Below are 55092 nucleotides of genomic sequence, written 5' to 3'. Positions count from 1 at the left end.
ATCCTGCCCACCGATGATCGCCTGCAGACCCGGATCAGAACGCCCGAGGGCTGGCTGTCATTCCAGGAATATTTTGTCCGCGAGCAGTGCCGGCCCGAAATCCTCGACATACAGCTTGACGGTGTCGAGCGCGCAACAGCCACGCCGGAGGCACTGGCGGCGATTCGCGAAGCAGACCTGCTGGTCATCGCGCCGAGCAACCCGATTGTCAGTATCGGTCCGATCCTGGCCGTGCCTGGACTGGGTCAGGCGTTTGCCCTGGCCAATGCCGTGAAGGTCGCCGTTTCACCCCTGATCGGGGGCGCCACCGTCAAGGGTCCGGCCGACCGCATGCTGAGCGCATCAGGCTATCGCTGCAACAACCTCGGCATCGCAGATTGTTATAGCGACCTGATTGACGGCCTGATCATCGACCAACGAGACCAGCCCGACGCCAGCGCCCTGGAAGAGCGCGGACTCCACGTCATGACGACCAATACCCTGATGCTGAATGACGCCGACAAGACACGTCTGGCCCGCGAGCTGCTGCAGTTCGCCCAGGGCCAGCTTACTGAGGAGAGGCTGGCATGCTGATGAAAACGCTGGTGGTGATCCCGGTAAGGGATTTCGCGGATGCCAAGTCCCGCCTGGAGCCCTTGCTTGGCGCCAGCCGGCGAGCAACCCTGGCCCGGTGGTTATGTGAACGCACCCTGACGTTTTTCCGTGATCGGATGCCGGAGCAGGATGTGTTGGTAGTCACGGCGTGCGACACCATCGCTCAGTTGGCCCGCAGTTACGGCGCAGCGGTCTTGCGTGAAGACTGCTCGCGGGGGATGTCCGCGGCAGCCCAACTGGCCGCCGACTGGAGCAGCGTACAGGGCTATGACTCACAGCTGTTGATCCCGGCGGACATAGCCCAGCTGGATGAGGCCGAATTGCGCATCCTGCTCAACCACCCCCGGCCGGTGCCCTCCGTGCTGATCAGCCCGGCCCATGACCGTGGCACCAACGCCTTGCTGACCACACCGCCGAACATTCTGCCCTTTCAGTTCGGCCTCAACTCAAGTGACCAGCACTGGCATGCCGCGCACCGCAGGGGCATCACCTGCAGCCTGATCCAACTACCCAAGCTGAGCTTCGATATCGATACACCAACCGACCTTTCCAGCTTGGTCAGCTCCAGCGCCAGCGCGTCGACTTGCACGCCGTTCGATGCCCGCTGGGATCTGCCAGCAGGCCCAGCGCATCGCCCCATTATGGTGCAGGAGGTACCGGCATGTTGAACCAACCCCAGCGCCTGAGCATGACCGCCCTGGCTGGTATCGCCGACATTCTGCCCGGCGATGACCTGGCCGATATCCTGGCCCAGGCCATTCGCAGCAACGACGTAACCTTAAGCGATGGCGACATTCTGGTGATCGCCCATAAGGTCGTCTCCAAAGCCGAAGGCCAGGTAGTGTCCCTGGCAACGATCAAGCCTGGCGAAGAGGCTCGGGAGTTGGCGGCGCAACTGAACAAGGACCCGCGCAAGATCGAAGTCATTCTGCGTGAATCCCGCCGCGTGGTACGCGCTTTCAAACATCCACAACAAGCCGAAGGCATCTTGATCGCCGAACACCGGTTGGGCTTTATCTGCGCCAACGCGGCGGTGGACGAATCCAATGTGGGTGAAGACAACACCGTCATTCTCCTACCCAAGGATCCCGACAGCAGCGCCAGGAGAATCTGCGCAGCGCTGGAAGAAACCTTCGGCGTGCGCCTTGGCGTAGTGATCACCGACACCTTTGGCCGACCGTGGCGAATGGGATTGGTCAACGTCGCCATCGGCCTGGCCAATGTGCCCGCCCAGGTCAGTCTGGTCGGCGACCGGGATGCCTTTGGCCGGGAGCTGGCCGTCACCATCCCGGCCCTGGCCGATGAAATAGCTGCAGCTTCCGGCCTGCTGATGAGCAAGAACGGCAAAACCCCCGCAATTCTTTTCCAGGGCGTGGACTGGGAGCCTGCCCCCAGCTCGGCAACTGACCTGATAAGACCACAAAAAGAGGACCTGTTCCGATGACAATTGCAATTCTAGGTGGTACCGGCCCGCAGGGTCGGGGATTGGCTCTGCGCTGGGCGCGAGCCGGTGTCCCGGTAGCGATCGGCTCCCGCGATGCCGAGCGGGCCAGCGCCACAGCCGAGGAACTACAGGCGCTGCTGCCCCCCTCGGCCGCCTCGATCCGGGGCATGGACATTCGCGACGCCGTGGGCGCGGCGGATGAAATGGTGGTTCTGGCTGTTCCCTACGCGGCCCATGACGCCACCCTAGCCTCCATCCGCGAGCTGCTGCAGGACAAGATCCTGGTCGATATCGTCGTCCCGCTGGCGGAGGGCAATCCGCGTGCGGTGGCCATGCCGGCGGCCGGCTCGGCGACCGAAGCGGCCCAGCAACTACTGGGCGAGGCGATCCCCGTTGTCGGCGCGCTGCATAACGTCTCTGCCGCCACCCTGAACCATCTGGACCACGCCATCAATTGCGATGTGCTGGTCTGCGGCAACGCCATGCCGGCCAAGGACAAGGTTATTGAGCTGATCAACAAAATGGACGTCACCGCCTATGACTGCGGTCCCGCCAGCAGCGCCCGCTGTATCGAGGCGATCACGCCGATTCTGATCCGCCTGAACATTTCCAAGAAAGTCCCTTTCACCCACGCAGGAATCCGTATCTGGGCGCCAGACGCCTGATGCATCAGAAGTACCTACCGACACAGGAGAATAACAATGGAATTCGGTATCTGCTTTAAAGGTTTTGTCAGCCCCGAACGGGCCCGCAGCTTGGTCAAACAGGCCGAAGAAGCCGGCTTCGCGTATTGCTGGTTCTATGACTCGCACATTCTGTGGCGCGAGTGTTATCCGGCCATCGCCATGTGCATGGAACACACCACCAAGATGCGCTTTGCCCCCTGCGTCACCAACCCCAATGCCCGCGATTGGTCCCTGGCTGCGAGCCTGTTCGGCAGCCTGGCCAAGCAAAGCGGCGGTCGCTTCGATATTGGCCTGGGCCGTGGTGACAGCTCGGTGCGCGTGATGGGCAAGAAACCCGCTTCGCTGGCACGGGTAGCCGAATTCACCACCAAGGTAAAAGCCATGATCCGTGGCGAAGAGGTGCTTTATGGCGAATGCCCCGAGCCCGTCAAATTTCCCTGGTCCGACGGCTATGAGCTGCCCGTCCATATCGGTGCCTATGGCCCCATGGCACTGAAAACCGCAGGGGAAGTGGGCGACGGCGTCATTCTGCAGATCGGTGAGCCGAGTATCGTCAAGTGGCTGGCTGAGCAGAGCATCAGTGCCGGCAAGGAAGCGGGCCGGAACATGGACAACTACAAGGTGATTGTCGCTGCGCCAGCGTATTTTGGAAGCCGGGATCAATGCATCGAAGCCACCAAGTGGTTCCCGGCCATGGTCGGCAACCACGTCGCCGACATCGTGGAAAAGTATGGCAGCGACAGCGGCACCGTACCCGCCAGCCTGACCGCCTATATCGAGAAACGTAAGGGCTATGACTACTCCAAGCATGGCCAGAGCGATAACCCCTACCTCGACTTCATCACCCCGGACATCGTTGAAAGCTTCTGTGTGCTGGGTGAAGCCGAACAGCATGTCAGCAAGCTCAATGAGCTCAAGGCGGCCGGCGCCACACAGTTCAACATCTATCTGGACAATGGCGATGAGGAAAACATCATCGCCCAATATGGCGCGCACATTATTCCCCGATTCCAGGGCTGAGCTGACACCGGTGGTGTATCCACCACCGGTTTGACAAGGGCCTGGCCGCGCCAGTGAAAACAACAATGACCGAATGAGGCAAAGACAATGCAGAAAACCATGATCAACCAGCAACGGCTGTGGCAAAGCCTGATGGACATGGGCGAGATTGGCGGGACGGAAAAAGGCGGCGTGTGTCGGCTGGCCTTGACCGATCTGGACAAGCAGGCTCGCGATCTGTTTGTGCAATGGTGCAAAGACGCGGGCTGCACCATTCGTATCGACAAGATGGGCAATATTTTCGCCCACCGCGCCGGGCTGGATGATTCCCTGCCGCCGGTGGTGATGGGCAGCCACCTGGATACCCAACCTACCGGCGGCAAGTTCGACGGCATCTATGGCGTACTCGCCGGCCTGGAAGTGATTCGCACCCTGAATGACAAGGGCATGGAGACCCGCGCACCCATTGAGGCCTCGGTATGGACCAACGAAGAAGGCTCGCGCTTCCCTCCCGCCATGGTCGCCTCCGGCGTGTTTGCCGGGGTGTTCGAGCTGGATTATGGCTTGAGTCGCGCTGACCTTGACGGCAAGACCATGGGCCAGGAGCTGGAGCGCATCGGCTACAACGGCCCCGATGATGTCGGCGGCCGGCCATTCAAGGCGTTCTTTGAAGCGCATATCGAACAGGGGCCCATCCTCGAGGATGAGAAGAAGCAGATCGGTGTGGTCACTGATGCCCAGGGCCAGCGCTGGTACGAGATCACCCTGACCGGGCAGGAATCCCATGCCGGGCCCACACCGATGAGTCGCCGGCGTGATGCCCTGGTTGGCGCTGCCAGGCTGATCGATCAGGTCAACAAAATCGGCCTCGCCCACCAGCCTAACGCCTGCGCCACCGTTGGCCTGCTGCAGGTCTTTCCCAACTCGCGCAACGTGATCCCGGGGCAGGTGTTCTTCACCGTGGACTTCCGCCACCCCGATGCCGACGTGCTGGCCAAGATGGATCAGGCCCTGCGTGAAACCGCCGACTCAGTCACGACGGAGTTGGGCCTGGAAATGGCGTTCGAACAGATCTGGTACTCCCCGCCGGTCCCCTTTGATACCGACTGTGTTGCGCTGGTACGCCAGGCTGCGACGGATTTTGGCTACAGCCACCGGGATATCGTCAGCGGCGCCGGACATGACGCCTGCTACATCTCCCGCGTAGCGCCCACCGCCATGGTCTTCGTGCCCTGTGAAAATGGCATCAGCCATAACGAGGCGGAGAATGCGACGCCGGAAGACCTGGCGGCCGGTTGCAATGTGCTGTTCCAGGCCGTCGTCGAGCGCGCCAACAGCTGATAGCGGATGCCACCGCCCTGAAGGAGCGCCTGACCACGCTCTTTCAGGGGGAAACAGGGCTAGTTGCTGAGCCCGGTGCCTTTGAGGATGGTGTGGGTGAGAAAGTCGCCTGCCGCTGCAAAATCGCTGGCGTCCAGGTTGTCTTTGCGCAGCACCAGGGCGATCTGGGTGGAAAAGTCGGCATAGGTCTGGGTCGTTGCCCAGATGGAGAAGAACAGATGGTAAGGATCGATAGCATCCATCAAACCATCGGCGATCCACTTGTTGACCAGGGCAATATCGGCGTCGAGTTTGGGCAAAAGTTTTTTCAGCAAATAGTCTTTGATATAAGGCGCGCCATTGATGATTTCATTGGCGAATATCTTGGAGCCATTGGGCCGGGAATGTGACAGTTCCAGTTTGCCAAGAATATAACTACGCAACTTGCTGGCAGGATCATCACCGGTCTGCTCGAACAACGTCATCTTCTCAACCCAGAGATCGAGTACGTTCTTCAGCACGTGTTGATACAGGTTTTCCTTGGAAGGAAAATAATAAAGCATGTTCTGCTTGGATAAACCGGCTTGCTCGGCAATGGCTTCAATAGAAGCACCGTTATAGCCATATTGCGCAAAGAGTGTTTCGGCAGCATCCAGGATACGAGCTTCCTGAGCCTTTCTAGCGTTCGAACGCTTGCGGGGTTTGGCCGCGTCGCCATTTGAAGGGTTGCTTTCAGTCAAATGGTTGATGGTTCGGTCCAAGGGATCACCTCTTGGTTGCGGTCATAAAGGCGGCAGATAGCGCTTCGTGTTCGCGCTAGGCAGGGCTGGCGACCCGATTGCAGCCTATGCCGTCGGTTCGTTAAGGGGCGCGATTATACACCTTGAACACCCCGGCAACTAGCGAGCGGGCTTAGCGTTACCGGGGGAATATTGTTGTGCAACCATCTTGAACAACCCTGCGCCATTGGCGCCCGGGAGGAACTCGATATGAATATCCAACCTTTATATACCAAGGTGCTGATGAGCCAGGTGCTGGTACATCAGAATGCTGTTTATCTGGCCGGTCGGTTTGCCGATGCCATCCCAGCCGAAAATGATCTTGATATCCAGGCGGGCAATACCTTGGCGGCGATCGAGCAAGTGCTGGCCGAGGCCGGCAGCGACAAGACCAGGCTACTGTCCGCCACTATTTATCTGAAGGACATCCAGGCTGACCTTGAGCAGATGGACCGGATCTGGGGGCAATGGTTGCCCGAAGGGGTGATCCCCGTGCGCGCCGCCCTGGAGGCCGAGCGGGTGCAACCTGATGTTCTGGTGGAAATTGCCATGGTCGCCGCCCTTTGAACAGCGCCCTTCCTACCCCGATATCCTGGAATGAAGACTTATGCGTCCAGCCCACGCAATAATCGATCTTGGCGCCCTGCGCCATAATTACCTGTTGGCCAAGCAGTTTTCTGGCACCAGAGCGTTGGCCGTGATCAAGGCCAATGCGTACGGCCATGGCGCCATTCGGTGCGCTCAAACCTTGTCGGCATCAGCCGATGGTTTTGCCGTCGCCTGTATAGAGGAAGCGTTGCTGCTGCGCAATGCCGGTATTCAACAACCGATTCTGTTGCTGGAAGGATGGTTTGACGCCACGGAGCTGGCACTGATCCAGCAATATGACTTCTGGGTTGTGATTCACCATCATGGACAATTGCGTGACCTGGCGGAGGCCGCTATCGAGCGCCCGCTGCATGTCTGGCTGAAACTGGACACGGGTATGCACCGGGTAGGCTTCAAGCCGGATGAATACGGGGAAATATGGCGGACCTTACACACCAGCGGCAAGGTTGCCAGCGTGGTGAAGATGACGCACTTCTCCCGAGCCGACGAACCAGACTGTGAGACCACGGAGCATCAACTGCTGTGTTTCAATGAAACCACCGCCGCCCTGGAAGGCCTCTCAAGTTTGTGCAACTCGCCGGGGGTTCTCGCCTGGCCACAGGCCCATGGTGATTGGATACGGCCTGGCATCATGCTGTATGGCGCCTCCCCGTTCAGCGACGCCCAGAACAATGCCGCAAGGCTGAAGCCGGTGATGCAGCTGAACTCACAGATTATTGCCGTGCATGATGTGCCCCGCGGTGAGCCGATCGGCTATGGCGCGCAGTTCATTACCCAGCGCCCCACTCGAGTAGGGGTGGTCGCCATGGGCTATGCGGATGGGTACCCTCGACATGCCAAGACCGGCACGCCCGTGCTGGTCGACAATCAGCGCACCGGGCTGATCGGCAGAGTGTCCATGGATATGCTGACCGTCGATCTCACCGATCTGCCGGCGAGCGGCCTGGGCAGTACGGTGCAATTGTGGGGCGACGGGCTGGCGGCCAGTGAGGTCGCCCATTGGGCGGGCACCATTCCTTACCAATTGTTTTGCAACCTGAACCGGGTGCCGCGGCATTATTTTAATTAGTCAGTACGGCCCCTGAGCCAACAAGAAAGCCGGATCACGGGATCCGGCTTTTTGCTGCTGCCTCTATTCAGGAAGGAAAGGAGAACTGCGCCCCTTCCCGCACCCCGGCTGACGGCCAGCGCTGGGTCACGGTCTTGCGTTTGGTATAGAAGCGCACCGCATCCGGGCCATAGGCATGCAGATCGCCAAACAATGAGCGCTTCCAGCCACCAAAGCTGTGATAGGCCACCGGCACCGGCAGCGGTACGTTGATGCCGACCATCCCCACCATGATGTTGTCGCTGAAATAACGTGCGGCCTCCCCGTCACGGGTGAAGATACAGGTGCCATTGCCGTATTCATGATCGTCGATCAGTTGCATGGCTTCCTGCATGCTGTTGACACGCATGACCAGCAGCACCGGGCCAAAGATCTCTTCCTTGTAGCAGGTCATGTCAGCGGTCACGTTATCGATCAGGGTTCCACCGACATAGAAACCCTTGTCGTAACCTGCCACAGTCGGTTTGCGGCCATCGACCACCAGGGTAGCGCCCTGCTGCTCGGCACTGCTGATATAGCCGACGACCTTTTCCTGATGCGCCCGGGTGATGAGCGGGCCAAAGTCATTGGTCTTGTCAGAGAAGGCACCAACCTTGAGGCTCTTCATCTGCTCGGACATCTTGCTGATCAGCGCATCAGCCGCCTCATCGCCTACCGCCACCGCCACCGACAGCGCCATGCAGCGCTCCCCGGATGAACCAAAGGCAGCGCCAACCAGGGCTGATACGGCATTATCCATATCCGCATCCGGCATGATGATGGCGTGGTTCTTCGCCCCGCCCAACGCCTGGCAGCGCTTACCGTTGGCGCTGGCCGTGGTGTAGATATATTCGGCAATGGGCGTCGAGCCAACGAAACTGACCGCCTGGATGCGCGCATCGCTCAGCAGCACATCCACGGCCTCCTTGTCACCGTTGACCACGTTGAGTACGCCCGGCGGCAGACCGGCTTCATGCAGCAGCTCGGCGATAAACAGCACCGATGACGGGTTACGCTCGGACGGCTTGAGCACAAAAGTGTTACCGCAGACGATCGCCATGGGATACATCCACAGCGGCACCATGGCCGGGAAGTTGAACGGGGTAATACCCGCGACCACTCCCAATGGCTGAAATTCGCTCCAGGAATCAATTGCCGGACCGGCATTCTTGCTGAACTCCCCTTTCAGCAGCTCGGGCGCACCGCAGGCGTACTCGACATTCTCGATCCCCCGCTGCAGCTCGCCCATGGCGTCATGGGCAATCTTGCCATGCTCCTCCCCGATCAGCCGGCAGATCTCATCGGCATTGCGCTCCAGCAGTTCCTTGAAGCGGAACATGATCTTGGCGCGCTTGAGTGGTGGGGTGTTGCGCCAGGCCGGATAAGCGGCCTGGGCAGCGGCAATAGCGGCTTCGACGGTGGGTTTGCTCGCCAGCGCCAACTGTTTCGACACCTCACCCGTCGACGGGTTGAAAATGTCCTGGGTGCGGCTGGCTTGCGTATCGATGGTGCCGTTGATCAAGTGTCCGATCGTCTTCATCGTCTGTTCTCTCTGCCTGTATTGTTAGCGGTATCAGTCAAGTTCGTTGATGGCGTCGCCAATGGCATTGACGACATTGTCGATCTCTTCACGCTCGACGATGAAAGGCATGCCCAATTGGATGGTGTCGCCGCCGTAGCGTACATAGAAGCCTTTTTTCCAGCACTTCATGGCAATCTCGAAGGTGCGCCGCGCGGGCTCGCCGGGGTGGCTTTCTATCTGCAGCGCGCCAGCCATCCCGTAATTACGGATATCCGTGACGTAGCGGGTGCCTTTGAGACCATGCAGGGCATTTTCAAAGATCGGGCTCATCTCCCGCACCCGATCAACCAGCCGGTCATTCTGCAGGATATCCAGGGAGGCCAGCGCCGCGGCACAGGCCACCGGGTGGCCGGAATAGGTGTAGCCATGCGGCAACTCAATCGCGTATTCCGGCCCGCCCTGCTCCATGAAGGTCTGATAGATCTCGCGCTGCACAATCACCGCGCCCATGGGCACAGCGCCGTTGGTGAGCTGCTTGGCAACGTTCATCATGTCCGGGGTGACGCCGAACTCTTCGGCGCCGGTATTGGACCCCACTCGTCCAAAGCCGGTGATCACCTCATCGAATATCAGCAGGATTTCATGCTGGTCGCAGATTTCCCGCAGGCGTTGCAGATAACCCACCGGCGGCGGCAGTACGCCCGCTGACCCAGCCATCGGCTCAACGATGACGGCTGCGATATTGGAGGCATCATGCAGAGCAATCAGCTCCAGCAGATCCTCGGCACGCTCGACACCGCGCTCGGGCATGCCACGGCTGAAGAGATTCTCCTTGAGCAAGGTATGCGGCAGATGATCCGCATCGATACCCTGACCGAACAACACCCGGTTAGCGCCGATGCCGCCCAGGCTGATGCCACCGAAGTTGACGCCGTGATACCCCTTGGCCCGACCGATCAGCTTGGTCTTGGTCGGCTTGCCTTTCTTGCGCCAGTAGGCCCGGGCAATTTTCAGCGAGGTATCCGCCGCCTCTGAACCGGAGTTGGTATAAAACACATGGTCTAGGCCTTTTGGCGTCAATTGGGTAATCCGCTCGGCTAGCTCAAAAGCCTTGGGGTGGCCGAACTGAAAAGCGGGAGCGTAGTCCAGTTCACGCAGTTGTTTGGCAACCGCTTCGGCAATCTCCGGACGGTTATGCCCAGCACCACAGCACCAGAGCCCGGAAAGACCGTCGAATATCCTGCGGCCTTCAGCGTCGACATAGTAGCTGCCTTCGGCACCGACAATCAGGCGTGGGTCCGCTTTGAACTGGCGGTTTGCGGTGTAAGGCAACCAGTAGGCGTCAAGCTGCTCGGGGGTCAGTCCAGCATGGCGCTGATTATTGTGATCAGACATAACATCACCCTCTGTGTACGTTGTTTGTGCAGCCAGTCTCGCCAGTAGCACGCTAAAGTAAAACCCAAGCTTATTTACCTTCATGCAAGCGTTTACTTAACTCAAGGCACTTCCTCCGCTATGCTGCTGGGCACCGGTTATCGAGGACAACAAAATGAAACCCCGTAAGCTGGCATTACCTGGCCAGATCAGTGATACCGACCTGCGTCTGCTGCGGATCTTTCGCAAGGTAGTTGAATGCGGCGGCTTTTCCGCAGCGGAAGTCGAGCTGAATATCAGCCGGGCGGCGATCAGCATCGCCATGAACGAGCTCGAAGGTCGCCTTGCACTACGGCTTTGCCAGCGAGGGCGCAGCGGCTTTTCCCTGACTCAGGAAGGTAGCGAGGTCTATCAGGCAACCCTGCAGATGCTGGCGGCCATTGAAGGCTTCCGCACCCATGTGAACAGCTTGCATGACTATCTGAAGGGCGAGCTCAATATCGGCATCACCGACAGCCTGGTCACCATGCCGCAGATGTTGATCACCCAGGCGCTGGGTGCGCTGAAGGACCGTGGCCCGGATGTGCAGATCAATATCCGCATGATTCCGCCCAACGATATCGAGCTGGGTGTGCTGGACGGCCGCCTGCATGTGGGCATCATTCCCGCCCTGAAATCCCTGCCGGGACTGCATTACCGCCCGCTGTACGAAGAGGTCTCGCAGTTGTATTGCAGCTCGACCCATCCGCTGTACGCGCACCCGGCATCGGAGCCGGTGGCGCTCAGTGGCTGGGATGCGGTCTTGCCGGCGTATGCGCAAACTCCACAAATCAAGGCATTGCATGAGCCCCTGAAGGCCGCGGCATCAGCAACCGACCGCGAAGGGATCGCTTTTCTCATCCTGACTGGCCGCTATATCGGTTACCTGCCTACCCACTACGCCGACCGCTGGGTACGCGAGCAAAGCATGCGAGCCATCAACCCCGGCACAAACCGCTACGTCACCCATTACAGCGCCATTACCCGCAAGACCGCCCCGCCTAATCTGATCCTTGAGAGCTATCTCGAAGAGCTCGACCGCTTGGCGGGATAGCCATCGGACAGCATCTAGCCACGCAAATTGATCCAGAAGCCCTGTAGCTCCCGTGCTTGCCGGTGAGCGCTGGCAGGGGCCAAAAAACACCTGCCACTAGAGGAAAGAATTTTTTTACCGACTGGAAAAATAATGCTTGACCCTCTCAAATCTTGCTTGTAGGTTTGCAAACATCAACTTCCAATACGGTCGATGACATTACTATAAATTTATAAAAAGCGATGGAAACAACCGTACAAGCATAACCAGGCGATGGTTACTTTCTCCTGAAGTGGGTGCCCACTCGTTGTACTAGCATTCGACTTGATATCTCGATAAGAGAACACTGATAAGAGGATGAAAACATGTGCAGCTACATCCCCGGATACCACCTGATTCCGCTTCCAGATAACCCGATTTAACCAAAGCGTGAGTCGATAGCGCCCGAATACAGTTGCTCGGGGCGCTACTTAATATATTCAGTGACATACGGATAGTGTGCTGCAAGTGCAGCGCACTCATGACGGCTATTTGCCGCTCGGCAAGAACCTAGAGTTGCAAGTAAACAATATCCTGTATGGCGCGGGATACCGACGTGCTTAATAAAAACAATAGAGTCGAGGCACAATGCAATGCACTCTCAAACCGATTCACTTCAGTACGATATAACCCTGGGCGGCAGCCCCAGCGCAGACCTGTGGAATGAAGACCTGGCCCCCGCCAGAGAAGAAGACAAGACCTGGACCTGGCAAAGCATCTCGGGACTGTGGGTTGGCATGGTGGTCTGTGTTCCCACCTACATGATGGCTGCAGGGCTGGTGGCCGAAGGCATGTCCTGGTGGCAAGCGGTCCTGACTGTTCTGCTGGGCAACCTTGTCGTGCTGGTACCGATGATTGCCATCGGTCACGCAGGTACCAAGCATGGCATTCCCTTTCCGGTATTGCTGCGCTCTTCCTTCGGTACCGCAGGCGCCAAGCTACCAGCGATGTTGCGCGGGCTGGTTGCCTGCGGCTGGTTTGGCATTCAGACCTGGGTAGGCGGCTCGGCGATTTATATTATCGTCAACATCATGACCGATAATGCCATCGCCGGCAGCGTTATCGGTTTTCTCGGTATCGACCTGGGGCAGTTGGTGTGCTTCCTGTTGTTCTGGGCCATGCACGTCGTTTTCATTGCTTATGGCACTGAGTCCATTCGCTGGTTGGAAACCTACGCCGCGCCCTTTCTGATCGCGATGGGCCTGGCTCTGCTGGGCTGGGCGTATTTCAAGGCGGGCGGCTTTGGCGCGATGCTCTCGACGCCCTCCCAGTTCATTGCCGGCGGCGCGCGCGAAGGGCAGTTCTGGTCCGTGTTCTGGCCAGGGCTGACGGCGATGGTAGGTTACTGGGCCACACTGGCGCTCAATATTCCTGACTTCACCCGTTTTGCCCGCAGCCAGAAAGACCAGTTTATCGGTCAGGCCCTGGGCCTGCCCTTGCCCATGGCACTCTTCGCCTTTATCGGCGTTGCCGTTACCTCGGCAACCGTGGTGATCTATGGCAGAGCCATCTGGGACCCTGTCGAGCTGACCAGCCAGATGGGAGGCACCGCAGTGGTTATCGCCTTGATCGCCCTGATCCTGGCGACCCTGACCACTAACCTGGCAGCCAATGTGGTTGCCCCCGCCAACGGTTTCTCCAACCTGAGTCCCAGCAGAATCTCGTTCAAGATGGGCGGTTACCTGACCGCGGGTATCGGTATCGCGATCATGCCCTGGAAGCTGCTGGAGTCGACCAGCGCCTACATCTTTACCTGGCTGATTGGCTATTCTGCGCTGCTTGGCCCGGTTGCCGGCATCATGGTTGCCGATTATTTCGTGATTCGCAGAACCCGGCTGAATCACCAGGCACTCTTTCGCAATGACGGGGAATACAGCTACCGCAATGGCTGGAATCCGATCGCCCTGGTGGCACTGGTGGTCGGGGTGCTGCCCAACCTGCCGGGTTTCCTGCATGTCGCCGGGTTCATCGATAGCGTGCCCGCTGTATTCCAGGAAATCTATACCTATGCCTGGTTTGTCGGCCTGGCAATCGCCGCCTGCGTTTACCTGCTTCTCATGCGCAACAGCATGCAACGCCCGCAATGAGCTTTGTTACCTATCGAGCCGGCCAATAATGCAGACACCGGCTCGCCAAGACCCGTAAGGAGAACCAGCAATGTCCGTACTCATAAAAAACGGTACCGTGGTCACCGCTGACAAGACCTATCGCGCCGATGTGTACTGCGATAACGGAAAGATCGTTGCCATAGGTGAGAATCTGGATACCCCCGCGACTGCCGAAGTGATAGATGCGAGCGGCCAATATGTGATGCCCGGCGGTATCGACCCTCATACCCATATGCAATTGCCCTTCATGGGCACCGTGGCTAGCGATGACTTCTATACCGGTACGGCTGCCGGCCTGGCTGGCGGCACCACCAGTATCATCGACTTCGTCATTCCATCTCCCCAACAGTCACTGCTCGAGGCGTTCCACCAATGGCGCGACTGGGCTGCCAAGGCGGCGGCGGATTACACCTTCCACGTGGCCATTACCTGGTGGGACGAGTCGGTTCACGAGGAAATGGGCACTCTGGTACGCGAGCATGGGGTCAACAGTTTCAAGCACTTCATGGCGTACAAGAACGCGATCATGGCGGACGATGAAACCCTGGTAAAAAGTTTCCGCCGCTCTGTCGAACTGGGGGCAATGCCGACCGTCCATGCTGAAAATGGCGAACTGGTCTTCCAGCTGCAACAGGAATTGCTCGCCAAGGGCATGACCGGCCCCGAAGCCCACCCGCTCTCACGTCCGCCCGTGGTTGAAGCAGAAGCGGCCAACCGGGCCATCCATATTGCCCAGGCGATGAACGTGCCCATCTATATCGTGCATGTCTCCTGCAAGGAATCCCTGGAAGCCATTACCCGCGCCCGCAATAACGGCAACCGCGTGTATGGCGAAGTATTGGCCGGTCATCTGGTCATCGATGACAGCGTGTACCGGCATCCCGATTTCGAATTTGCCGCAGCCCATGTCATGAGCCCACCATTTCGCGCCAAGGAACACCAGGAAGCGCTCTGGCAAGGCCTGCGCGGCGGTAACCTGCAGACGACGGCAACCGATCACTGCTGTTTCTGCGCAGACCAGAAAGCGGCTGGCAAGGATGACTTCACCCGGATTCCGAACGGCACCGCCGGTATCGAGGATCGCCTGGCGATCATGTGGGATGAAGGCGTCAACCAGGGCCGCCTGACCATGAACGAGTTTGTTGCGGTGACCTCGACCAATACTGCCAAGCTGTTCAACATGTACCCACGCAAAGGCTCCGTGTCCGTGGGTGCCGATGCGGACCTGGTGGTGTGGGACCCGGCCGGCACCCGCACTATTTCAGCCAAGACGCATCATCAGAACATCGATTTCAACATCTTCGAAGGCCGCACGGTAACCGGCATACCAAGCCACACGCTGAGCCGCGGGAAGGTTGTCTGGCGCGAGGGTCAGCTGCTCGCAGTGGAAGGTGCCGGCCAATACATTCCCCGGCCCGCCTTTGGTCCGGTGTTCGATGCCATTGCCCGCGAGAACGAGCTGAATACCCCCCAGCCCGTGGTACGCCAAGGCTAACAATGTAGAACAGCGGTGCCCCTGCGAAGAGGACAGAAACGTGTGGATGTATCTACTCATGGCGTTGGCGGCGGGGGCTGTCTTACCGTTGCAGGCGGGCTTTAATGCACAGCTGGCATTGAGTGCAGGGCACGCCCTGTGGGCATCATGTGTCTCCTTTGCGGTCGGTCTGTTGTTACTGATAGCCGTGTGCATGACGGTTCGCCTGCCCCGCCCGGCGTGGGCGGATCTCGCTGCGATACCGTTCTGGCAATGGAGCGGAGGCGTCATGGGCGCCTTCTTTGTGACTGCGATGGTCGTGCTCAGCCCTCGCCTGGGCGCTGCCACCATGCTGGGCATGGCGCTGGTCGGGCAAATGACGGCGGCGGCCTTGATTGATCATTTTGGTCTGGCGGGATTTACTCCACACGCACTCAGCCTTGGGCGAGTAGTGGGTATCGCGTTGTTGATTACCGGAGGTATTCTCGTGCGTCAGTTTTAGTACCCATTAACAACTGAGGTAGGGAAAGATGATTGATTTACTTATCCGCAGCGTCAATTTGCCCTGCGGAGCGAAGAATGTAGATATCGCAATTGATCAGAGCAAAATCCTGGAAATTGCACCGCATATCCAGGCCCAGGCCAAGGAGGTGCTCTGTCACCCAGGCTGCCTGGTCACCGCGCCCTTTGTCGACAGTCATTTCCATATGGACTCTACCCTGAGTCTCGGTCAGCCACGTCTCAACCAGAGTGGCACCCTGCTTGAAGGTATTACGGTCTGGAACGAGTTGAAGCCCGATCTGACTTTCGAGGCAATAAAGCAACGCGCCATAGAACTCTGCCACTGGTCAGTCGCCCGCGGCACCCTGGCGATACGCAGTCATGTGGATGTATCCGATGATAGCCTGATGGCGGTGCAAGCCCTGTTAGAAGTACGCCGCGAGTTGAAGCATCTGATTGATCTGCAACTGGTTGCCTTTCCGCAGAACGGCTACTACCGCTCCCCCACTGCCAGGCAGAACTTGCTCCGGGCCCTGGACCTGGGTGTCGATGTAATCGGTGGGATACCCCACTTCGAGCGCACCCGCGCAGAAGGCAACCGGTCGATTACAGCCCTTTGCGAACTGGCTGCCGATCGCGGCTTGCCTGTCGACCTGCACTGCGATGAGAGCGACGATCCGGACTCTCAGCATATCGAGACTCTCGCCTATGAGACCCAGCGCCTCGGCCTGCAGGGGCGCGTCACCGGCTCTCACCTTACCTCCATGCATTCCATGGACAATTACTACGTCAACAGCAAGCTTATCCCGTTAATCAGCGAAGCCGGCCTGCATGTGGTCGCCAATCCCTTGATCAACATCACCCTGCAAGGCCGCCATGACACCTATCCCAAACGGCGTGGCATGACTCGAGTCAAGGAGCTGCTCGCTGCTGACGTCAATGTCGCCTTCGGGCATGACTGCGTCATGGATCCCTGGTACAGCCTCGGCTCCCACGACATGCTCGATGTGGCTCATATGGGTCTGCATGTTGGCCAGTTGACAGGTATCGATGAAATGAAAACCGCCTTTGCCGCCGTCACCACTCACGGCGCCAAGGTGCTCGGATTGGATGGCTATGGTCTGCAGCCAGGAAATCGCGCGGACCTGGTGATTTTGCAAGCCAGCAATCCGATTGAAGCCCTGCGCCTGCGCCCGGCCCGCCTGGAAGTAATCCGCCATGGCCAAGTCATTTGCCGCACTGCAGCCGTGGTGCCGCAACTGCTGAGCAACGAGCAGCCACGTGACATCAGCTTTATTCAAGATGTGTTCTGACTCGCAGTAAACCGCTCTGACAATAATAAAAAGAGACTGTACCCATGCCAAAGCCAGCAAAACTCGAAAAGTCCGCCCATGCCGGGGGCACCCATGACGATTACGCCTCATCCACTGTGCCGTCAGGCTCCCGGCGTGGTCTGATATCCATGTCCGCCGTCATGCTCGGCTTTACTTTCTTTGCCGCCAGCATGTGGACTGGCGGCAAGCTGGGCGAAGGCTTTAGCCTCTGGCCAGACCTGCTGATAGTGATCCTGGCAGGCAACCTGATCCTGGGCCTCTATGGGTCCTTGCTGGGATACGCCGCGGCCAAAACCAATATTTCCACCCACCTGCTCGCCCAGTACTCCTTCGGTAAAACCGGCTCCAAGCTCCCTTCGTTCATGCTGGCAATTACCCAGATCGGCTGGTTCGGGGTGGGGTTGGCCATGCTCGCTCACCCCATCAATACCTTCCTCGGGATCCCGTTCTTCTGGATCATCATCATTGGCGGCGTGGCCATGACCTACACCGTGGCGGTCGGTTTCAAGGCCATCGAATGGTTGAGCATCATTGCCGTTCCCGCCATCCTGATCCTCGGTTTTACCTCCGTCGGCAAAGCAATTGTCGATACCGACGGCGGTATAAGAACGCTGCTGGACAGTGTTCCGAGCTCGCCGCTCACCTTCTCGGTGGGCGTTGCTCTCGCTGTCGGTTCCTTTATCAGCGGCGCCACCCTCACACCTGACTTTGTCCGCTTTGCCAAAAGCAGAAAGATCGGCGTCTGGGCCACCATCATCGGCTTCACCTTTGGCAACAGCCTGATGTTCTTCTTTGGTGCGATCGGTGCGATCGCCACCTCCCATGCCGATATCGCTGAAGTGCTCGCCATTCAGGGCCTGCTTGGTGGCGGCATGATCCTGCTGATACTGAATATCTGGACGACCAACGACAACGCCCTCTATGCCTCCAGCCTGGGCCTGACCAACCTCACCGGACTGAAGCGGGTCCACTTGGTATGGATCGCCGGCCTGGTCGGTACCGCGCTAGCCGATTTGCTCTATAACAACTTCGTCGGCTGGCTGACGTTTCTGAGCATCGCCCTGCCGCCGATTGGCGGCGTCATAATCGGCGACTTCTACTTGCGGCATAAAACCCATTATCCAGACTTTGCCCTACACCCGTTCAAGAGCGTCAACTGGGCTGCGATGGTTGCCTGGGCACTGGCGATCCTCGCTTCACTGATGTCGCCGGCAGCAGGACCACTCAGCATAGCGCCGCTGAATGGCATTGTTTGTGCCGCTCTGGTCTACGTTCTGGCGAGCAAGCTCCTGTACCCCTCCGCTTCCCTCGACGCCATCGCACCTGAACCTGACTGACGCTGCCCCAACCCGCACAGAGTCGGTTTAATGCTGCATTGGCTTCAGCAGCTATTAGCGTTCATGGGCGGGAAATGACTTTGCCTAAAGGAAGATAGAAAGAGCAAAGAACCAATCGGCCTGCGCGCCGGTAATAATAAAAAAGACAATCGGATATTACTCATGAAGAAAAAAACCATACCTTTCCTGCTTATGGGCATCGGCCTGGTGTCTGGCCCAGTATGTGCCGGGGAACTTGTTCAGTGGCACACAAATAGCCTGACCTATCTCTATGGAAAGAACTTCAAGATAGACCCACCTATTCAGCAGACTTTTACATTTGAACATGCCAGCGCCTGGAGTGTAGGAGATCTGTTTATCTTCATTGATCAAATCAACTTCAACGGCAAGGGAGCCAATGAGGGTGATGATGAGCGAACCCATTACGGCGAGTTCTCCCCTCGGCTGTCTTTCGGAAAGATCAGCGGTACCCATATTGCCGCCGGGCCGGTCACGGATATATTACTCTCGATGACCTACGAGTTTGGCAAAGGCGATACCGAAGCTTATCTGATCGGTCCCGCCATTGACCTGGCAATACCGGGATTTGATTATTTCCAACTCAATACCTATCTGCGTAAAACCGATGGCGGCCGGCCTGGGGACAATGTCTGGCAGATCACTCCAGCCTGGAGCTATACCATCCCGGTGGGTCGATCCGATCTGGTGATTGACGGCTATATCGACTGGGTAGTGGATAACGACGAGAACAGTCGAGGCGAGTATCACGCCAACGTGCATATCAACCCGCAAATCAAATATGACCTCGGTAAAGCCTTGGGCTGGCGGGAGAAGGTCTATGTAGGCATCGAATATGACTACTGGAAGAATAAATACGGTATCAAAGACGGCGGTTATGTCAGCGAACAGTTCGTTGGAACGACGGACCAGAACACCGCCAGCCTGTTGTTAAAGGCACATTTCTAGTCAGGCACCGTCACATCAATGAAGATGCCGGTACCCAGCGAGGTGCCGGCATCTCGCTCGCGCCAGCAACGCCCAGTAACACCTTAATATTCGAGTTGCCACCCAGGCGACCTATGGCGGGCTTGATCTCATACGAAATCGTTATAAGATAACATCAAATTATCTGAACAAGGATTCTCGCATGCCGCGCCTCGCTCTCCTCACCCTCGCCTTGACCAGCACCGTCAGCCTCGCCTTGCATGCCCATGAGCCACATGGCCATGCGCACGGATCCCACAATGCAGCCGCCCATCAGCATGGCGTCGGCACCCTGGATATCGTCATTGACGATAAACAGCTACTACTGGAGCTGACGACCCCGGCGGGTGACCTGCTAGGCTTCGAGCATGCTCCGCACAACCAGGCGCAGCGTGATCAGCTCGATAGCCTGATGAGCACCCTGCGCCAGCCGGAAAAGCTGTTTGCTCTGCCTGCTGCCGCGCAGTGCAGCCTGGAGTCAGTGGAGCTGCATAGCCCCCTGTTTGCCCTGCCCGAGCATTCAGGCGATGATGCCCATGCCGAACATGAGCATCACCATGGGCATAATGATGAACACGAGCACGAGCATGCTGATATCAACGCGCAATACAGCTACGCCTGCAGCACTCCGACACGCCTGGAGTATCTGGACGTCACCCTGTTCGAGCTGTTCCCCGGCAGCGAGAAGCTGATCCTGCAGGCCATCACTCCGCGAGGCCAACAGGGTGGAGAGCTGACAGCTGCCAGCAGGCGCGTGCGCTTCTGAGTACTCCAATGGAACCCCTGATGGCTGAACCCGTAGTCCAACTCGAACAGATCACCTTCGCCTGGCCCGGTCGAGCCACACTGCTGGATATCGACAGTTTCACTTTGCAGGCCGGCGAGCGAGTCTTTCTCAAAGGCCCCTCCGGCAGTGGCAAGACGACCCTGTTGGGATTGCTGGGCGGCGTGCAGCTGCCGGCCAGCGGCCGTATCCGTCTGCTCGGTACGGATCTGGCAGGCATGTCCAGCTCGGCGCGCGACCGTTTTCGCGCCGATCACACCGGTTACATCTTCCAGATGTTCAACCTGCTGCCGTATCTGTCGGTAGTGGAGAACATCATCCTGCCTTGTCATTTTTCCAGTCTGCGTCAGCAACGCGCCAGCGAACGCCACGGCAATGTGCAGGCTGCCGCGCTGCATCTGCTGGCCCACCTGGGACTGGATCAGCCTGCATTGCGCAACCAACCGGTGACTGAGCTATCGATCGGCCAGCAGCAGCGCGTGGCTGCCGCCCGGGCGCTGATCGGCAGTCCCGAGCTGATCATTGCCGACGAGCCGACCTCGGCGCTCGATGCCGATACCCGGGAGGTGTTTCTGCAATTGCTGTTCAGTGAATGTCAGGCGCTGGGCAGCAGTTTGCTGTTTGTCAGTCATGACGCCGCGCTAGAGTCATTGTTCGATCGCAGTCTGTCGCTGCGCGAACTCAACCGAGCCGTCGTCAGCTCTGAGGTGATCTGATGTACCTGTTCCCATTGGCCTTGCGCAGTCTGCTCAATCGACGCTTTTCCGCGTTGCTGACGGTACTGGCCATCGCCCTGAGTGTGACGCTGCTACTCGGCGTGGAAAAGATCCGTAACGAAGCCCGTGCGAGTTTCGCCGGGACCATCTCTGGGACCGACCTGATCGTTGGCCCCCGTACCGGCTCGGTGCAACTGCTGCTGTATTCGGTCTTCCGTATTGGCAATGCCACCAGCAATATGCGCTGGGACAGCTATCAGAGAGTCGCCGAGCATCCCCGGGTAGACTGGGCCGTTCCTATCTCGCTGGGGGATTCGCACCGCGGCTTCAAGGTGATGGGTACCACCGGTGACTACTTCAAGCATTTTCGCCATGGCCGTGATCGTGCGCTGCTGTTCACCGAAGGCCGCGCCTTCGATGACCTGTACGATACGGTAATCGGCGCGGATATCGCCCGGGAACTGAACTATCAACTCGGCAGCGAACTGGTCCTGGCTCATGGCACCGGCGCCGTGAGCTTCGTCGAGCACGCCGACAAACCGTTCCGCGTCAGCGGCATCCTGGGCAAAACCGGCACCCCCGTGGACCGGACCATTCATATCAGCCTGGAAGGCATGGAGGCGCTGCATGTGGACTGGCAACAGGGAATGCCGGCCCGCGGTGCGGCGAGCGTCGATGCCGAGCAGGCCCGCAGCCTGGACCTGACGCCAACCACGATCACGGCTATGCTGCTTGGACTGGATAGCCGGGTCGCCACCTTTGCCGTGCAACGGGATATCAATCGATTCCCCGACGAGCCGCTGATGGCAGTGCTGCCTGGGGTCGCGCTGCAAGAGTTATGGAGCCTGCTCGGGGTAGCGGAACAGGCACTGTTCATCGTTTCGGTATTCGTTGTGCTGACCGGTCTGGTCGGCATGCTGACGGCGATCCTCGCCAGCCTCAACGAACGGCGTCGGGAAATGGCCATCCTGCGCTCGGTGGGAGCCCGCCCGCGGCATGTATTCGGCCTGCTGTTACTGGAGGCCGCCGGCCTGGCACTGGCGGGAATACTGCTGGGGCTGGGGCTGATGTACCTGGCGATGTGGCTGGCCCAGCCGGTAATCCTGTCACACTACGGCCTGTTCATTCCGATCACTGCACCCGGCCTATGGGACTGGAGCCTGCTGGGGGCCATATTGCTGGCCGCCATCATCATGGGCTGCGTGCCGGCCTGGCGCGCCTATCGTCAATCATTGATCGACGGTCTGTCGATCCGCACCTGACCAGAACGGGACATGCACATGGGTTCACGATTATTGCTCACCGGCCTGTTACTGCTGGCAACGGCAGCAGCCAACGCGGCCGAGGAAATTTCCTGGGATGAGCTACTGCCGCCAGAGCTGCGCGAGCTACAGGAAACGCCACTGCCGGTGCATGACCTGTCACTGCTGGGCGAGATGGATGCGGAGCTGGGCGACCCGGCGGTGCAGATGGAGCCCGCTGCGCCGGTGGTGCAGGCACTGGATGGCCGGCAGATCAAATTACCCGGCTACGTGGTGCCGCTGGCCATCACCGATGCGATGGAGGTAGAGGAGTTTCTGCTGGTGCCCTATTTCGGCGCCTGCATCCATGTACCGCCGCCGCCCTCGAACCAGATAGTGCATGTGCGCAGCACCAGCGGTATCAAGCTGCGGGACCTGTATCAGCCATTCTGGATCAGCGGGGCGATCCGCGTCGAGCGCATGGAAAGCGAGTTGGCCAACGCCGGCTACCGTATCGACGCGGCCAATGTAGAACCCTATGTCTATTGATTCCGGTCGCTGATCAGCTGTTGTTCTCGATCGCCGAGCGGGCATAGCCTTCCCACTGCCGGATCAGCTGACGCTGCTGACTGCTGGCGCCGCTTTGCGCGCGTTTCAGGGTAGCCAGCAGATCTGACCACTGGCCCTCCTCCAACTGGATACCCGCCAATCGCAGCCAGTGATCGGAACGGCCACTGCCGTTGGCTACGGCGACCCAGGCGTCCCGTGCCCGTTCACGATCACGGGCCAGGGTCCACAGCTGTGCCAGGCGCTCCTGTCGCGCGGCATTCACCGGCAATAGCTTCTGCGCCATGAGTTCTTCCAGCAGACGCGCCGCCTGCCAGGGCGCGCCGGCATTGACTTGCAACGCCACCAGATTGTCCAGATCAGGCTGGGTCAGCCCGACGCCCGCTTCGTGGGCCAACCGCAGGGTCGCCGCCGCCGCCGGCTGCTTGCCAGCCTGGCTCTGCAGACCAGCCAGCTGACGCCAGTGCTCACGATTCTGCGGCGCGCGCTTGAGCAGCACCTTCTGCCACTGCGCGGCGCTGTCATACCGCTCCTGCTGATAGTTCATGCCCACCAGCAATTGATACCAGACATCATCGGCGGCGGGGTTGGCCCGCACCACCTGCTCGGCCAGGGGAATGGCCTTGGCGTATTCCCGGGCCTGGCTGTAGCACTGCACCAATAACTGCTTCTGCTCCAGCGACAGGGCACCGCCCGCCTGTACCCGCTCCAACAACCGGGCGGCCTCACCATATTGGCCCTCGGCAGCCAGTAACTGCGCCAGATTCAATTGATCCTGGCGCGCCGCCGGCGCATCCAGCTGGTCATGGGCCAGCGCCTTGCGCAGCCAATCGATGGCCTGGCGGTTCTGCTTGGCCGCAATGGCCAGATAACCCAGCCGTTGCTGGATCAGCGCCAGTTCCAAACTGCCCGCCGCAGCGCTGTCCAGCGCCCCGCTCAGGACCGTTCGTGCCTTGCCCAGATCGCCATCCTGCTGCGCCTTCTGCGCCGCCGACAGGACCTGGAATACCGCTGGATTGATTGCCTGCTGCGCCATTACCAATCCAGGCGCCAGTAGCAGCGTCAGACCCAGTGCAGCACTACGGTAGAGGTTTGCGACGCCCATGGTCATCTGTCCTCCAGACGGAAATACAAGGTTTTGGTTGCTTCACGCGCGACCGCCTGGCCGTTTTCCCGCCGCGGCGCAAAGCGCCAGCGGTTGGCGGCACGGCGGGCTTCACGCTCGAACACCCCTTTGGGTTTGGCCGAGGTGACCCGCAGATTCTCCACCCGCCCGTCGGGAGAAATGGTGAATGCCAGCGTGACTTCGCCTTCGATGCCCGCCGCCAATGCGCGCTGCGGATAGTTCGGCGGAATATCCACCAGCGGCGTGACTTCCTCGGCCGTAGTGGGACTGCTGGAGGCGGCCGGCGCCGCCGGGGCCGCGGGTGCGGGGGTTGGCGCAGGTGCTGGCGCCTCCGCCGCGGTGATCCCGGTCAGCGTCGGCGTAACCGCCACATTGAGGCCCGGGGTCGGCAGGTTCGGCACGCTGATATTCAGCTGTACGCTGGTGTCGACCTGCGGCTGCGGTGGTGCCGGCTGGGGCGGCGGCACGTCCGGCGGCTGCGGTTGCTCTGGCGGCTGCCGCTGCTGACGCTGGCGACTATCACTGGGTGTATCGGCGACGCTGCGCACAAAGCTGACCCGCGCCAGCTCCTCGCCTACATCACGGTTGTCCCGTGGCGGCATGATCATCAGCATCATCAGGGCGAACAGCGCCAGCGTCACCAGCAAGGCACCGGCAAAGCTGACCAGCAGCCGCATCAGTTGGCTCCCGCCGTGGCAGCCAGTGCCACATCCTGCACTCCGGCCATGCGTACCTGGTCCATGACCTGGATCACCAGGCCGCTGCGGGCATCCCGGTCAGCCTGTACCACCACGGTGCTATCGGGTTGATCGACGCGCATGCGCTCCACCGCGGCGCGCACGGCGCGGATGTCCACTTGCTGGCGGTCGATCCAGATTTCTCCGTTGGGGTCCACTGCAATCAGGATATTGCCCTTGGGCTGCTGCTCGGAGCTATCCGCAGTGGGGGTATTGACCTCGATGCCGGTGGTCTTGATGAAGGTGCTGGTCACAATGAAGAAGATCAGCATGATGAACACCACGTCGAGCATGGGGGTCAGGTCAATGCCGGCTTCGTCGTCGTTACCTGCTGAATGTCTGCGCATGCGCATGTTCAAGTATTCCTATTCGTGACGCAGGCGGTCGGTGAGCCGCTGCATGGCCAGCCGCGACGCTGCATCGAGTCGCGCCAGGCAAAATAAACCGCTGATGGCAATCACCATGCCGGCCATGGTTGGCACCGTGGCCCGGGACACGCCCGCGGCCATCGCTCTGGGATTGCCGGTCCCGCTGATCGAAAGCACATCGAAGACCTGGATCATGCCGCTGACCGTGCCCAGCAGGCCGAGCAACGGACACATGGCGATCAGCACCCGGATCATCGGCATGAACCGATTGAGCCGCTGCCGGGCCACGGAAAGCCAGGCTTCGCGGATATGCCGGGCTGCAGCGCTGCTATGATCGGCGCGCCGCAACCAACGGTTCTGCAGGCTGGCCGAGCGCTTGGGAAAGATGCGCCACAGGTACCACAGCCGCTCGACCATCAATGTCCACAGCACGATGGTGAAGCACAGGATGGTCCACAGCACCCAGCCGCCGCTGTCGAGAAAGTCCCTGAGCAACCAGAGGGCTTCACTCACCGCGCCGCTCTCCGGAGTCCAGGTGCAGGGCAATCAGGCCTGCGCTCTGCTGCTCCAGCACCTGGATGACCGCCTTGCTGCGCGAGGCCAGCATGCCATGCAAAAACAGCAGCGGAATGGCCACCACCAACCCCTGTACCGTGGTCACCAGCGCCTGGGAAATACCACCGGCCATCAGCTTGGGATCGCCGGTGCCGAACAGGGTAATCGCCTGGAAGGTAGCGATCATGCCGGTAACGGTACCAAGCAGACCCAGCAGCGGCGCCACGGCGGCGAGCAGCTTGATCAATCCGTTGCCACGATCCAGCGCCGGCGTCTCGCGCAGGATCGCTTCGTCCAGCTTCAGCTCCAGGGTATCCAGCTCCTCCAGCCGCGGCTTGCTGCCGATCACACCGAGAATACGCCCCAGCGGGTTATCGTCGCGCAGTTGATCCAGGCTGTTGGCCTGGCGCTCGACCTTGTTGGAGATACCCAGCAGCCACACCAGCTTGATCAGCGCCAGCACCACCCCGAGCACACCCAGAGCAATGATCACATATCCCACCAGGCCACCCTGGCGCACCCGATCCATGAACGACGGCGTCAGCTGCATCTGGCCGATGACGGTGCCCCGGGTAGGATCGACCATGAGGTCGGCCAGCTCGGTGCGCGGTGCGAGAAAATCGTTGATCAGACCGCGGCCATCCGGCTGCTTGTCAGCCACCTGCAGGGTGCCGGCCTCGGCTTGATAAGAGAGGTATTCGCCCTCAGCCAGCGCCACGAAGGGGCCGACCAGTACCACGGGCACGTCCTGCTGCTGGCCATCGCGCCCGATGACCGGCGCGGGGAAGCGGCTGATCTTGCCACTGGCGGTCATGTCTTCCTGCAGCATGAACCAGAACTGCTCCAGGGTTTCTACCGTGGGGATCTGCGCGGCGCCAGCAAGCTGGTCGAGCTGTGCCAGCCGCTCCGGGAACTGCATGTTCAACAGCGAGTCCTGCCATTGGCTGCGGGTATCACCGGCCATCTGGCGTACTACACCAAACAGCTCCCCGAGATTGCCGCTGCGCTCGCGCATCTGCGTCTCGGTCGCGGCCAGCTCCGCTTCGAGCTGGTCGAATTCGGTCTTGAGCCGATCGGCCTCGGCCTTGATCGGTGCCAGTTCGCGCTCGGCCTGTGTCAGCAGGGTCTGCTGATTGTCCCGCTCGCGCAGGAACTGCGCTTCACGTTCGCGCATGGCAGCCTGTTCACTGCTGCGGATCTCGCGGATGTCCTGCAACAACTGGTCGAGGGAGGCCGGTTGCGCGAGGGCCAGCGGACTGCTCAGAGCCACTGCCAAAGCGATCAGTAGACGTTTCATTGTGCAGCTCCCTGTTCACTGACCGGCGGCAAAGGCAAGCGCAGCATGACCGGGGTCTGCTGCTGGCGGGCAATTCTCAGACCCTGCGCCAAGGTGCGGTGATAGCCGGCAGGCAGCGGTTGCCATTGCCGGGCTTCGGCGTCCCAATGCCCCTGCAGATGGCCATCGAGGCTCTGGTAGAACAGCGCCAGCCGGCCCAGCCGCAGGAACTCGACCACGCGCTGACCACCGTCGACGTCCAGGGTGCCGCGCCAGGCTTCCAGGGTGCGGCCGTAGTCACTTTCGATCTGGTAGGCTTCGAGCACCCGACGATACTTTTCTGCGACCGTGACTTCAGGCCGGATCAGCAAGGCCTGGAGCTGCGCCAGCCGGTCAGCTCGCTCATCTTCCAGGAACGGCAGATCCAGCTCGATGAACTGTTCCAACGACCGGACCATGCGCTGCAGCATGGGGACGACTTCGGCCTGGGTTTCCTCGATAGTCGCCAGTTGGGCCTGCAGGTCCGCCAGCTCGCTGCGCTGGGACTCAACCATCTTGCTCAGCTGCTCATTGTATTCAGCCAGCTGATCCTTCTGTTGAATCGCCTGCCGATAGCGGCTCAGAGCTTCACGCGTGGCGTCGTCGAGTTGGTCGATACGCTGCTGGGAACGCTGCGCCTCGGTCATCAGGGCTTCCCCTTCTGCCAGCGCGCTCTCAGCCGCGCCTTGTGCCAGCGCCATGGCCGGCAGCAGCCCTGCCAGCAAGAATATCCAAACCGCTCTCATCCAATTCCTCCCGGGGCATGACGACGCTTGATAGCCTCGCCACAAAAGAGAAGCATTATCATCTTCCCGCTCGCAGAATTCAACCGCGGCATCCTGTCGCAATAGCGCGACCCAAACAATTGCTCCAGATCAATAAACGATTCGGTCGACGCGCCTAGAGTGAATCCATCAAGACACCAAGGAGACATTTGAATGTCGCGCACCGTATCCAGGATCACCCTCGGCCTGCTCCTCGCTCCCGCACTGCTGGCTGCTTCCATCGCTCAGGCCCACCAGGCTGGCGACATCATCGTTCGTGCGGGTGCGATTACGGTTGATCCGCGCGAGGACAGCGGCAAGCTCAATTTCGATGGTGGAGCTGCTGGCGGAACCAGTGCCACGCTTGACAGCGATACCCAGCTGGGTCTGAACTTTGCTTATATGCTGACCGACAAGGTCGGTATCGAATTGCTGGCCGCAACCCCCTTCAGCCATGAGGTTGGCGTCAAGGGCGTGAGTGCAGCGACCGGGATTCCCGGCCTGGATGGCAAACTGGCTGATATCAAACACCTGCCACCGACTCTGAGTGTCGTGTACTACCCATTGAACAATCAGTCGGCCTTCCAACCCTACGTGGGCGCCGGCATCAACTACACCACCTTCTTCCAGGAAGAGCTGAGTAGCGCGCGCAAGGCCCAGGGTTTCAGCAGCCTGGAGCTGGACGACTCGTTCGGTCTGGCACTGCAGGCTGGTGCTGACTATATGCTCAATGACAAATGGATGGTCAACGCCCAGGTACGCTATATCGATATCGATACCGATGCGACTGTCAAAGGCCCTGGCGCATTGGGCGTGCAGAAGACCAAGGTCGATGTCGACGTTGACCCCTGGGTTTACATGGTCGGCCTGGGCTACAAGTTCTAACGCCTGAGCCCAAAGAGAAAACGGCCGCAATCGCGGCCGTTTTCATATGGACTGCGCTCAGTCCGATAACTCATCCAGCAGCGCCGGCAGCTGGCTGCGCCAGGTGCGCGGCTTGATGCCGAAGACCATTAACAGCTTGCGCCCAAGCAACGCGGCATTCTGCGGTTGACCACGCAACTCGGGCTGTTTGCCGAAGGCCACCGGCTGGATGGTGACATCGCCCGATAACGCGCCCCGCCCAATCAGTTCCTGCACCACACACTGGGCAAAGCTGATCCAGGTGGTCGCCTCGCTGCTGCCGTAATGGTAGGTACCAAATACCGGGGCGGCGCAATCCAGTTGCTTGAGCACTGACAGCAGAACCCGCGCCGCATCGGCCACTGGCGTCGGGTTGCCACGCCATTCTTCGGGCAGCGCCAGCGGTGATGACGCTCTCAAGCCATCTACCAGTCGTGCGAAGGGCCCGGCTGCCGAACCATCCAGCAGCCAGCCGAAGCGCAGAATGACATGCCTGGCACACTGGGTACGCAGGCTCTGCTCCAGCTGGGCCTGCAACCGCCCCAGCGTGCCATTGGGGTTCTCCTCATCTTTTTCGGCATAGGAAGAGGTCTTGCTGCCATCGAACACCCGGGCGCTGGACAACATCATCAGGGTGACGGCATTGGCCGCGCAGCCGTGGATCAGCCGCTCGTTGAAATTTTTCTGGGCCTGCAACGCCGCCGTGTCTTCCAGGCCCAGCTGGAACTGCTCACGATAGAAGGCCAGATTCAATACCAGATCCGGCTTGGCCCCGGCCAGCAGTTGATCGGCCATCTCCGGCAGCCAACCCTGCTCCGGGCGTTCAACCGCTTCCAGACGGATGAATTCCACCGCTGCCTGAGCCAACAACGCCTGCCCCAGCGGATTTTCCGCGCCGAGCAGCAATACCCGCATTCGCATTCACGTCAACCTGTCGATGATGTTGTCAGGCTGCATTGTGCAATGTTCGGCCGCTCACGTCATCAGCGCAGCATGCCGGAAGCAGCCACATTTACCGCCTGCCCACTCCCGGCAGATAACACCCGGTCAGGTGTAGGTGATCATCGACTCCCGATCGAGGCGATCCAGATGCGGCACATTGTTGAAGCTGCTCAGGCGCATGCTCCGGCTGTTGAAGCGGCAGTGCGTCAGCGCGGTGTTGCGGGTCTGCAGATTGAGTTCAACCATGGTCGACTCCGGCGCCTGCAACAACTGGCGCACCAGCATGGCAATAGCACCACCGGAGCTGACCGCCAGCACACGCTGGCCGGCATGGCGCTGCATGACACTTTCCCGGAATGCGCCCAGGCGCTGCTCGAAGCTGGCCCAGGTTTCCGGCAGCTCCCCTTCCAGCTCACCGGTGGACCACAGCAGGATGCCCTTTTTCAGCCGACGGAAGAAATCCGCTGCTACCGGTTTTTCCGGCAGCGCATGTTCCGGAAACTGCGTGGTATAGGCGCGCAACACCGAATGGAAGTCGAATTCGTTGAGTTCCGGATACACCTCGAACTGCTGCGCACCCAGGCCCATGCCGGTGCAGATGCCCTCGGCGGTCTCGCGATGGCGCACCATGTCACCGGTAACGATGTGATCGAAGCGCAGGTCTCGCTCGCGGAAATACTCCCCCAGCAGACGCGCCTGCTCATGCCCCAGCTCCGACAACTGATCGTAGTTGCTGGAGCCGAACGAAGCCTGGCCGTGGCGCACAAAATAGATTTCCGACATGCATACTCCGCAGATTCTGATTACTGAAAGTCCCGGCACACCATAGTCAGTCATCCCAAGTCGGGTAGCCAAGGTTATTTCAGCCGGGAATGTTACTGGCAAAGCGACCGTAATCCCGCCAGCTCCCTATTTCAAACGGCGGCGTAACAGCCAAGGCGCGATATATCGAACCCCCTTCGAGTCGGTCAGAAAACAGCACCGCCCTGCTCGACAGATTGTATCCAGCGATTCTGGACGATACGAAAACACAGAGAAACTGATCACATTTTAACCTTCTCTCCTGTATAGTCCTTACACGACGAAATAATAAACCGCACTTCTCTGCACAAATATCGTCTCTCTTCTTCTTTCAACTTATTGAATTACAAAGACAATATTTTATCGCAGGAGGAAGAAGCAGACGCATCATCGTTATAGGAGATAATTCATGAGAGTCGCCATTATCGGTGCCGGCCCAAGCGGGCTAGCGCAACTGCGTGCCTTCCAGTCAGCCCAGGAAAAAGGCTGCGAGATCCCGGAACTGGTCTGTTATGAAAAACAGGCGGACTGGGGCGGACTATGGAATTACACCTGGCGCACCGGCCTCGATCAGCACGGCGAACCCGTACACGGCAGCATGTACCGTTATCTTTGGTCAAACGGGCCGAAGGAATGCCTGGAGTTCGCCGATTACACCTTCGAAGAGCATTTCGGCAAGCCCATCGCCTCATACCCGCCCCGCGAGGTCCTGTGGGACTACATCAAAGGGCGCGTCGAGAAAGCCGATGTCCGCAGATATATCCGCTTCAACTGCCCGGTGCGCCAGATTACATTCAACGAAGATAGCGAGCAGTTCACTGTGGTGGCATATGACCATGAGTCCGATGTGGTCACGACTGAACTCTATGATCATGTCATCGTCGCGTCAGGACATTTCTCTACGCCCAACGTGCCGGATTTCGACGGTTTCGATCGTTTCAGCGGCCGCATACTGCATGCCCACGACTTCCGCGATGCACTCGAATTCCGCGGCCAGGACGTGCTGCTGGTCGGCAGCAGTTACTCTGCCGAAGACATCGGGTCACAGTGTTACAAATACGGCGCGCGCAGCATCACCACCAGCTATCGCACCCGGCCGATGGGTTTCGCTTTTCCAGACAATTGGGAAGAAAAGCCGCTGCTGCTGAAGGTGGATGGTAATACCGCATACTTTAAAGACGGAACATCCAGACGGGTCGATGCAATCATTCTCTGCACCGGCTACTTGCACCATTTTCCCTTTCTGGACGAATCACTGCGACTGAAGACCAGTAACCGGCTGTGGCCGCTGAACCTGTATCAGGGCGTGGTATGGGAAAACAATCCGAAGCTGTTCTATCTCGGCATGCAGGACCAGTGGTACACCTTCAATATGTTTGATGCGCAGGCCTGGTATGCAAGGGATGTGCTTCTCGGCCGGATTGCATTACCTGACCAGGCTGCAATGCAGCGGGATAGCCAAGCGTGGCGCGATCGTGAAGAAACCCTCGATACGGACGAAAGCATGATCGTATTCCAGGGTGACTATGTGCGTACCCTGATCGATCAGACCGATTATCCAAGCTTTGATATCGACGGGGTGAACAAGACGTTCTTTATGTGGGAAGAGCACAAGCATGAGGATCTCATGAGCTTCCGCGATTATTCCTACCGCTCATTGATGACCGGCACCGTGGCTCCGCGACACCATACTCGCTGGCTCGAGGCCATAGATGATTCGCTGGAAGCCTATCTGACGGCCCCGGACGAGCAAAGTACTCCGGCTCCTGCTCGCCAACCTGTCAAAGCTATCTGAGAAACAGCGCCAACGGCACCCACCAATCAAAAAGCCCTGAAAAACAGGGCTTTTGATATATCTACTTCAGCGTCGTCAAGACATCGACTAGAACGGAATATCGTCATCGAAGCTGTCGTAATCCGGCATCTGCTGCGCCTGCGGCTGGGCCGGTTGCTGCTGTTGCTGCGGCTGCTGGGCCTGACGCTGGGGGGCCGGGCGCGACTGCTGCGGGCGTGGCGCCATGCCTTCGCCGCCCTGGGGACGGCCGTCGAGCAACTGCATTTGTCCGCCGATATCGACCACGATTTCAGTGGTGTAACGCTTGACGCCGTCCTTTTCCCACTCGCGGGTCTGCAGGCGGCCTTCGATATAGAGCTTGGAGCCCTTGCGCACGTACTCACCGACGATTTCCGCCAGGCGGCCGAAGAACACCACGCGGTGCCATTCGGTCCGCTCCTGTTGCTGACCGGTCTGTTTGTCCTTCCAGCTGTCGGAGGTAGCCAGGGTGACGTTGGCCACCGCATTGCCGTTGGGCAGGTAGCGCACTTCGGGGTCGCCGCCCACGTTACCGATCAGAATTACTTTGTTTACGCCTCTGGCCATATTCACTCTCCTCTGGTGCCTGATTTATTCAAACCGGGTGCAAGACCCGATCCAGCTGCTCGCGATCCAGCACCTGTGTATCGACTTTGATATAAGCGGCTGTTTCCTCAGCCACGATGATTGCCTCGGCCACTCCTGGTACGTCCAGTATTCTGCGAAGCAATGCTTCATCCCTGACCAGTGTTGGATCCACTGCCAAACGATAGCTCGTCACGTAAGGAGGCTCGGCCATAGTAGCACCAATCGCAAACCAGGAAACCGCGAGCAGTCCACAACAGACGAACACCCCGCTCAGACCGAAACTGCCATATACCGCACCGCCCAATACTCCACCAAGCGCCGCGCCGGCGAACTGGCTGGTGGAATAGATGCCCATGGCCGTGCCCTTGCTACCCGCTGGGGCAATCTTGCTGAGCAAGGATGGCAGGGTCGCCTCCAGCACGTTGAAGGCGACAAAAAACAGCACTATCGCGGTCACCAGCCAGGCCAGCGACGCCGTGCTCAACCACATCATCGGCTGCACCGCCGCCAACAGCAGAATAGCGCCCAGCACCACGCGCTTGATCTTGCGCTGACGCTCGGCGTAGATAATCAACGGCACCATGCCGACGAAGGACAACAGCAACGCCGTCAGATAGACCCACCAATGGCTTTCGCGGGGCAACCCGGCCTGCTCCTGCAGCGCCAGCGGGATGGCCACGAAGCAGGCCATCAACAGGGCATGCAGCACAGCGATGCCGTAATTCAGCCGCAGCAGGTCAGGGTTACTCAAGGCCGGCAGAAACGCGCCGCGGGTCACCCCGGCGTCGCGATGATGAAACGCCTGCGTTGGCGTCGGCACGACGAGCCCGATGAGGGCAATGCCGACCAGCGCCAGCACGGCGGTGGTATAGAACACGCCAGCCAGACCAGCCGCCCCGGCAATCAGCGGACCGGCAACCATGGCCACGGCAAACGACAGGCCGATGCTCATGCCGATCATCGCCATGGCTTTGGTGCGGTGCTGGTCGCGCGTCAGATCGGCGACCAGGGCCATGATCGCTGCAGCGATGGCACCGGCGCCCTGCAAAACGCGCCCGGCAATCACGCCCACCACACTGTCGGCCTGCGCCGCCACCAAGCCGCCGAGGGCGAACAACAGCAGACCACCGATGATTACCGGCTTGCGGCCAATGCGGTCCGACAACATGCCGAAGGGAATCTGCAGAAACGCCTGGGTGATGCCATAGGCGCCGATGGCCATGCCGATCAACAGGGGCGTGGCACCCTCCAGGTCCTGACCGTAGGTTGCCAGTACCGGCAGCACCATGAACAGCCCGAGCATACGGAACGCGAACACCGCAGCCAGGGACGAGGCTGCGCGGCGCTCTTCGGACGACATGGAATCTGCCGGGTACATGGAATCTCCGCTGCGGTAGACAAAAGGCGGCATTTTAGCATGCTTGAGCGGTCGAAACAGGAGTCGCATGCCGATCCGGCGATGACCTTATGACGCACCCCGATGGCAATAGGGTGGATGACCTTTCGGCCGGCGATTTTTGCGGGGACTACCCCGAAACACGTATACTGTCGAGCTTTGCTGGCTGCGGGTAATCTGCTGTGGATACAATTCTGATACGTGGGGCGCGTACCCACAACCTGAAGAACATTGATCTGGATCTACCCCGCGACAAGCTGATCGTCATCACCGGCCTGTCCGGCTCTGGCAAGTCGTCGCTGGCCTTCGATACCTTGTACGCAGAAGGCCAACGCCGCTACGTCGAATCCTTGTCGGCCTATGCCCGGCAGTTCCTGTCGATGATGGAAAAGCCGGATGTCGATCACATCGAGGGGCTGTCGCCAGCGATCTCCATCGAGCAGAAATCCACCTCGCACAACCCGCGCTCCACCGTCGGCACCATCACCGAGATCTACGATTACCTGCGCCTGCTGTTCGCCCGGGTTGGCGAGCCGCGCTGCCCGGACCATGACCTGCCGCTGGCCGCGCAGACCGTCAGCCAGATGGTTGATCAGGTGCTGGCCCGCCCCGAGGGCAGCAAGCTCATGTTGCTGGCGCCAGTCATGCGCGAACGCAAGGGCGAGCATCTGGCGTTGCTCGATGAGCTGCGCGCCCAGGGCTTTGTGCGTGCGCGCATCAATGGCCGCATCCATGATCTGGACGAAGCACCGGCGCTGGAGAAAACCCGCAAACACACCATCGAAGTGGTAGTCGACCGCTTCAAGGTGCGTGAAGACCTGCAGCTACGCCTGGCCGAGTCCTTCGAGACCACGCTCAACCTGGCCGACGGTATCGCCATTGTTGCGCCGATGGAGGGGGAAGAAGGCGAAGAGGTGGTGTTCAGCGCCCGCTTTGCCTGCCCTGAATGCGGCCATTCGATCAGCGAACTGGAGCCGCGGCTGTTCTCCTTCAATAACCCGGCCGGCGCGTGCAGCGGTTGTGATGGCCTGGGGGTCAAGCAGTTCTTCGATGCCCGACGTCTGATCAATGGCGAGTCGACCCTGGCCGAAGGCGCCATTCGCGGCTGGGATCGGCGCAACGTCTATTACTTCCAGATGCTCAGCTCCCTGGCCGAACATTACGGCATCGATCTGGAACAGCCCTTCGATGACCTGAGCGAGAAGCATCGCAAGCTGGTTCTCAACGGCACCGGCAGCGACAAGGTGCCGTTCCGTTACCTCAATGACCGTGGCGATATCGTCAAACGCGAGCATCCGTTCGAGGGTATCCTGCCGAATCTGGAGCGCCGCTACCGGGAAACCGAATCCCAGAGCGTGCGCGAGGAACTGAGCAAGTATCTCAGCACTCAGCCCTGCCCCGACTGCCATGGCACCCGCCTGCGCCGCGAGGCGCGCCATGTGTTTATCGACGGGCGCAATCTGTCCGGCATCACCACCATGCCCGTCGGCGCCGCCGCCGAGTATTTCGAGCAGCTCAAGCTGCAGGGCAGCCGCGGTGAAATCGCCGAGAAAATCCTCAAGGAAATTCGTGCGCGGTTGATGTTCCTGGTCAACGTCGGGCTCGACTATCTGGCCCTGGACCGCAGCGCCGACACCCTGTCCGGCGGTGAAGCCCAGCGTATCCGCCTGGCCAGCCAGATCGGCGCTGGCCTGGTGGGCGTGATGTACATTCTCGACGAGCCCTCAATCGGCCTGCACCAGCGCGACAACGAGCGCCTGCTCAGCACTCTTATCCACTTGCGCGACCTGGGCAATACCGTGATCGTCGTCGAGCACGACGAGGATGCCATCCGTCTGGCCGACTATGTGGTCGACATCGGCCCGGGCGCCGGCGTGCATGGCGGCCGTATTGTCTCCCACGGCACACCGGATCATGTCATGAATGACCCGGCGTCGCTGACCGGCAAATATCTGTCCGGCGCGGTGAAGATCCCGGTGCCGGCCAAGCGCACCCCGACCCGCAAGGATCAGTGGCTGCGGCTGAAAGGGGCCTGTGGCAACAACCTGCAGAAGGTCAACCTGGAGATCCCGGTCGGTCTGTTCACCTGTGTTACCGGCGTATCCGGCTCGGGCAAGTCCACGCTGATCAACAATACCCTGTACCCGATCACCGCCACCGCCCTGAATGGCGCCACCACTTTGGACCCAGCGCCCTACGCCAGCTTCGATGGTCTGCAGCATCTCGACAAGGTGGTGGATATCGACCAGAGCCCGATCGGCCGTACCCCGCGTTCCAACCCAGCAACCTATACCGGGCTGTTCACCCCGATCCGCGAACTGTTCGCCGGCACCCAGGAGGCCCGCTCGCGCGGCTACAAGGCCGGGCGCTTCTCCTTCAACGTCAAGGGTGGACGTTGCGAGGCTTGCCAGGGCGACGGTCTGATCAAGGTGGAAATGCACTTCCTACCGGACATCTATGTGCCCTGCGACGTATGCAAGAGCAAGCGCTACAACCGCGAGACGCTGGAGATCAAATACAAGGGCAAGAGCATCCACGAAGTGCTGGAGATGACCATCGAGGAGGCCCGCACCTTCTTCGATGCGGTGCCAGCACTGGCGCGCAAGCTGCAGACGCTGATGGATGTGGGGCTGTCCTATGTCCGCCTCGGCCAGTCCGCCACTACCCTCTCCGGTGGCGAGGCCCAACGCGTCAAGCTGGCGCGGGAGCTGTCCAAGCGCGATACCGGCAAGACCCTGTACATACTTGATGAGCCCACCACCGGTCTGCACTTTGCCGACATCCAGCAGCTACTCGATGTGCTGCATCGACTGCGCGACCATGGCAACACCCTGGTGGTGATCGAACACAATCTGGACGTGATCAAGACTGCGGACTGGATCGTGGATGTTGGCCCTGAGGGCGGCTCCAAGGGCGGCAAGATCATTGCCACCGGTACGCCGGAACAGGTTGCGGGCATGGCCCACTCACATACCGGCCGCTTCCTCGGGCCGCTACTGGAGCGCGACCGGGAAAGCTGATGGCAGTGCCATGGGTATTTCCGGTCATCCTCACAATTTCCGGCGAACAGAGACGTGATTGAATTTCAGCAGGTAACCAAGGCCTACCGGGTAGGCAACCAGGACATTCCCGCCCTGCATGCCACCGACCTGAGCATCGAGGCCGGCCAGGTATTCGGCATCATCGGTCATTCCGGCGCGGGCAAGAGCACGCTGTTGCGACTGATCAACCGCCTGGAAGAACCCAGCAGCGGTCGCATCATCGTGACTGGCGAAGATATCACCGCGCTGGATGCCCAGGGCCTGCGGCGCTTCCGCCAGCGGGTGGGCATGATCTTCCAGCATTTCAATCTGCTGTCCTCGGCAACCGTTGCGGATAATGTGGCCTTGCCATTGCGCCTGGCCGGTATTGCCGATCGCCGGCAGGTCGCTGCGCGGGTCAAGTCCTTGCTGGCCCGAGTCGGCCTCAGTGACCATGCCGATAAATATCCGGCGCAGCTGTCCGGTGGCCAGAAGCAGCGGGTCGGCATCGCCCGCGCCCTGGCCACCGAGCCGAGCATTCTGCTGTGCGATGAAGCCACCAGCGCCCTGGACCCGCATACCACCCGGCAGGTGCTGCAGTTGCTGGCTGAAATCAACCAGGAGCTGAAGCTGACCATAGTGCTGATCACCCATGAGATGGACGTGATCCGCCGGGTCTGCGATCAGGTAGCGGTCATGGATGGCGGGCACATCGTCGAGCAGGGCAAGGTCAGCGATGTCTTCCTGCACCCCCAGCACCCGACCACCCGCAGCTTCGTTTTCGATGATGAGAGCGATGAAGACCAAGCCGAGGACTTCGCCCACGTGCCGGGCCGCATTCTGCGCCTGACCTTCCTGGGTGAAGCCACCTTCGCTCCCCTGCTCGGCCGGGTAGCCCGGGCCACTGGAGTGGATTACAGCATTCTTGCCGGACGCATCGACCGCATCCGTGATGAACCCTGCGGCCAGCTCACCCTGGCGCTGATTGGCGGCGATGTAGACGCGGCCATGGCGCAACTGAACGCAGCCGAAGTACATGTTGAGGTATTACGCGGATGAGCGAACTGTTCACCAATATCGACTGGTATGACATCTGGATCGCCACCCTGGACACGCTGCTGATGCTCGGCGGCTCGTTGTTCTTCACCGTGCTGTTCGGCCTGCCGCTGGGCATCCTGCTGTTTCTCACCGGCCCGCGGCAGATGTTCCAGCGCAACGGCCTGTATGCAGTGCTGTCACTGGTCGTCAACGCGCTGCGTTCGTTGCCGTTCATCATTCTGCTGATCGTGATGATTCCCGTGACCAAGCTGATCACCGGCACCTCGCTGGGCGTAGCCGGGGCCATCCCGCCGCTGGTCGTGGGCGCCACCCCCTTCTTCGCTCGCCTGGTGGAAACCGCGCTGCGCGAAGTCGACCGCGGCATCATCGAGGCCACCCAATCCATGGGCGCCAGTACCCGACAGATCATTACCCGAGCCCTGCTGCCCGAAGCTCGCCCGGGCATCATCGCGGCGGTCACGGTCATTGCCATTACCCTGGTGTCCTATACTGCGATGGCCGGCGTGGTCGGCGGTGGTGGTCTGGGCGACCTCGCCATCCGCTACGGCTATCAGCGATTCCAGACTGATGTCATGATAGTGACCGTGGTGTTGTTGCTGATCCTGGTGCAGATTCTGCAGAGTGTCGGCGACCGCCTGGTTGTGCACTATTCACGAAAATAAGCAGGACGATAACCTGCACCCCCGTCTATTTCGGAGTTTCCAATGAAGAAGATTCTTGCTGTTCTGGCCCTGTCCACTGCCTTCGGTGCCCATGCGGCAGACAAGCTGAGCATCGCCGCCACTGCCGTTCCCCACGCCGAGATCCTCGAGTTCGTCAAACCCGCGCTGGCCAGTGAAGGCGTTGAGCTCGATATCAAGGTCTTTACCGATTACGTGCAGCCCAACCTGCAGGTTGCCGAAGGCCGTCTGGATGCCAACTTCTTCCAGCACAAGCCCTATCTGGATGAGTTCAACAAGGGCCGTGGCACCGATCTGGTCAGCGTCGCCAACGTGCATGTAGAGCCCTTCGGCATCTACTCCAGCAAGCTGAAATCCCTGGACGAAATCAACGACCGCGCCACCATCGCTATCCCCAACGACGCCACCAATGGCGGCCGCGCGCTGCTGCTGCTGGACAAGGCCGGCGTGATCACCCTGAAGGACAAGAGCAATATCCTCGCCACCCCGCGCGATATTGAAGGCAACCCGAACAAGGTACGTATCCGCGAGCTGGAAGCCGCTACCCTGCCGCGCGTCCTCGATCAGGTGGACCTGGCGCTGATCAATACCAACTACGCTCTGGAAGCCGGCTTGAACCCCACCAGCGATGCACTGGCCATCGAGGGTGACGACTCTCCTTACGCCAATATCCTGGTGACCCGCGCGCAGGATGCCGAGAACGAAGCCGTGCAGAAGCTGGTAAAGGCGCTGCACAGCAACGAAGTGAGAGAGTTCATTGAGGATAAATACCAGGGCGCTGTGGTTCCGGCGTTCTGATCGGACCAGCTAACGGAATACCAGCAGGAGTCGGCCCGCAGGGCTGGGCCGCCTCCTTCCTTGCATAACCCTTCCTCCAGCTGCAAAAAGCCCGCGACTAATACCTCGTCGCGGGCTGCTTCCAACTAGCGGTCGTTATCAGACCGGCACTTCCGACATCGGCACACCCAGCGCTGCCGCAATCCCCTTGCCATAAGCCGGATCGGCCTTGTAGCAGTGGGTGATGTGGCGAATCATGATATGACGCTCCACCCCATTCATGGCCCGTGCGGTGTTCTGGAACAGCCGCTGCTGCTCTTCAGCCGACATCAGACGGAACAGATTGCCCGGTTGGGTGAAGTAGTCGGCATCGTCAGCGCGGAAATCATAGCGGGCTGCGGCACCTTCCAGCGCCATCGGCGGCTCGCTGAAATCAGGCTGCTCCTGCCATTCACCGTAGGTGTTCGGCTCGTAGTGCAGGCGGCTGCCCTGGTTGCCATCGACCCGCATGGCACCATCACGATGGTAGCTGTGCACCGGGCAACGGGGCGCATTCACCGGGATCTGGTGATGGTTCACGCCCAGCCGGTAGCGCTGCGCATCGCCGTAGGAGAACAGACGCCCCTGCAACATACGGTCCGGTGAAAAGCTGATGCCCGGTACCACATTGGCCGGAGTAAAGGCCGCCTGCTCCACGTCCTGGAAGTAGTTGTCCGGGTTGCGGTTCAGCTCCATGTAACCCACTTCGATCAGCGGGTAGTCCTGCTTCGACCAGACCTTGGTCAGATCGAACGGGTGGAAGCCGTAGGATGCCGCATCGGTCTCCGGCATGATCTGCACGTACAGGGTCCAGCGCGGGAAGTCGCTGTTCTCGATCGCTTCGTACAGGTCGCGCTGAGAGCTTTCGCGGTCCCCGGCCACCACCGCAGCGGCTTGCTCGTCGGTCAGGTTCTTGATGCCCTGCTGGGTCTTGAAGTGGAATTTGACCCAGTAGCGTTGATTGTCCGCACTGATGAAACTGTAGGTATGCGAACCGAACAGATGCATATGGCGGTAGCCGGCGGGAATACCGCGGTCACCCATCACATAGGTGATCTGGTGCAGTGCTTCAGGCAGACCGGTCCAGAAGTCCCAGTTGTTGTTGGCGTTGCGCATGTTGGTACGCGGGTCGCGCTTGACCGCATGGTTCAGGTCGGGGAATTTCAGCGGGTCGCGGAAGAAGAACACCGGGGTATTGTTGCCCACCAGGTCCCAGTTACCCTGTTCGGTATAGAACTTCAGCGCCGCGCCGCGGATATCACGCTCGGCATCAGCTGCACCACGCTCGCCGGCCACCGTGGAGAAGCGGGCGAACATCGGGGTTTTCTTGCCGACCTCGGCAAAGATCCGCGCTTTGGTGTATTGAGTGATGTCATGGGTCACCACGAACTCACCGAAAGCCCCGGAGCCCTTGGCGTGCATGCGGCGCTCAGGAATCACTTCACGGTCGAAATGTGCCAGTTTTTCCAGAAACCAGACATCCTGCAGCAACATCGGGCCGCGGGGTCCTGCCGTCATCACGTTCTGGTTTTCAGATACCGGTGCACCGGCCACGGTGGTGAGTTTTGGTTTGTCGGTCATAGTGCTCTCTCTCCTGGATCAATTCGGCGGCCAGCGGGTGGAACCGGTGGCGTTGGGGCAATGATAAGGAGTCAGCAGAAATAGAACCAATGAGTTGGCTCAAACCAAACGATAGGATTTACATATTAACGGTGCGGCGTAACTGACAGGGAAGCCACAGCAAATCGCAGATATAAAAAAACCGGGCCAAAGCCCGGTTTTTCTTGAACTACCCGCTACTTACTCTTCGGAAGCAGCAGCCAGCTCAGGGCGGTCAACCAGTTCCACGTAGGCCATGGGTGCCGCATCACCAGCGCGGAAACCGCACTTCAGGATACGTACATAGCCGCCGGGACGGTCTGCGTAGCGCTTGCCCAGGTCGTTGAACAGCTTACCTACAGCTTCTTTGCTGCGGGTGCGGTCAAAGGCCAGACGGCGATTGGCTACGGTATCTTCTTTCGCCAGGGTGATCAGCGGCTCTGCAACACGGCGCAATTCCTTGGCCTTGGGCAGAGTGGTTTTGATCAGTTCATTCTCGAACAGCGACACCGCCATGTTCTGGAACATGGCCTTGCGGTGCGAGCTGGTCCGACTCAGGTGACGACCACTTTTACGATGACGCATCTCTCAATTCCTCGGTGTCAGACGATCAGGCCGTAACCTTGTCGTCCTTCTTCAAGCTTGCAGGCGGCCAGTTGTCCAGACGCATACCCAGTGACAGACCACGCGAAGCCAGAACATCCTTGATTTCAGTCAGGGATTTCTTGCCCAGGTTCGGAGTCTTCAGCAGTTCCACTTCGGTACGCTGGATCAGATCGCCAATATAGTAAATGTTTTCAGCCTTCAGACAGTTGGCCGAACGAACAGTCAGCTCCAGGTCGTCAACCGGGCGCAGCAGGATCGGGTCGATCTCATCTTCCTGCTGTTCCACTACAGGCTCCTGGTCGCCCTTCAGATCAACGAAGGCGGCCAGCTGATGCTGCAGAATGGTCGCGGCGCGACGAATAGCTTCTTCCGGATCCAGCGTACCATTGGTTTCCAGGTCAATGACCAGTTTGTCCAGGTTGGTACGCTGCTCGACCCGAGCGCTCTCGACCACGTACGCCACACGGAGAACCGGGGTGTAGGTAGCATCGAGCTGCAGGCGGCCGATGGAACGGCTTTCGTCTTCGTCCGACTGACGCGCATCGGCAGGCTCATAGCCACGACCACGCGCAACAGTCAACTTCATGTTCAGGACGCCGTTGTCCGACAGCGTGGCGATGTGGTGATCAGGGTTGATGATCTCCACATCGTGGTCCAGCTGAATGTCGCCAGCGGTGACCGCACCCGGGCCCTTCTTGGAGAGGGTCAGGGTGACGTGATCACGACCATGCATCTTGATCGCTACACCTTTCAGGTTGAGCAGGATCTCGATGACATCTTCCTGGACGCCTTCGATGGCGCTGTACTCATGCAAAACGCCATCGATTTCCGCCTCAACCACGGCACAACCGGGCATGGACGAGAGCAGGATGCGACGCAGCGCATTGCCCAGGGTATGACCAAAACCACGTTCCAGCGGCTCAAGAGTGATCTTGGCGCGAGTGGACGAGGTTTCTTGAACGTCGATATGACGTGGTGTAAGAAACTCGGCAACCGAATTTTGCATGAAAGGCACCTTTTGCTGACTATCGCTTACTTGGAGTAAAGCTCGACGATCAAGTTCTCGTTGATGTCGGCGTACAGATCACTCCGTGCGGGCAGGCTCTTGAAGACACCTTCCTTCTTGGCAGCGTCTACTTCCAGCCATTCTGCCTGGCCGCGTTGGGCAGCCAGATCCAGCGAGCCGTTGATGCGCAGCTGGTTCTTGGCCTTCTCACGAACGGCAACCACATCACCCGGGGAAACCAGGTAGGACGCAATGTTCACGGTCTTGCCGTTGACACTGATGGCCTTGTGGGAAACCAACTGACGAGCTTCGGCACGTGTTGCGCCAAAACCCATACGGTATACAACGTTATCCAGACGACGCTCGAGCAGTTGCAGCAGGTTCTCGCCGGTAGCACCCTTCAGACGGGCAGCTTCCTTGTAGTAGTTGCTGAACTGACGCTCGAGTACACCGTAGATACGACGAACTTTTTGCTTCTCGCGCAATTGAGTGCCGTACTCGGAGAGACGGCCGCGACGCTGACCATGCACGCCAGGAGGACTCTCCAGCTTGCACTTGGAATCAAGAGCGCGTACGCCGCTCTTGAGGAACAGATCAGTGCCTTCGCGACGAGACAGCTTACATTTGGGACCAATATATCTAGCCATTTAACCGTCTCCTGATTACACGCGGCGCTTCTTGGGCGGGCGACAACCGTTATGTGGGATGGGGGTGACATCGGTGATGCCGCTGATCTTGTAACCACAAGAGTTCAGCGCGCGTATCGCGGACTCACGACCCGGGCCGGGGCCCTTCACATTAACGTCGAGGTTCTTCAAACCATATTCCAGAGCCGCCTGACCAGCACGCTCGGCCGCTACCTGAGCAGCGAACGGGGTGCTTTTACGCGAACCACGGAAACCGGAACCACCGGAAGTCGCCCAGCTCAGAGCGTTGCCCTGGCGGTCGGTAATGGTGATGATGGTGTTGTTGAAAGACGCGTGGACGTGGGCGATACCATCAACCACCGTCTTTTTGACTTTTTTACGAACACGAGCAGCAGGCTTAGCCATATCTGTATATTCCTTCGCGATTACTTACGGATCGGCTTGCGCGGACCCTTACGGGTACGAGCGTTGGTCTTGGTGCGCTGGCCGCGGACCGGAAGGCCACGACGATGACGCAGACCACGATAGCAGCCAAGATCCATGAGACGCTTGACGTTCATGTTGATCGCGCGGCGCAGGTCACCTTCGGTGTTACTCTTGGCAACCTCGTTACGCAGCAGATCAATCTGCTCCTCGCTCAGATCCTTGATTTTTGCACTGGGCTCAATGCCAGTGGCGGCACAGATCTGCTGTGCCTTGGTTTGACCGATACCAAAGATATAGGTCAGAGAGATAACAGTATGCTTGTTATCCGGGATGTTGACGCCTGCAATACGGGCCATCCAAATTACTCCGTCTGACAGCTACCTGACTCAACCCAAACGTAACAAGGTTGCGTGAAAAAGGGTGCAGTAGGGTAGCGCTAACATATAAAAAAATCAACCACCCGACCAATTAACTGGCCGGGCGGCGGTTATCCTGAGACGTAGTCTTCAATCAGAGCAGGTTGAGTAATCAACCCTGGCGCTGTTTGTGACGAGGCTCAGCACTGCAGATGACCCGTACGCTGCCGTTGCGACGGATGACCTTGCAGTTACGGCAAAGCTTCTTGACTGATGCTGCAACTTTCATAACGTTCTCCAGAATCCTGAAATATCAGCGCAGCATGCCGCTGCCGTAGCCTTTCAGGTTCGATTTCTTCAAAAGAGACTCATACTGCTGAGAAACGAGGTGCGATTGTACTTGGGACATGAAGTCCATAACAACCACAACAACGATCAACAGCGAAGTCCCACCCAGATAGAACGGCACGTTGGCCGAGACTACCAGGAACTGCGGCAGCAGGCAGACCGCAGTCATGTACAGTGCTCCGAACATGGTCAGGCGGGTCAGTACGCCGTCGATATAACGAGCGGACTGTTCACCCGGGCGGATACCCGGAATGAAAGCACCAGACTTCTTCAGATTGTCAGCCACATCCTTGGGGTTGAACATCAGCGCTGTATAGAAGAAGCAGAAGAAAATGATCCCTGCACTGAACAGAATGATGTTCAACGGCTGACCCGGGGCAATAGCCTGGGACAGGCTTTGCAGCCAACCCATGCCCTCACCCTGGCCGAACCAGGTCCCCAGCGAAGCCGGAAACAACAGGATGCTGCTGGCGAAAATCGCTGGAATCACCCCAGCCATATTCACCTTCAACGGCAAGTGGCTGGTCTGGGCAGCGAACACCTTGCGGCCCTGCTGCCGCTTGGCGTAGTTCACAGTGATGCGCCGCTGACCACGCTCGACGAAGATCACGAACGCGATCATGGCAACCGCCAGCAAGGCGATGGTAATCAGCGCGAAGATGTTGATATCGCCCTGACGTGCCGCCTCGAAGGACTGCCCTATTGCGCCGGGCAAACCAGCAACGATACCGGCGAAGATCAGCATGGAGATACCATTGCCGACGCCTCGCTCGGTGATCTGCTCACCCAGCCACATCATGAACATCGCACCCGCCACGAAGGTAGTGACCGCTATGAAATAGAAGCCAAAACCGGTAGCGAAGGCCACGCCCTGGCTGGACAGGCCAACCGACATCCCCACCGCCTGAATCAAGGCCAGCACCAGCGTCAGATAACGCGTGTACTGACTGATCTTGCGGCGTCCGGACTCACCTTCCTTCTTCAACTGCTCCAGCGTTGGGCTCACCGCCGTCATCAACTGCATGATGATCGATGCAGAGATATACGGCATGATCCCCAGAGCGAAGATACTCATCCGCTCCAGGGCACCACCGGAAAACATGTTGAACAGGCTAAGAATGGTCCCCTCATTCTGTCTGAACATATCTGCCAGACGATCAGGGTTGATACCGGGCACCGGTATATGGGCACCGATTCGGTAAACGATGATCGCCAGGAACAGGAAGCGCAGGCGCCCCCATAGTTCCGTCAGGCCGCCTTGATTCATTCCAGAGAGAGCGCCTTGCTTAGCCATGTAGTCCTTATTCCTCGATCTTGCCGCCAGCTGCTTCGATCGCTGCACGGGCACCCTTGGTAGCTTTCAGACCTTTGATGGTAACCGCTTTGGTTACATCACCGGACAGAACTACCTTGGCGCGTACAAACTTGTCACCAATGATATTGGCGTCTTTCAGCGCTTGCAGGTCGATAACATCGACATCCAGCTTGTTCAGCTCGCTGGTGCGAATTTCAGCGGTCACCATCGCGATCTTGGAAGTGAAGCCGAACTTCGGCAGACGACGGTGCAACGGCTGTTGACCACCCTCGAAACCGGGAGCGACCTTACCGCCGGAGCGCGAAGTCAAACCTTTGTGGCCGCGACCGGCTGTCTTGCCCAGGCCGCTGCCGATACCGCGACCGACGCGCAGCTTTTCAGGGCGTGCACCCGGCGCGGAACGCAGATCATTCAGTTTCATGTCTTAACCCTCAACCCGGACCATGTAGGAGACCCTGTTGATCATCCCACGTACAGCCGGAGTATCTTCGACTTCGACGGTATGACCGATGCGGCGCAGGCCCAGGCCCTTTACGGAAGCCTTGTGGCTCGGCAGACGCCCGATCACGCTCTTGAACAGGGTTACTTTGATTTTTGCATTAGCCATGCCAGCTTACCCCACGATGTCTTCAACGGTCTTGCCACGCTTGGCCGCCACAGAATCGGGAGACTGCATAGACTTCAGACCCTTGTAGGTAGCCTGAACGACGTTGACCGGGTTGGTGGAACCGTAACATTTGGCCAGTACGTTATGGATGCCAGCGGCTTCCAGAACGGCGCGCATAGCGCCACCGGCGATAACGCCAGTACCTTCGGAGGCCGGCATCATGAATACCTTGGAGGCACCATGGGCAGCCCGCAGGGGATACTGAATGGTGGTGCCATTCAGATCCACCTGGATCATGTTACGACGTGCGGCTTCCATGGCCTTCTGGATAGCGGCAGGCACTTCACGCGCCTTGCCACGACCGAAGCCCACGCGACCATTGCCATCGCCGACTACTGTCAGCGCTGTGAAGGCAAAGATCCGACCGCCCTTAACTACTTTGGCGACGCGGTTAACCTGAACCAGTTTCTCGATGTAACCTTCGTCACGCTTTTGATCGAAATTAGCCATAGCTCTACCCTTAGAATTCCAGCCCGCCTTCACGAGCGGCGTCGGCCAGCGCTTTCACGCGGCCATGATACTTGAAGCCGGAACGGTCGAAGGAGACCTGAGTTACACCGGCGGCCTTGGCACGTTCGGCGACCAGAAGACCTACCTGTTTGGCGGCTTCGATGTTGCCGGTACTGCCACTGCGCAAGTTTGCGTCAAGGGTGGAGGCACTGGCCAGAACCTTGGAACCGTCGGCCGAGATCACTTGTGCGTACATGTGCTGCGAAGAACGGTACACGCACAGACGTACGGCTTCGAGCTCGCGCAGTTTCAGACGCGAACGACGAGCGCGACGGAGACGAATAACTTTTTTATCGCTCATTTTCTATGCCCTACTTCTTCTTGGCTTCTTTACGACGCACGACCTCATCGGCGTAGCGAACACCCTTGCCCTTATAGGGTTCGGGACGACGGAAATCACGAATTTCCGCGGCTACCTGACCGACCAGTTGCTTGTCGATGCCTTTGATGACGATGTCAGTCTGGCTGGGGGTTTCAACCGAAACACCCTCGGGCAGCTGATAGTCGATTGGGTGGGAGAAACCCAGGGCCAGGGACAGAACCTGTCCTTTAGCCTGAGCCCGGTATCCTACACCAACCAGCTGCAGCTTGCGCTCGAAACCTTGGCTGACGCCGACAACCATGTTGTTGACCAGTGCACGAGTGGTGCCGGCCATGGCTGCATTGACACTGCCAGGACGAGGAGCGAAACGCAGTACGCCCTCTTCCTGGGTTACTTCAACGGCCGGATGCATGCTCAGTGCGAGGGCGCCCTTCGGGCCCTTGACGGAGACATCCTGACCATCAATCTTGACTTCTACACCCTGCGGCAAAGTGACAGGGTTCTTAGCGACGCGAGACATCGTAACCCCCTATCAGAATACGGTGCAGAGCACTTCACCGCCGATACCGGCAGCGCGAGCAGCGCGATCAGTCATAACACCTTTGTTGGTGGAGACGATCGAGACACCCAGTCCACCCTTGACCTTGGGAAGCTGGTCAACGGACTTGTACTGACGCAGGCCGGGACGGCTGATGCGCTTCATTTCTTCGATTACCGGCTTGCCTTCGAAGTACTTGAGCTCGATCGACAGCACAGGCTTGGCATCGCCCTGCACTTCGTAACCAGCTACATAGCCTTCTTCTTTAAGTACTTTGGCGACAGCCACCTTCAGCTTTGCCGAAGGCATGCTGACACTGGACTTTTCAGCCATCTGGGCATTACGGATACGGGTTAGCATATCGGCTAACGGGTCCTGCATACTCATGGGCTTTGTGCTCCTGAAACTGAGTAATTAAGGTCTTGTTTACCAGCTGGCCTTGACCAGACCGGGTACATCACCGCGCATGGCAGCTTCGCGCAGCTTGATACGCGAGAGACCGAACTTGCGGTATACACCGTGTGGGCGGCCAGTCACGCGGCAGCGGTTACGCTGACGCACGGGGCTCGCATCACGCGGCAGTTTTTGCAGGGCAACCTGGGCATTCCAACGATCTTCAACAGATGCATTGACGTTGCCGACGGTGGCCTTGAGTTCAGCACGCTTGGCAGCGTACTTGGCAACCAGGCGAGCCCGTTTGGCCTCGCGGTTCTTCATGCTGATTTTAGCCATTGCCTGACTCCTAGTTGCGGAACGGGAAGTTGAACGCACGCAGCAGCGCGCGGCCTTCGTCGTCAGTCCGGGCGGTAGTGGTCAGGGTGATGTCCAGACCACGCAGAGCATCGATCTTGTCGTAATCGATTTCCGGGAAGATGATCTGCTCTTTCACACCCATGCTGTAGTTGCCGCGACCATCAAAGGACTTGGCATTCAGACCACGGAAGTCACGTACGCGCGGCAGCGAGATCGACAGCAGACGATCCAGGAACTCATACATCTGTTCACGACGCAGCGTCACCTTGACACCGATCGGCCAGCCGTCACGAATCTTGAAGCCGGCAATCGACTTGCGGGAGTAGGTCACGATGCCTTTACGGCCAGTGATCTTTTCCAGGTCAGCCAATGCGTTCTCAATGACTTTCTTGTCACCTACTGCTTCACCAAGGCCCATGTTCAGGGTGATCTTGGTGATCTTCGGCACTTCCATCACGTTCTGCAGGCCCAGGTCTTCCTTGAGCTGCGGAACCAGGGTAGTCCGGTAATGTTCTTTCAATCTTGCCATGGTAAGCACCTAGATTCTCAAGCGTCGACCGCTTTTTGGGTCGACTTGAAAATACGAACCTTCTTACCGTCTTCGACCTTGAAGCCGATACGGTCGGCTTTGCTGGTCTCAGGGTTGAAGATAGCCACGTTGGAGACGTGGATTGGCGCCTCCTTTTCAACAATACCGCCCTGCACACCAGCCATAGGGTTCGGCTTGGTAGCACGCTTGATAATGTTGACACCAGCAATGACCAGGCGGTCGTCAGCCAGGACCTTACGGACCTTGCCACGCTTGCCTTTGTCTTTTCCGGCGATGACGATTACGTCGTCGTCACGTTTGATCTTTTGCATGACCGGGCTCCTTACAGCACTTCGGGCGCGAGGGAAACGATCTTCATGAACTGCTCGTTACGCAGTTCACGCGTCACTGGCCCAAAGATGCGGGTACCGATCGGCTCATTTTTGTTGTTGAGCAGAACGGCTGCGTTGCCATCGAAACGGATCAGCGAACCGTCGGTACGGCGAACGCCGTGACGGGTACGCACGATGACCGCAGTCAGCACCTGGCCTTTCTTTACTTTGCCGCGCGGAATCGCTTCCTTCACGGTCACTTTGATGATATCGCCAATGCCGGCGTAGCGACGGTGAGAACCGCCCAGAACCTTGATGCACATAACGCGGCGTGCACCACTGTTGTCAGCCACATCCAGCATGGATTGAGTCTGAATCATAACTTTCTCCGACCCTTAAATAATCCGCTATAACAGCGCGGGGCTTAAACTTGCGCCGCGCGCTCGTCGATCTGTACCAGGGTCCAGCTCTTGGTTTTAGCCAAGGGACGGGTTTCCCGGATAGTGACCAGATCGCCGATGCGGCATTCGTTGTTCTCATCATGCGCATGCAGCTTGGTAGAGCGGCGTACGTACTTGCCGTACAGCGGGTGCTTTACCTGACGCTCGATGAGCACAGTAACGGTTTTGTCCATCTTGTCGCTGACCACACGGCCAGTAACGGTACTAACTGTAGTGTTCTCGGCCATGATCAGTTACCACCTTTCTGATTGAGCACGGTCTTGACTCGAGCGATGTCACGCTTGGTCTGCTTGAGCAGATGACTCTGACCGAGTTGACCGGTTGCCTTCTGCATGCGCAGATTGAACTGGTCGCGCAGCAGGGTGAGCAGCTGCTCGTTCAGCTGCTCGGCAGATTTTTCACGAAGTTCTGTCGCTTTCATCACATCACCGTCCGCTTAACAAAGGTGGTTGCGAGGGGCAGCTTGGCAGCGGCCAGGGCAAAAGCCTCACGCGCCAGCTCTTCGGAAACACCTTCAATCTCATACAGGACCTTGCCCGGCTGAATCTGGGCTACCCAGTATTCGACGTTACCCTTACCTTTACCCATCCGCACTTCGAGAGGCTTCTTGGAGATCGGCTTGTCAGGGAAGACACGGATCCAGATTTTACCGCCACGCTTGACGTGACGAGTCAGAGCACGACGTGCCGCTTCAATCTGACGGGCGGTCAAACGACCACGGCTGACGGATTTGAGTGCGTATTCGCCAAAGCTCACTTTACTGCCGCGATGTGCCAGGCCACGGTTGTGACCGGTCATTTGCTTGCGGAACTTCGTACGCTTGGGTTGTAACATGTGCGTACCCCTTACTTAGCAGCTTTTTTCTTGGTCGCGACGGTTTTGATTTCTTCAGGCTGACCACCAATGATCTCGCCTTTGAAAATCCAAACCTTCACACCGATCACACCGTAAGTGGTGTGGGCTTCAGCCGTTGCGTAGTCGATGTCGGCACGCAGAGTGTGCAGCGGCACACGGCCTTCACGGTACCATTCGGTACGGGCGATCTCGGCGCCGCCGAGACGGCCGCTAACCTGGATCTTGATACCCTTGGCACCAATACGCATGGCGTTCTGTACAGCACGCTTCATCGCACGACGGAACATGACGCGACGCTCGAGCTGCTGGGCAACGCTCTGGGCCACCAGGGCACCGTCGAGTTCCGGCTTGCGGATCTCTTCGATGTTGATGTGCACCGGAACGCCCATCTGGCTGGTCAGTTCCTGACGCAGCTTCTCGACGTCTTCACCCTTCTTGCCAATCACGATGCCGGGACGGGCAGTGTGAATGGTGATGCGGGCTGTCTGGGCCGGGCGCTGAATATCAACGCGGCTGACGGAAGCGCTTTTCAATTTGTCCTGAATGTACGCGCGTACTTTCAGGTCCGTGTTCAGATAGTCCGCATAAGTGCGGCCGTCTGCATACCACACCGAAGTGTGCTGTTTTACGATACCGAGGCGAATGCCTGTCGGATGTACTTTCTGACCCATGTGATCGACTCCTACTTGTCAGCAACCTTGACCGTGATATGGCAAGACCGCTTGATGATGCGATCAGCACGGCCTTTGGCACGTGGCATGATGCGCTTCAGAGAGCGACCTTCGTTGACAAACACGGTGGAGACCTTGAGGTCATCCACGTCTGCGCCATCATTGTGCTCAGCGTTGGCAATGGCCGACTCCAGCACTTTCTTGATGACATCAGCGGCCTTCTTGTTGCTGAAAGTCAGCAGATTCAGGGCCTCATCCACCTTCTTCCCGCGGATCTGATCGGCGACCAAGCGAGCTTTCTGGGCAGAGAGTCGGGCGCCCTTAACGGTAGCGGCTACTTCCATCTTTCTAACCCCTTAGCGCTTGGCTTTCTTGTCTGCCGCATGACCGCGATAGGTACGCGTGGCAGAGAATTCGCCCAATTTGTGGCCGACCATGTCTTCGGTAACGATGACCGGGACATGTTGACGACCGTTGTGTACTGCGATGGTCAAACCAACCATCTGCGGCAGAACCATCGAACGGCGCGACCAGGTTTTAACCGGCTTGCGATCGTTCTTTTCTGCTGCAACTTCGACCTTCTTCAACAGGTGAAGATCGATAAAAGGACCTTTCTTCAGAGAACGCGGCACGTCGTTTCCCCTCTAATTACTTGCTGCGACGACGGACAATCATATTGTCAGTGCGCTTGTTGGACCGAGTCTTAGCACCCTTGGTGGGGAAGCCCCACGGCGACACCGGATGACGACCACCAGAAGTACGCCCTTCACCACCACCATGCGGGTGATCAACCGGGTTCATGGCAACACCACGAACGGTCGGACGCACACCGCGCCAGCGAGTGGCACCGGCCTTACCCAGGGAGCGCAGGCTGTGCTCACCGTTGGACACTTCGCCCAAGGTGGCGCGGCATTCGCCGAGAACCTTGCGCATTTCGCCGGAACGCAGGCGAACGGTGACATAGGCGCCTTCACGGGCAACCAGCTGTACGGAGGCACCAGCACTGCGGGCAACCTGAGCACCCTTGCCGGGCTTCAGTTCGATCGCGTGGATGGTGCTACCCACCGGAATGTTGCGCAGCGGCAGGCAGTTGCCAGCCTTGATCGGCGCGTCGGCACCCGACACCAGCTGATCGCCAGCAGTCACACCCTTGGGAGCGATGATGTAGCGACGCTCGCCGTCGGCGTACTTCAGCAGAGCAATGTGAGCGGTACGGTTCGGATCGTATTCGATACGCTCAACGGTGGCGGGAATGCCATCCTTGTTGCGACGAAAATCGACCAGACGATAGTGCTGCTTATGACCGCCCCCACGATGACGCGTGGTGATGCGACCATTGTTGTTACGTCCGCCGGACTTGCCTTGCTTCTCGAGCAGGGGCGCATAAGGAGCACCCTTGTGCAGGTCCGAGCTAACGACCTTTACGACGAAGCGGCGGCCAGCGGAAGTAGGTTTACATTTAACAATTGCCATGATGTACCCCTTTCTTATTCAGCGCTGGCGAAGTCGATGTCCTGACCGGGCTCAAGGCTGACATAGGCCTTCTTCCAGTCATTACGCTTGCCCAGGCCGCGAACGGTTCGCTTGGTCTTGCCTTTGACATTCAAGGTCGACACACGGTCTACCTTGACGTTGAACAGCTGTTCAACGGCTTTCTTGATTTCCAGCTTGGTCGCAGTGGTATCCACTTTGAACACGATCTGGCTATTGGTCTCAGCCAGCACGGTAGCCTTCTCGGATACATGCGGGCCAAGCAGTACTTTGAAAATGCGCTCTTGGTTCATCCCAGCATCTCCTCGAACTTCTTAACAGCAGGTACGGTGATCAGTACCTTGTCGTAAGCGATCAGGCTGACCGGGTCAGAACCCTGCACATCACGTACGTCGACATGCGGCAGGTTGCGCGCAGCCAGGTACAGGTTGGTGTCCAGGCTGTCAGTGACGATCAGCACTTTCTCCAGATTCAGATCCTTGAGCTTGCCTACCAGCGCCTTGGTCTTGGGAGCTTCAACAGAGAAGCTTTCGACCACGACCAGGCGATCCAGGCGAACCAGCTCGGAGAGGATCGAGCGCATGGCGCCACGGTACATCTTCCGGTTCAGCTTCTGCTCATGATCACGCGGACGAGCTGCAAAAGTGGTACCGCCCCCGCGCCAGATCGGGCTGCGGATGGTGCCGGCACGTGCACGGCCGGTACCCTTCTGACGCCAGGGCTTCTTGCCGCCACCGGACACTTCAGAACGGGTCTTCTGCTGCTTGGTGCCCTGACGACCGCCAGCCATGTAGGCGACAACGGCCTGGTGTACCAGGGTCTCGTTAAACTCGGTTGCAAAGGCCAGATCGGATACTTCGATCGCGCTTGCACCAGCTACATTCAGATTCATGCTAACTCCCCCTTAACCCTTGGCCTTGACTGCCGGGCGGACAACTACGTCGCTGCCAGGCGCGCCGGGCACTGCACCCTTGATGAGCAGCAGATTACGTTCGGCGTCAACGCGTACGATTTCCAGGGTCTGCACAGTCACTTGCTCAGCGCCCATGTGACCGGACATCTTCTTGCCCTTGAATACGCGACCCGGGGTCTGGCACTGGCCAATGGAACCTGGAACACGGTGGGATACGGAGTTGCCGTGAGTGGCATCCTGTCCGCGGAAGTTCCAGCGCTTGATGGTACCGGCAAAGCCCTTACCTTTGGACTGACCGGTAACGTCTACTTTCTGGCCCGCTTCGAAAATGCTTACGGTGATTTCTGCACCAGCTTCGAACTCAGCGCCGTCTTCCAGGCGGAATTCGCATACGCTGCGACCTGCAGCAGTATTCGCTTTGGCAAAATGCCCAGCCATCGGCTTGCTGACGCGACTGGCGCGACGCTCACCCACGGTGATTTGAATAGCTTGATAGCCGTCCGAATCAAGGGACTTTACTTGAGTGATACGGTTAGGTTCGACTTCAACCACCGTAACAGGAATGGAAATACCATCTTCAGTGAAAACGCGGGTCATACCGCATTTCCGGCCGACTACACCAATAGTCATGTTGTAAACCTCATGAGTGCACGGGGCTATTTACCCGCTATGGCCGCCCATTTCAGGGCGTTACACGGCTGGATAGCCCCCGTCGTGTGGGGCTATCAGCCGAGGCTGATCTGAACCTCAACGCCAGCTGCAAGGTCCAGTTTCATCAGCGCATCGACAGTCTTGTCGGTAGGCTGAACGATATCCAGCACCCGCTTATGGGTACGGATTTCATATTGATCCCGGGCATCTTTGTTGACGTGCGGAGAAACCAGCACGGTAAAACGCTCTTTGCGTGTCGGCAAAGGTATCGGACCACGCACCTGAGCCCCAGTACGTTTCGCGGTATCCACGATTTCCTGGGTTGATTGATCTATCAGGCGATGGTCAAAAGCCTTCAACCGAATACGAATCTGTTGGTTCTGCATTTGACCAGAAACTCCAAGCTTCTATTCTTCCGAGCACACCCGGACCGGGCACGCCCATCAAGGGAGGCGCAATTCTACTGATGCGCCAGTCCAGTGTCAACCATAATACAAAAGCCCCCGATCTCTCGGGGGCTTCTGCGTATGGCTCAAATCATCAAGCGATGATCTTGGCAACCACGCCGGCACCAACGGTACGACCACCTTCGCGAATCGCGAAGCGCAGGCCGTCTTCCATGGCGATCGGAGCGATCAGGGT

Annotated in this window: 68 protein-coding genes (1 of these 68 only partly in view); 25 read left to right on the top strand and 43 right to left on the bottom strand. The window is 58.9% G+C overall.

Going from position 1 to position 55092, the window contains the following annotated elements:
* From cofD to BM267_RS15555, 6 genes are all read left to right on the top strand, one after another.
* Positions 1-573 carry the 3' portion of a 2-phospho-L-lactate transferase gene (gene cofD, locus BM267_RS15580; RefSeq protein ID WP_074781276.1) on the top strand. Its footprint begins 396 nt before the window's first position, so the window shows 573 of its 969 coding nt (coding positions 397-969); its start codon lies off the left edge, out of view; it ends in the stop codon at positions 571-573.
* On the top strand, positions 567-1262 hold the full coding sequence (cofC, locus tag BM267_RS15575; RefSeq protein ID WP_074781277.1) for a 2-phospho-L-lactate guanylyltransferase: 696 nt from the start codon (positions 567-569) through the stop codon (positions 1260-1262). The genes cofD and cofC overlap by 7 nt, the downstream gene beginning before the upstream one ends.
* Complete coding sequence (cofE, locus tag BM267_RS15570) at positions 1256-2038, top strand: coenzyme F420-0:L-glutamate ligase (protein WP_074781278.1); 783 nt, start codon at positions 1256-1258, stop codon at positions 2036-2038. The genes cofC and cofE overlap by 7 nt, the downstream gene beginning before the upstream one ends.
* Entirely contained in the window at positions 2035-2703 is a 669-nt protein-coding gene (gene npdG / locus BM267_RS15565) for an NADPH-dependent F420 reductase (RefSeq protein ID WP_074781279.1), read from the top strand. The genes cofE and npdG overlap by 4 nt, the downstream gene beginning before the upstream one ends.
* Positions 2704-2739: 36 nt before the next feature.
* Positions 2740-3744, top strand: a complete 1005-nt coding sequence (locus tag BM267_RS15560; protein WP_074781280.1) for a TIGR03842 family LLM class F420-dependent oxidoreductase — start codon at positions 2740-2742, stop codon at positions 3742-3744.
* An 87-nt stretch (positions 3745-3831) separates the two neighbouring features.
* Positions 3832-5064: a Zn-dependent hydrolase gene (locus tag BM267_RS15555; RefSeq protein ID WP_074781281.1), complete on the top strand. Its 1233-nt coding sequence runs from the start codon at positions 3832-3834 to the stop codon at positions 5062-5064.
* Between the two features lie 59 nt (positions 5065-5123).
* Here the strand turns inward: BM267_RS15555 and BM267_RS15550 are convergent, their stop codons facing one another.
* On the bottom strand, positions 5124-5804 hold the full coding sequence (locus tag BM267_RS15550) for a TetR family transcriptional regulator C-terminal domain-containing protein (RefSeq protein WP_211242674.1): 681 nt from the start codon (positions 5802-5804) through the stop codon (positions 5124-5126).
* Positions 5805-6032: 228 nt separating this feature from the next.
* Between BM267_RS15550 and BM267_RS15545 the strand changes: the two genes are divergently transcribed.
* Entirely contained in the window at positions 6033-6389 is a 357-nt protein-coding gene (locus BM267_RS15545) for a RidA family protein (RefSeq protein WP_036993637.1), read from the top strand.
* Positions 6390-6429: 40 nt separating this feature from the next.
* On the top strand, positions 6430-7500 hold the full coding sequence (gene alr, locus BM267_RS15540) for an alanine racemase (protein WP_074781282.1): 1071 nt from the start codon (positions 6430-6432) through the stop codon (positions 7498-7500).
* A gap of 67 nt (positions 7501-7567) precedes the next feature.
* On the opposite strand, the gene BM267_RS15535 is transcribed toward alr, so the two are convergent.
* Together BM267_RS15535 and aptA are read right to left on the bottom strand one after the other, a co-directional pair.
* Complete coding sequence (locus tag BM267_RS15535; protein ID WP_074781283.1) at positions 7568-9058, bottom strand: CoA-acylating methylmalonate-semialdehyde dehydrogenase; 1491 nt, start codon at positions 9056-9058, stop codon at positions 7568-7570.
* Positions 9059-9091: 33 nt separating this feature from the next.
* A complete protein-coding gene (gene aptA, locus BM267_RS15530) occupies positions 9092-10435 on the bottom strand; it encodes an omega-aminotransferase AptA (RefSeq protein ID WP_074781284.1) in 1344 nt (447 codons plus the stop codon).
* 154 nt (positions 10436-10589) lie between these two features.
* Here aptA and BM267_RS15525 point away from each other — a divergent pair, with 154 nt between their 5' ends.
* The 11 genes from BM267_RS15525 to BM267_RS15475 all read left to right on the top strand — a co-directional run bounded on the left by BM267_RS15525 (position 10590) and on the right by BM267_RS15475 (position 22553).
* The gene (locus BM267_RS15525; protein ID WP_074781285.1) at positions 10590-11507 is read left to right on the top strand and encodes a LysR family transcriptional regulator; all 918 of its coding nucleotides are present in this window, start codon (positions 10590-10592) and stop codon (positions 11505-11507) included.
* Between the two features lie 611 nt (positions 11508-12118).
* A complete protein-coding gene (locus tag BM267_RS15520; protein WP_074781286.1) occupies positions 12119-13612 on the top strand; it encodes an NCS1 family nucleobase:cation symporter-1 in 1494 nt (497 codons plus the stop codon).
* A gap of 70 nt (positions 13613-13682) precedes the next feature.
* A complete protein-coding gene (gene hydA, locus BM267_RS15515; protein WP_074781287.1) occupies positions 13683-15128 on the top strand; it encodes a dihydropyrimidinase in 1446 nt (481 codons plus the stop codon).
* 46 nt (positions 15129-15174) lie between these two features.
* Positions 15175-15609 carry a DMT family transporter gene (locus BM267_RS15510; protein ID WP_074781288.1) on the top strand — a complete coding sequence of 145 codons (435 nt, stop codon included), beginning with the start codon at positions 15175-15177 and terminating at the stop codon, positions 15607-15609.
* A 28-nt stretch (positions 15610-15637) separates the two neighbouring features.
* On the top strand, positions 15638-16921 hold the full coding sequence (locus BM267_RS15505; protein ID WP_074781289.1) for an amidohydrolase family protein: 1284 nt from the start codon (positions 15638-15640) through the stop codon (positions 16919-16921).
* A 44-nt stretch (positions 16922-16965) separates the two neighbouring features.
* Entirely contained in the window at positions 16966-18279 is a 1314-nt protein-coding gene (codB, locus tag BM267_RS15500; RefSeq protein WP_074781290.1) for a cytosine permease, read from the top strand.
* 162 nt (positions 18280-18441) lie between these two features.
* Positions 18442-19245, top strand: coding sequence for an outer membrane protein OmpK (locus tag BM267_RS15495; protein ID WP_074781291.1), 804 nt, complete (start codon positions 18442-18444; stop codon positions 19243-19245).
* A gap of 181 nt (positions 19246-19426) precedes the next feature.
* Entirely contained in the window at positions 19427-20029 is a 603-nt protein-coding gene (locus BM267_RS15490; RefSeq protein ID WP_074781292.1) for a DUF2796 domain-containing protein, read from the top strand.
* Between the two features lie 20 nt (positions 20030-20049).
* Positions 20050-20763, top strand: a complete 714-nt coding sequence (locus BM267_RS15485; protein ID WP_036993792.1) for an ATP-binding cassette domain-containing protein — start codon at positions 20050-20052, stop codon at positions 20761-20763.
* On the top strand, positions 20763-22025 hold the full coding sequence (locus tag BM267_RS15480; RefSeq protein WP_036993652.1) for an ABC transporter permease: 1263 nt from the start codon (positions 20763-20765) through the stop codon (positions 22023-22025). Before BM267_RS15485 ends, BM267_RS15480 begins: the two co-directional genes overlap by 1 nt.
* Before the next feature lie 18 nt (positions 22026-22043).
* The gene (locus tag BM267_RS15475; protein WP_036993653.1) at positions 22044-22553 is read left to right on the top strand and encodes a DUF3299 domain-containing protein; all 510 of its coding nucleotides are present in this window, start codon (positions 22044-22046) and stop codon (positions 22551-22553) included.
* Positions 22554-22566: 13 nt separating this feature from the next.
* On the opposite strand, the gene BM267_RS15470 is transcribed toward BM267_RS15475, so the two are convergent.
* Genes BM267_RS15470 through BM267_RS15445 form a run of 6 tightly spaced genes read right to left on the bottom strand, consistent with a single transcriptional unit; the run spans position 22567 to position 27418 of the window.
* Entirely contained in the window at positions 22567-23676 is a 1110-nt protein-coding gene (locus tag BM267_RS15470; RefSeq protein WP_036993795.1) for a tetratricopeptide repeat protein, read from the bottom strand.
* Between the two features lie 2 nt (positions 23677-23678).
* On the bottom strand, positions 23679-24374 hold the full coding sequence (locus tag BM267_RS15465; RefSeq protein ID WP_036993655.1) for an energy transducer TonB: 696 nt from the start codon (positions 24372-24374) through the stop codon (positions 23679-23681).
* The gene (locus BM267_RS15460) at positions 24374-24787 is read right to left on the bottom strand and encodes an ExbD/TolR family protein (RefSeq protein WP_036993656.1); all 414 of its coding nucleotides are present in this window, start codon (positions 24785-24787) and stop codon (positions 24374-24376) included. Before BM267_RS15460 ends, BM267_RS15465 begins: the two co-directional genes overlap by 1 nt.
* Before the next feature lie 12 nt (positions 24788-24799).
* Positions 24800-25315, bottom strand: a complete 516-nt coding sequence (locus tag BM267_RS15455; protein WP_036993658.1) for a MotA/TolQ/ExbB proton channel family protein — start codon at positions 25313-25315, stop codon at positions 24800-24802.
* Positions 25308-26654 (bottom strand): MotA/TolQ/ExbB proton channel family protein, encoded by a 1347-nt coding sequence (locus tag BM267_RS15450; protein ID WP_074781293.1) that lies wholly within the window; start codon positions 26652-26654, stop codon positions 25308-25310. Before BM267_RS15450 ends, BM267_RS15455 begins: the two co-directional genes overlap by 8 nt.
* Entirely contained in the window at positions 26651-27418 is a 768-nt protein-coding gene (locus BM267_RS15445; RefSeq protein WP_036993660.1) for a DUF3450 domain-containing protein, read from the bottom strand. Before BM267_RS15445 ends, BM267_RS15450 begins: the two co-directional genes overlap by 4 nt.
* A gap of 192 nt (positions 27419-27610) precedes the next feature.
* Between BM267_RS15445 and BM267_RS15440 the strand changes: the two genes are divergently transcribed.
* Positions 27611-28321 carry an OmpW/AlkL family protein gene (locus BM267_RS15440; protein ID WP_051611514.1) on the top strand — a complete coding sequence of 237 codons (711 nt, stop codon included), beginning with the start codon at positions 27611-27613 and terminating at the stop codon, positions 28319-28321.
* A 57-nt stretch (positions 28322-28378) separates the two neighbouring features.
* On the opposite strand, the gene BM267_RS15435 is transcribed toward BM267_RS15440, so the two are convergent.
* A complete protein-coding gene (locus BM267_RS15435) occupies positions 28379-29260 on the bottom strand; it encodes a sugar nucleotide-binding protein (protein WP_074781294.1) in 882 nt (293 codons plus the stop codon).
* 126 nt (positions 29261-29386) lie between these two features.
* Positions 29387-30064, bottom strand: coding sequence for a histidine phosphatase family protein (locus BM267_RS15430; RefSeq protein ID WP_074781295.1), 678 nt, complete (start codon positions 30062-30064; stop codon positions 29387-29389).
* Positions 30065-30491: 427 nt separating this feature from the next.
* On the opposite strand from BM267_RS15430, the gene BM267_RS15425 reads away from it, so the two are divergent.
* On the top strand, positions 30492-31877 hold the full coding sequence (locus tag BM267_RS15425; protein WP_074781296.1) for an NAD(P)-binding domain-containing protein: 1386 nt from the start codon (positions 30492-30494) through the stop codon (positions 31875-31877).
* A gap of 87 nt (positions 31878-31964) precedes the next feature.
* Here BM267_RS15425 and ssb read toward each other — a convergent pair whose 3' ends face one another.
* Together ssb and BM267_RS15415 are read right to left on the bottom strand one after the other, a co-directional pair.
* Positions 31965-32462, bottom strand: coding sequence for a single-stranded DNA-binding protein (gene ssb, locus BM267_RS15420; RefSeq protein WP_036993666.1), 498 nt, complete (start codon positions 32460-32462; stop codon positions 31965-31967).
* 28 nt (positions 32463-32490) lie between these two features.
* Positions 32491-33861: an MFS transporter gene (locus BM267_RS15415; protein WP_074781297.1), complete on the bottom strand. Its 1371-nt coding sequence runs from the start codon at positions 33859-33861 to the stop codon at positions 32491-32493.
* A 200-nt stretch (positions 33862-34061) separates the two neighbouring features.
* On the opposite strand from BM267_RS15415, the gene uvrA reads away from it, so the two are divergent.
* Genes uvrA through BM267_RS15395 form a run of 4 tightly spaced genes read left to right on the top strand, consistent with a single transcriptional unit; the run spans position 34062 to position 39436 of the window.
* Positions 34062-36899 (top strand): excinuclease ABC subunit UvrA, encoded by a 2838-nt coding sequence (gene uvrA, locus BM267_RS15410; RefSeq protein ID WP_074781298.1) that lies wholly within the window; start codon positions 34062-34064, stop codon positions 36897-36899.
* 54 nt (positions 36900-36953) lie between these two features.
* Positions 36954-37958: a methionine ABC transporter ATP-binding protein gene (locus tag BM267_RS15405; RefSeq protein WP_074781299.1), complete on the top strand. Its 1005-nt coding sequence runs from the start codon at positions 36954-36956 to the stop codon at positions 37956-37958.
* Entirely contained in the window at positions 37955-38620 is a 666-nt protein-coding gene (locus BM267_RS15400; RefSeq protein ID WP_074781300.1) for a methionine ABC transporter permease, read from the top strand. Before BM267_RS15405 ends, BM267_RS15400 begins: the two co-directional genes overlap by 4 nt.
* Positions 38621-38662: 42 nt before the next feature.
* Positions 38663-39436, top strand: a complete 774-nt coding sequence (locus BM267_RS15395) for a MetQ/NlpA family ABC transporter substrate-binding protein (RefSeq protein ID WP_074781301.1) — start codon at positions 38663-38665, stop codon at positions 39434-39436.
* Between the two features lie 138 nt (positions 39437-39574).
* Here the strand turns inward: BM267_RS15395 and BM267_RS15390 are convergent, their stop codons facing one another.
* From BM267_RS15390 to BM267_RS15245, 30 genes are all read right to left on the bottom strand, one after another.
* Entirely contained in the window at positions 39575-41035 is a 1461-nt protein-coding gene (locus BM267_RS15390) for a catalase (protein ID WP_036993678.1), read from the bottom strand.
* A 219-nt stretch (positions 41036-41254) separates the two neighbouring features.
* Positions 41255-41638 (bottom strand): 50S ribosomal protein L17, encoded by a 384-nt coding sequence (gene rplQ / locus BM267_RS15385; protein ID WP_036993680.1) that lies wholly within the window; start codon positions 41636-41638, stop codon positions 41255-41257.
* Between the two features lie 25 nt (positions 41639-41663).
* A complete protein-coding gene (locus BM267_RS15380; protein ID WP_036993682.1) occupies positions 41664-42665 on the bottom strand; it encodes a DNA-directed RNA polymerase subunit alpha in 1002 nt (333 codons plus the stop codon).
* A gap of 26 nt (positions 42666-42691) precedes the next feature.
* Positions 42692-43312 carry a 30S ribosomal protein S4 gene (gene rpsD, locus BM267_RS15375; RefSeq protein ID WP_036993684.1) on the bottom strand — a complete coding sequence of 207 codons (621 nt, stop codon included), beginning with the start codon at positions 43310-43312 and terminating at the stop codon, positions 42692-42694.
* A gap of 15 nt (positions 43313-43327) precedes the next feature.
* Positions 43328-43717 carry a 30S ribosomal protein S11 gene (gene rpsK, locus BM267_RS15370; protein ID WP_036993685.1) on the bottom strand — a complete coding sequence of 130 codons (390 nt, stop codon included), beginning with the start codon at positions 43715-43717 and terminating at the stop codon, positions 43328-43330.
* A 20-nt stretch (positions 43718-43737) separates the two neighbouring features.
* A complete protein-coding gene (gene rpsM / locus BM267_RS15365) occupies positions 43738-44094 on the bottom strand; it encodes a 30S ribosomal protein S13 (RefSeq protein WP_036993686.1) in 357 nt (118 codons plus the stop codon).
* A gap of 172 nt (positions 44095-44266) precedes the next feature.
* Entirely contained in the window at positions 44267-44383 is a 117-nt protein-coding gene (rpmJ, locus tag BM267_RS15360; protein ID WP_074781302.1) for a 50S ribosomal protein L36, read from the bottom strand.
* A 24-nt stretch (positions 44384-44407) separates the two neighbouring features.
* Positions 44408-45736, bottom strand: coding sequence for a preprotein translocase subunit SecY (gene secY / locus BM267_RS15355; RefSeq protein WP_036993688.1), 1329 nt, complete (start codon positions 45734-45736; stop codon positions 44408-44410).
* A gap of 7 nt (positions 45737-45743) precedes the next feature.
* Positions 45744-46178 carry a 50S ribosomal protein L15 gene (rplO, locus tag BM267_RS15350; protein WP_036993690.1) on the bottom strand — a complete coding sequence of 145 codons (435 nt, stop codon included), beginning with the start codon at positions 46176-46178 and terminating at the stop codon, positions 45744-45746.
* Positions 46179-46181: 3 nt separating this feature from the next.
* Positions 46182-46364 carry a 50S ribosomal protein L30 gene (gene rpmD / locus BM267_RS15345; protein ID WP_036993692.1) on the bottom strand — a complete coding sequence of 61 codons (183 nt, stop codon included), beginning with the start codon at positions 46362-46364 and terminating at the stop codon, positions 46182-46184.
* Positions 46365-46370: 6 nt separating this feature from the next.
* Positions 46371-46874, bottom strand: a complete 504-nt coding sequence (gene rpsE, locus BM267_RS15340) for a 30S ribosomal protein S5 (protein WP_036993694.1) — start codon at positions 46872-46874, stop codon at positions 46371-46373.
* Between the two features lie 10 nt (positions 46875-46884).
* A complete protein-coding gene (gene rplR / locus BM267_RS15335) occupies positions 46885-47235 on the bottom strand; it encodes a 50S ribosomal protein L18 (protein ID WP_036993696.1) in 351 nt (116 codons plus the stop codon).
* 10 nt (positions 47236-47245) lie between these two features.
* Positions 47246-47776: a 50S ribosomal protein L6 gene (gene rplF, locus BM267_RS15330; protein WP_036993698.1), complete on the bottom strand. Its 531-nt coding sequence runs from the start codon at positions 47774-47776 to the stop codon at positions 47246-47248.
* 12 nt (positions 47777-47788) lie between these two features.
* A complete protein-coding gene (rpsH, locus tag BM267_RS15325; protein WP_036993701.1) occupies positions 47789-48181 on the bottom strand; it encodes a 30S ribosomal protein S8 in 393 nt (130 codons plus the stop codon).
* A 39-nt stretch (positions 48182-48220) separates the two neighbouring features.
* The gene (rpsN, locus tag BM267_RS15320) at positions 48221-48526 is read right to left on the bottom strand and encodes a 30S ribosomal protein S14 (RefSeq protein ID WP_036993703.1); all 306 of its coding nucleotides are present in this window, start codon (positions 48524-48526) and stop codon (positions 48221-48223) included.
* Between the two features lie 10 nt (positions 48527-48536).
* On the bottom strand, positions 48537-49076 hold the full coding sequence (gene rplE, locus BM267_RS15315; RefSeq protein ID WP_036993705.1) for a 50S ribosomal protein L5: 540 nt from the start codon (positions 49074-49076) through the stop codon (positions 48537-48539).
* A gap of 17 nt (positions 49077-49093) precedes the next feature.
* Positions 49094-49408, bottom strand: a complete 315-nt coding sequence (gene rplX, locus BM267_RS15310) for a 50S ribosomal protein L24 (RefSeq protein WP_036993706.1) — start codon at positions 49406-49408, stop codon at positions 49094-49096.
* Positions 49409-49419: 11 nt separating this feature from the next.
* A complete protein-coding gene (gene rplN, locus BM267_RS15305) occupies positions 49420-49788 on the bottom strand; it encodes a 50S ribosomal protein L14 (RefSeq protein WP_036993708.1) in 369 nt (122 codons plus the stop codon).
* A gap of 44 nt (positions 49789-49832) precedes the next feature.
* Complete coding sequence (rpsQ, locus tag BM267_RS15300) at positions 49833-50096, bottom strand: 30S ribosomal protein S17 (protein ID WP_036993710.1); 264 nt, start codon at positions 50094-50096, stop codon at positions 49833-49835.
* A 2-nt stretch (positions 50097-50098) separates the two neighbouring features.
* Positions 50099-50290: a 50S ribosomal protein L29 gene (gene rpmC / locus BM267_RS15295; protein ID WP_036993711.1), complete on the bottom strand. Its 192-nt coding sequence runs from the start codon at positions 50288-50290 to the stop codon at positions 50099-50101.
* Positions 50290-50703, bottom strand: a complete 414-nt coding sequence (rplP, locus tag BM267_RS15290) for a 50S ribosomal protein L16 (RefSeq protein WP_036993714.1) — start codon at positions 50701-50703, stop codon at positions 50290-50292. Before rplP ends, rpmC begins: the two co-directional genes overlap by 1 nt.
* 11 nt (positions 50704-50714) lie before the next feature.
* Entirely contained in the window at positions 50715-51395 is a 681-nt protein-coding gene (gene rpsC, locus BM267_RS15285; RefSeq protein ID WP_036993716.1) for a 30S ribosomal protein S3, read from the bottom strand.
* A gap of 11 nt (positions 51396-51406) precedes the next feature.
* Complete coding sequence (gene rplV / locus BM267_RS15280; protein WP_036993718.1) at positions 51407-51739, bottom strand: 50S ribosomal protein L22; 333 nt, start codon at positions 51737-51739, stop codon at positions 51407-51409.
* 12 nt (positions 51740-51751) lie between these two features.
* The gene (rpsS, locus tag BM267_RS15275) at positions 51752-52027 is read right to left on the bottom strand and encodes a 30S ribosomal protein S19 (protein WP_036993720.1); all 276 of its coding nucleotides are present in this window, start codon (positions 52025-52027) and stop codon (positions 51752-51754) included.
* 16 nt (positions 52028-52043) lie between these two features.
* Positions 52044-52868, bottom strand: coding sequence for a 50S ribosomal protein L2 (gene rplB / locus BM267_RS15270; RefSeq protein WP_036993722.1), 825 nt, complete (start codon positions 52866-52868; stop codon positions 52044-52046).
* A gap of 14 nt (positions 52869-52882) precedes the next feature.
* The gene (rplW, locus tag BM267_RS15265) at positions 52883-53179 is read right to left on the bottom strand and encodes a 50S ribosomal protein L23 (RefSeq protein ID WP_036993723.1); all 297 of its coding nucleotides are present in this window, start codon (positions 53177-53179) and stop codon (positions 52883-52885) included.
* Complete coding sequence (rplD, locus tag BM267_RS15260; RefSeq protein ID WP_036993726.1) at positions 53176-53778, bottom strand: 50S ribosomal protein L4; 603 nt, start codon at positions 53776-53778, stop codon at positions 53176-53178. Before rplD ends, rplW begins: the two co-directional genes overlap by 4 nt.
* A gap of 12 nt (positions 53779-53790) precedes the next feature.
* Positions 53791-54429 (bottom strand): 50S ribosomal protein L3, encoded by a 639-nt coding sequence (gene rplC / locus BM267_RS15255; protein ID WP_036993727.1) that lies wholly within the window; start codon positions 54427-54429, stop codon positions 53791-53793.
* 95 nt (positions 54430-54524) lie between these two features.
* The gene (rpsJ, locus tag BM267_RS15250) at positions 54525-54836 is read right to left on the bottom strand and encodes a 30S ribosomal protein S10 (protein ID WP_028614853.1); all 312 of its coding nucleotides are present in this window, start codon (positions 54834-54836) and stop codon (positions 54525-54527) included.
* Positions 54837-54990: 154 nt separating this feature from the next.
* On the bottom strand, positions 54991-55092 hold a 102-nt coding region (locus tag BM267_RS15245; protein WP_459562115.1), incomplete at its 5' end, for an EF-Tu C-terminal domain-related protein.

The organism is Halopseudomonas bauzanensis, from assembly GCF_900114735.1.
Classification (GTDB): Bacteria; Pseudomonadota; Gammaproteobacteria; order Pseudomonadales; family Pseudomonadaceae; genus Halopseudomonas; species Halopseudomonas bauzanensis.
This window is presented reverse-complemented; position numbering and strand designations above follow the sequence as displayed.

Coding starts and splice junctions, on each gene's coding strand:
- cofC (WP_074781277.1), top strand. CDS start 567: ATGCTGATGAAAACGCTGGTGGTGATCCCGGTAAGGGATTTCGCGGAT.
- cofE (WP_074781278.1), top strand. CDS start 1,256: ATGTTGAACCAACCCCAGCGCCTGAGCATGACCGCCCTGGCTGGTATC.
- npdG (WP_074781279.1), top strand. CDS start 2,035: ATGACAATTGCAATTCTAGGTGGTACCGGCCCGCAGGGTCGGGGATTG.
- BM267_RS15560 (WP_074781280.1), top strand. CDS start 2,740: ATGGAATTCGGTATCTGCTTTAAAGGTTTTGTCAGCCCCGAACGGGCC.
- BM267_RS15555 (WP_074781281.1), top strand. CDS start 3,832: ATGCAGAAAACCATGATCAACCAGCAACGGCTGTGGCAAAGCCTGATG.
- BM267_RS15545 (WP_036993637.1), top strand. CDS start 6,033: ATGAATATCCAACCTTTATATACCAAGGTGCTGATGAGCCAGGTGCTG.
- alr (WP_074781282.1), top strand. CDS start 6,430: ATGCGTCCAGCCCACGCAATAATCGATCTTGGCGCCCTGCGCCATAAT.
- BM267_RS15535 (WP_074781283.1), bottom strand. CDS start 9,058: ATGAAGACGATCGGACACTTGATCAACGGCACCATCGATACGCAAGCC.
- aptA (WP_074781284.1), bottom strand. CDS start 10,435: ATGTCTGATCACAATAATCAGCGCCATGCTGGACTGACCCCCGAGCAG.
- BM267_RS15525 (WP_074781285.1), top strand. CDS start 10,590: ATGAAACCCCGTAAGCTGGCATTACCTGGCCAGATCAGTGATACCGAC.
- BM267_RS15520 (WP_074781286.1), top strand. CDS start 12,119: ATGCACTCTCAAACCGATTCACTTCAGTACGATATAACCCTGGGCGGC.
- hydA (WP_074781287.1), top strand. CDS start 13,683: ATGTCCGTACTCATAAAAAACGGTACCGTGGTCACCGCTGACAAGACC.
- BM267_RS15510 (WP_074781288.1), top strand. CDS start 15,175: ATGTATCTACTCATGGCGTTGGCGGCGGGGGCTGTCTTACCGTTGCAG.
- BM267_RS15505 (WP_074781289.1), top strand. CDS start 15,638: ATGATTGATTTACTTATCCGCAGCGTCAATTTGCCCTGCGGAGCGAAG.
- codB (WP_074781290.1), top strand. CDS start 16,966: ATGCCAAAGCCAGCAAAACTCGAAAAGTCCGCCCATGCCGGGGGCACC.
- BM267_RS15495 (WP_074781291.1), top strand. CDS start 18,442: ATGAAGAAAAAAACCATACCTTTCCTGCTTATGGGCATCGGCCTGGTG.
- BM267_RS15490 (WP_074781292.1), top strand. CDS start 19,427: ATGCCGCGCCTCGCTCTCCTCACCCTCGCCTTGACCAGCACCGTCAGC.
- BM267_RS15485 (WP_036993792.1), top strand. CDS start 20,050: ATGGCTGAACCCGTAGTCCAACTCGAACAGATCACCTTCGCCTGGCCC.
- BM267_RS15480 (WP_036993652.1), top strand. CDS start 20,763: ATGTACCTGTTCCCATTGGCCTTGCGCAGTCTGCTCAATCGACGCTTT.
- BM267_RS15475 (WP_036993653.1), top strand. CDS start 22,044: ATGGGTTCACGATTATTGCTCACCGGCCTGTTACTGCTGGCAACGGCA.
- BM267_RS15470 (WP_036993795.1), bottom strand. CDS start 23,676: ATGGGCGTCGCAAACCTCTACCGTAGTGCTGCACTGGGTCTGACGCTG.
- BM267_RS15465 (WP_036993655.1), bottom strand. CDS start 24,374: ATGCGGCTGCTGGTCAGCTTTGCCGGTGCCTTGCTGGTGACGCTGGCG.
- BM267_RS15460 (WP_036993656.1), bottom strand. CDS start 24,787: ATGCGCATGCGCAGACATTCAGCAGGTAACGACGACGAAGCCGGCATT.
- BM267_RS15450 (WP_074781293.1), bottom strand. CDS start 26,654: ATGAAACGTCTACTGATCGCTTTGGCAGTGGCTCTGAGCAGTCCGCTG.
- BM267_RS15445 (WP_036993660.1), bottom strand. CDS start 27,418: ATGAGAGCGGTTTGGATATTCTTGCTGGCAGGGCTGCTGCCGGCCATG.
- BM267_RS15440 (WP_051611514.1), top strand. CDS start 27,611: ATGTCGCGCACCGTATCCAGGATCACCCTCGGCCTGCTCCTCGCTCCC.
- BM267_RS15435 (WP_074781294.1), bottom strand. CDS start 29,260: ATGCGAATGCGGGTATTGCTGCTCGGCGCGGAAAATCCGCTGGGGCAG.
- BM267_RS15430 (WP_074781295.1), bottom strand. CDS start 30,064: ATGTCGGAAATCTATTTTGTGCGCCACGGCCAGGCTTCGTTCGGCTCC.
- BM267_RS15425 (WP_074781296.1), top strand. CDS start 30,492: ATGAGAGTCGCCATTATCGGTGCCGGCCCAAGCGGGCTAGCGCAACTG.
- ssb (WP_036993666.1), bottom strand. CDS start 32,462: ATGGCCAGAGGCGTAAACAAAGTAATTCTGATCGGTAACGTGGGCGGC.
- BM267_RS15415 (WP_074781297.1), bottom strand. CDS start 33,861: ATGTACCCGGCAGATTCCATGTCGTCCGAAGAGCGCCGCGCAGCCTCG.
- BM267_RS15400 (WP_074781300.1), top strand. CDS start 37,955: ATGAGCGAACTGTTCACCAATATCGACTGGTATGACATCTGGATCGCC.
- BM267_RS15395 (WP_074781301.1), top strand. CDS start 38,663: ATGAAGAAGATTCTTGCTGTTCTGGCCCTGTCCACTGCCTTCGGTGCC.
- BM267_RS15390 (WP_036993678.1), bottom strand. CDS start 41,035: ATGACCGACAAACCAAAACTCACCACCGTGGCCGGTGCACCGGTATCT.
- rplQ (WP_036993680.1), bottom strand. CDS start 41,638: ATGCGTCATCGTAAAAGTGGTCGTCACCTGAGTCGGACCAGCTCGCAC.
- BM267_RS15380 (WP_036993682.1), bottom strand. CDS start 42,665: ATGCAAAATTCGGTTGCCGAGTTTCTTACACCACGTCATATCGACGTT.
- rpsD (WP_036993684.1), bottom strand. CDS start 43,312: ATGGCTAGATATATTGGTCCCAAATGTAAGCTGTCTCGTCGCGAAGGC.
- rpsK (WP_036993685.1), bottom strand. CDS start 43,717: ATGGCTAAGCCTGCTGCTCGTGTTCGTAAAAAAGTCAAAAAGACGGTG.
- rpsM (WP_036993686.1), bottom strand. CDS start 44,094: ATGGCCCGTATTGCAGGCGTCAACATCCCGGATAACAAGCATACTGTT.
- rpmJ (WP_074781302.1), bottom strand. CDS start 44,383: ATGAAAGTTGCAGCATCAGTCAAGAAGCTTTGCCGTAACTGCAAGGTC.
- secY (WP_036993688.1), bottom strand. CDS start 45,736: ATGGCTAAGCAAGGCGCTCTCTCTGGAATGAATCAAGGCGGCCTGACG.
- rplO (WP_036993690.1), bottom strand. CDS start 46,178: ATGAAACTGAATGATCTGCGTTCCGCGCCGGGTGCACGCCCTGAAAAG.
- rpmD (WP_036993692.1), bottom strand. CDS start 46,364: ATGGCTAATGCAAAAATCAAAGTAACCCTGTTCAAGAGCGTGATCGGG.
- rpsE (WP_036993694.1), bottom strand. CDS start 46,874: ATGGCTAATTTCGATCAAAAGCGTGACGAAGGTTACATCGAGAAACTG.
- rplR (WP_036993696.1), bottom strand. CDS start 47,235: ATGAGCGATAAAAAAGTTATTCGTCTCCGTCGCGCTCGTCGTTCGCGT.
- rplF (WP_036993698.1), bottom strand. CDS start 47,776: ATGTCTCGCGTCGCTAAGAACCCTGTCACTTTGCCGCAGGGTGTAGAA.
- rpsH (WP_036993701.1), bottom strand. CDS start 48,181: ATGAGTATGCAGGACCCGTTAGCCGATATGCTAACCCGTATCCGTAAT.
- rpsN (WP_036993703.1), bottom strand. CDS start 48,526: ATGGCTAAAATCAGCATGAAGAACCGCGAGGCCAAACGGGCTCGCCTG.
- rplE (WP_036993705.1), bottom strand. CDS start 49,076: ATGGCAAGATTGAAAGAACATTACCGGACTACCCTGGTTCCGCAGCTC.
- rplX (WP_036993706.1), bottom strand. CDS start 49,408: ATGCAAAAGATCAAACGTGACGACGACGTAATCGTCATCGCCGGAAAA.
- rplN (WP_036993708.1), bottom strand. CDS start 49,788: ATGATTCAGACTCAATCCATGCTGGATGTGGCTGACAACAGTGGTGCA.
- rpsQ (WP_036993710.1), bottom strand. CDS start 50,096: ATGGCCGAGAACACTACAGTTAGTACCGTTACTGGCCGTGTGGTCAGC.
- rpmC (WP_036993711.1), bottom strand. CDS start 50,290: ATGAAAGCGACAGAACTTCGTGAAAAATCTGCCGAGCAGCTGAACGAG.
- rplP (WP_036993714.1), bottom strand. CDS start 50,703: ATGTTACAACCCAAGCGTACGAAGTTCCGCAAGCAAATGACCGGTCAC.
- rpsC (WP_036993716.1), bottom strand. CDS start 51,395: ATGGGTCAGAAAGTACATCCGACAGGCATTCGCCTCGGTATCGTAAAA.
- rplV (WP_036993718.1), bottom strand. CDS start 51,739: ATGGAAGTAGCCGCTACCGTTAAGGGCGCCCGACTCTCTGCCCAGAAA.
- rplB (WP_036993722.1), bottom strand. CDS start 52,868: ATGGCAATTGTTAAATGTAAACCTACTTCCGCTGGCCGCCGCTTCGTC.
- rplW (WP_036993723.1), bottom strand. CDS start 53,179: ATGAACCAAGAGCGCATTTTCAAAGTACTGCTTGGCCCGCATGTATCC.
- rplD (WP_036993726.1), bottom strand. CDS start 53,778: ATGAATCTGAATGTAGCTGGTGCAAGCGCGATCGAAGTATCCGATCTG.
- rplC (WP_036993727.1), bottom strand. CDS start 54,429: ATGACTATTGGTGTAGTCGGCCGGAAATGCGGTATGACCCGCGTTTTC.
- rpsJ (WP_028614853.1), bottom strand. CDS start 54,836: ATGCAGAACCAACAGATTCGTATTCGGTTGAAGGCTTTTGACCATCGC.